The organism is Pigmentiphaga litoralis, from assembly GCF_013408655.1.
Classification (GTDB): Bacteria; Pseudomonadota; Gammaproteobacteria; order Burkholderiales; family Burkholderiaceae_B; genus Pigmentiphaga; species Pigmentiphaga litoralis_A.
Genome location: NZ_JACCBP010000001.1, coordinates 1772432 through 1830102, shown reverse-complemented (window position 1 = coordinate 1830102; position 57671 = coordinate 1772432). Strand labels below are relative to the sequence as shown.

General features: G+C 64.7%; 46 protein-coding genes and 1 tRNA gene (2 of these 47 running past the window's edge). 28 read left to right on the top strand and 19 right to left on the bottom strand.

Annotated features, from left to right (window positions below):
- The 10 genes from HD883_RS08110 to HD883_RS08065 all read left to right on the top strand — a co-directional run.
- Positions 1 to 1097, top strand: partial view of a VTT domain-containing protein gene (locus HD883_RS08110; protein WP_179586597.1) — the 3' portion only. The gene continues 1075 nt to the left of window position 1, outside the view; 1097 of the gene's 2172 nt are visible here — the last part of the coding sequence; the start codon falls outside the window, past its left edge; its stop codon occupies positions 1095 to 1097.
- Positions 1098 to 1577: 480 nt separating this feature from the next.
- On the top strand, positions 1578 to 3140 hold the full coding sequence (glgA, locus tag HD883_RS08105) for a glycogen synthase GlgA (RefSeq protein WP_179586599.1): 1563 nt from the start codon (positions 1578 to 1580) through the stop codon (positions 3138 to 3140).
- Positions 3141 to 3286: 146 nt separating this feature from the next.
- Positions 3287 to 6382 (top strand): maltotransferase domain-containing protein, encoded by a 3096-nt coding sequence (locus HD883_RS08100; protein ID WP_257022063.1) that lies wholly within the window; start codon positions 3287 to 3289, stop codon positions 6380 to 6382.
- 66 nt (positions 6383 to 6448) lie between these two features.
- Complete coding sequence (gene treS / locus HD883_RS08095) at positions 6449 to 9808, top strand: maltose alpha-D-glucosyltransferase (RefSeq protein ID WP_179586604.1); 3360 nt, start codon at positions 6449 to 6451, stop codon at positions 9806 to 9808.
- Complete coding sequence (gene glgB / locus HD883_RS08090) at positions 9795 to 12002, top strand: 1,4-alpha-glucan branching protein GlgB (RefSeq protein WP_179586606.1); 2208 nt, start codon at positions 9795 to 9797, stop codon at positions 12000 to 12002. Before treS ends, glgB begins: the two co-directional genes overlap by 14 nt.
- Positions 12003 to 12006: 4 nt before the next feature.
- Positions 12007 to 14109, top strand: coding sequence for a glycogen debranching protein GlgX (gene glgX / locus HD883_RS08085; protein WP_179586608.1), 2103 nt, complete (start codon positions 12007 to 12009; stop codon positions 14107 to 14109).
- 49 nt (positions 14110 to 14158) lie between these two features.
- Positions 14159 to 15952, top strand: a complete 1794-nt coding sequence (gene treZ / locus HD883_RS08080; RefSeq protein ID WP_306455884.1) for a malto-oligosyltrehalose trehalohydrolase — start codon at positions 14159 to 14161, stop codon at positions 15950 to 15952.
- Positions 15949 to 18084, top strand: a complete 2136-nt coding sequence (malQ, locus tag HD883_RS08075; RefSeq protein WP_179586612.1) for a 4-alpha-glucanotransferase — start codon at positions 15949 to 15951, stop codon at positions 18082 to 18084. The genes treZ and malQ overlap by 4 nt, the downstream gene beginning before the upstream one ends.
- Positions 18081 to 20747: a malto-oligosyltrehalose synthase gene (gene treY / locus HD883_RS08070; protein ID WP_179586614.1), complete on the top strand. Its 2667-nt coding sequence runs from the start codon at positions 18081 to 18083 to the stop codon at positions 20745 to 20747. The genes malQ and treY overlap by 4 nt, the downstream gene beginning before the upstream one ends.
- 88 nt (positions 20748 to 20835) lie before the next feature.
- Positions 20836 to 22122, top strand: coding sequence for a solute carrier family 23 protein (locus HD883_RS08065; RefSeq protein ID WP_179586616.1), 1287 nt, complete (start codon positions 20836 to 20838; stop codon positions 22120 to 22122).
- 90 nt (positions 22123 to 22212) lie between these two features.
- Here the strand turns inward: HD883_RS08065 and HD883_RS08060 are convergent, their stop codons facing one another.
- Positions 22213 to 22581, bottom strand: coding sequence for a hypothetical protein (locus HD883_RS08060; protein WP_179586618.1), 369 nt, complete (start codon positions 22579 to 22581; stop codon positions 22213 to 22215).
- Positions 22582 to 22734: 153 nt separating this feature from the next.
- On the opposite strand from HD883_RS08060, the gene HD883_RS08055 reads away from it, so the two are divergent.
- The 3 genes from HD883_RS08055 to HD883_RS08045 all read left to right on the top strand — a co-directional run bounded on the left by HD883_RS08055 (position 22735) and on the right by HD883_RS08045 (position 28109).
- Positions 22735 to 24534 (top strand): ABC transporter transmembrane domain-containing protein, encoded by a 1800-nt coding sequence (locus tag HD883_RS08055; RefSeq protein WP_179586620.1) that lies wholly within the window; start codon positions 22735 to 22737, stop codon positions 24532 to 24534.
- 154 nt (positions 24535 to 24688) lie between these two features.
- Entirely contained in the window at positions 24689 to 26272 is a 1584-nt protein-coding gene (gene gshA / locus HD883_RS08050) for a glutamate--cysteine ligase (RefSeq protein ID WP_179586622.1), read from the top strand.
- A 172-nt stretch (positions 26273 to 26444) separates the two neighbouring features.
- Complete coding sequence (locus HD883_RS08045) at positions 26445 to 28109, top strand: Na+/H+ antiporter (protein WP_179588674.1); 1665 nt, start codon at positions 26445 to 26447, stop codon at positions 28107 to 28109.
- Positions 28110 to 28166: 57 nt separating this feature from the next.
- Here the strand turns inward: HD883_RS08045 and cls are convergent, their stop codons facing one another.
- From cls to HD883_RS08025, 4 genes are all read right to left on the bottom strand, one after another.
- Positions 28167 to 29645: a cardiolipin synthase gene (gene cls / locus HD883_RS08040; RefSeq protein WP_218863201.1), complete on the bottom strand. Its 1479-nt coding sequence runs from the start codon at positions 29643 to 29645 to the stop codon at positions 28167 to 28169.
- Positions 29642 to 30226, bottom strand: a complete 585-nt coding sequence (locus tag HD883_RS08035) for a GTP cyclohydrolase II (RefSeq protein WP_179586624.1) — start codon at positions 30224 to 30226, stop codon at positions 29642 to 29644. The genes cls and HD883_RS08035 overlap by 4 nt, the downstream gene beginning before the upstream one ends.
- 12 nt (positions 30227 to 30238) lie before the next feature.
- Entirely contained in the window at positions 30239 to 31051 is an 813-nt protein-coding gene (locus HD883_RS08030; protein ID WP_179586626.1) for an undecaprenyl-diphosphate phosphatase, read from the bottom strand.
- A gap of 667 nt (positions 31052 to 31718) precedes the next feature.
- Positions 31719 to 32528: an inositol monophosphatase family protein gene (locus HD883_RS08025; protein WP_179586628.1), complete on the bottom strand. Its 810-nt coding sequence runs from the start codon at positions 32526 to 32528 to the stop codon at positions 31719 to 31721.
- 54 nt (positions 32529 to 32582) lie between these two features.
- Here HD883_RS08025 and HD883_RS08020 point away from each other — a divergent pair, with 54 nt between their 5' ends.
- The 3 genes from HD883_RS08020 to gcvA are packed head-to-tail and all read left to right on the top strand — an operon-like array spanning position 32583 to position 35455.
- A complete protein-coding gene (locus HD883_RS08020) occupies positions 32583 to 33362 on the top strand; it encodes an RNA methyltransferase (protein WP_179586630.1) in 780 nt (259 codons plus the stop codon).
- Entirely contained in the window at positions 33349 to 34479 is a 1131-nt protein-coding gene (locus HD883_RS08015; protein WP_179586632.1) for a PrpF domain-containing protein, read from the top strand. The genes HD883_RS08020 and HD883_RS08015 overlap by 14 nt, the downstream gene beginning before the upstream one ends.
- A gap of 43 nt (positions 34480 to 34522) precedes the next feature.
- Positions 34523 to 35455 (top strand): transcriptional regulator GcvA, encoded by a 933-nt coding sequence (gene gcvA, locus HD883_RS08010; RefSeq protein ID WP_179586634.1) that lies wholly within the window; start codon positions 34523 to 34525, stop codon positions 35453 to 35455.
- Here gcvA and HD883_RS08005 read toward each other — a convergent pair.
- The 11 genes from HD883_RS08005 to HD883_RS07955 all read right to left on the bottom strand — a co-directional run bounded on the left by HD883_RS08005 (position 35452) and on the right by HD883_RS07955 (position 44376).
- Positions 35452 to 35964, bottom strand: a complete 513-nt coding sequence (locus tag HD883_RS08005; RefSeq protein WP_179586636.1) for an aromatic-ring-hydroxylating dioxygenase subunit beta — start codon at positions 35962 to 35964, stop codon at positions 35452 to 35454. The two genes, gcvA and HD883_RS08005, sit on opposite strands and share 4 nt — an antisense overlap.
- A complete protein-coding gene (locus HD883_RS08000) occupies positions 35961 to 37232 on the bottom strand; it encodes an aromatic ring-hydroxylating oxygenase subunit alpha (RefSeq protein WP_179586639.1) in 1272 nt (423 codons plus the stop codon). The genes HD883_RS08005 and HD883_RS08000 overlap by 4 nt, the downstream gene beginning before the upstream one ends.
- 45 nt (positions 37233 to 37277) lie before the next feature.
- A complete protein-coding gene (locus HD883_RS07995; RefSeq protein WP_179586641.1) occupies positions 37278 to 37643 on the bottom strand; it encodes a hypothetical protein in 366 nt (121 codons plus the stop codon).
- Positions 37644 to 37725: 82 nt separating this feature from the next.
- Positions 37726 to 38568, bottom strand: a complete 843-nt coding sequence (locus tag HD883_RS07990) for an ABC transporter permease (protein ID WP_257022057.1) — start codon at positions 38566 to 38568, stop codon at positions 37726 to 37728.
- The gene (locus HD883_RS07985) at positions 38565 to 39374 is read right to left on the bottom strand and encodes an ABC transporter ATP-binding protein (protein WP_373563325.1); all 810 of its coding nucleotides are present in this window, start codon (positions 39372 to 39374) and stop codon (positions 38565 to 38567) included. The genes HD883_RS07990 and HD883_RS07985 overlap by 4 nt, the downstream gene beginning before the upstream one ends.
- Positions 39374 to 40378, bottom strand: a complete 1005-nt coding sequence (locus HD883_RS07980) for an ABC transporter substrate-binding protein (RefSeq protein WP_179586643.1) — start codon at positions 40376 to 40378, stop codon at positions 39374 to 39376. The genes HD883_RS07985 and HD883_RS07980 overlap by 1 nt, the downstream gene beginning before the upstream one ends.
- 182 nt (positions 40379 to 40560) lie before the next feature.
- A complete protein-coding gene (locus tag HD883_RS07975; RefSeq protein ID WP_179586645.1) occupies positions 40561 to 41547 on the bottom strand; it encodes a DUF6454 family protein in 987 nt (328 codons plus the stop codon).
- A 129-nt stretch (positions 41548 to 41676) separates the two neighbouring features.
- On the bottom strand, positions 41677 to 42450 hold the full coding sequence (locus HD883_RS07970; RefSeq protein ID WP_179588678.1) for a UDP-2,3-diacylglucosamine diphosphatase: 774 nt from the start codon (positions 42448 to 42450) through the stop codon (positions 41677 to 41679).
- 110 nt (positions 42451 to 42560) lie between these two features.
- Entirely contained in the window at positions 42561 to 43064 is a 504-nt protein-coding gene (locus HD883_RS07965) for a peptidylprolyl isomerase (RefSeq protein WP_179586647.1), read from the bottom strand.
- On the bottom strand, positions 43064 to 43636 hold the full coding sequence (locus tag HD883_RS07960; protein ID WP_179586649.1) for a peptidylprolyl isomerase: 573 nt from the start codon (positions 43634 to 43636) through the stop codon (positions 43064 to 43066). The genes HD883_RS07965 and HD883_RS07960 overlap by 1 nt, the downstream gene beginning before the upstream one ends.
- The gene (locus HD883_RS07955) at positions 43636 to 44376 is read right to left on the bottom strand and encodes a tetratricopeptide repeat protein (RefSeq protein WP_179586651.1); all 741 of its coding nucleotides are present in this window, start codon (positions 44374 to 44376) and stop codon (positions 43636 to 43638) included. The genes HD883_RS07960 and HD883_RS07955 overlap by 1 nt, the downstream gene beginning before the upstream one ends.
- A gap of 141 nt (positions 44377 to 44517) precedes the next feature.
- On the opposite strand from HD883_RS07955, the gene cysS reads away from it, so the two are divergent.
- The 6 genes from cysS to HD883_RS07925 all read left to right on the top strand — a co-directional run bounded on the left by cysS (position 44518) and on the right by HD883_RS07925 (position 50582).
- Positions 44518 to 45906, top strand: a complete 1389-nt coding sequence (gene cysS, locus HD883_RS07950; RefSeq protein WP_179586653.1) for a cysteine--tRNA ligase — start codon at positions 44518 to 44520, stop codon at positions 45904 to 45906.
- An 86-nt stretch (positions 45907 to 45992) separates the two neighbouring features.
- Positions 45993 to 46655 carry a DNA-3-methyladenine glycosylase family protein gene (locus tag HD883_RS07945; RefSeq protein ID WP_179588679.1) on the top strand — a complete coding sequence of 221 codons (663 nt, stop codon included), beginning with the start codon at positions 45993 to 45995 and terminating at the stop codon, positions 46653 to 46655.
- On the top strand, positions 46655 to 47623 hold the full coding sequence (locus tag HD883_RS07940) for an acetyl-CoA carboxylase carboxyltransferase subunit alpha (RefSeq protein ID WP_179586655.1): 969 nt from the start codon (positions 46655 to 46657) through the stop codon (positions 47621 to 47623). Before HD883_RS07945 ends, HD883_RS07940 begins: the two co-directional genes overlap by 1 nt.
- Positions 47592 to 49073, top strand: coding sequence for a tRNA lysidine(34) synthetase TilS (gene tilS, locus HD883_RS07935; protein WP_179586657.1), 1482 nt, complete (start codon positions 47592 to 47594; stop codon positions 49071 to 49073). Before HD883_RS07940 ends, tilS begins: the two co-directional genes overlap by 32 nt.
- Before the next feature lie 74 nt (positions 49074 to 49147).
- A complete protein-coding gene (locus HD883_RS07930) occupies positions 49148 to 50404 on the top strand; it encodes an aspartate kinase (RefSeq protein WP_179586659.1) in 1257 nt (418 codons plus the stop codon).
- A gap of 86 nt (positions 50405 to 50490) precedes the next feature.
- Positions 50491 to 50582: transfer RNA gene (locus HD883_RS07925), tRNA-Ser, on the top strand.
- 93 nt (positions 50583 to 50675) lie between these two features.
- Here HD883_RS07925 and HD883_RS07920 read toward each other — a convergent pair.
- A complete protein-coding gene (locus HD883_RS07920) occupies positions 50676 to 51587 on the bottom strand; it encodes a LysR family transcriptional regulator (RefSeq protein ID WP_373563324.1) in 912 nt (303 codons plus the stop codon).
- A 19-nt stretch (positions 51588 to 51606) separates the two neighbouring features.
- Between HD883_RS07920 and HD883_RS27640 the strand changes: the two genes are divergently transcribed.
- The 4 genes from HD883_RS27640 (at position 51607) to HD883_RS07905 (ending at position 54497) form a co-directional block, all read left to right on the top strand.
- On the top strand, positions 51607 to 51738 hold the full coding sequence (locus HD883_RS27640; RefSeq protein ID WP_257022054.1) for a hypothetical protein: 132 nt from the start codon (positions 51607 to 51609) through the stop codon (positions 51736 to 51738).
- 19 nt (positions 51739 to 51757) lie between these two features.
- A complete protein-coding gene (locus HD883_RS07915; RefSeq protein ID WP_179586663.1) occupies positions 51758 to 52504 on the top strand; it encodes a class II aldolase/adducin family protein in 747 nt (248 codons plus the stop codon).
- Between the two features lie 2 nt (positions 52505 to 52506).
- Positions 52507 to 53397: an amidohydrolase family protein gene (locus tag HD883_RS07910; protein ID WP_179586665.1), complete on the top strand. Its 891-nt coding sequence runs from the start codon at positions 52507 to 52509 to the stop codon at positions 53395 to 53397.
- A gap of 122 nt (positions 53398 to 53519) precedes the next feature.
- Complete coding sequence (locus tag HD883_RS07905) at positions 53520 to 54497, top strand: Bug family tripartite tricarboxylate transporter substrate binding protein (RefSeq protein WP_373563323.1); 978 nt, start codon at positions 53520 to 53522, stop codon at positions 54495 to 54497.
- Positions 54498 to 54512: 15 nt separating this feature from the next.
- Here HD883_RS07905 and HD883_RS07900 read toward each other — a convergent pair whose 3' ends face one another.
- Positions 54513 to 54920, bottom strand: coding sequence for a DUF2442 domain-containing protein (locus tag HD883_RS07900; RefSeq protein ID WP_179586668.1), 408 nt, complete (start codon positions 54918 to 54920; stop codon positions 54513 to 54515).
- Entirely contained in the window at positions 54904 to 55152 is a 249-nt protein-coding gene (locus tag HD883_RS07895) for a DUF4160 domain-containing protein (RefSeq protein ID WP_179588681.1), read from the bottom strand. The genes HD883_RS07900 and HD883_RS07895 overlap by 17 nt, the downstream gene beginning before the upstream one ends.
- 295 nt (positions 55153 to 55447) lie before the next feature.
- On the opposite strand from HD883_RS07895, the gene HD883_RS07890 reads away from it, so the two are divergent.
- Complete coding sequence (locus HD883_RS07890) at positions 55448 to 56887, top strand: alkaline phosphatase (RefSeq protein WP_179586670.1); 1440 nt, start codon at positions 55448 to 55450, stop codon at positions 56885 to 56887.
- A gap of 26 nt (positions 56888 to 56913) precedes the next feature.
- Positions 56914 to 57671, top strand: partial view of an alkaline phosphatase gene (locus HD883_RS07885; protein ID WP_179586672.1) — the beginning only. The gene runs 760 nt beyond the window's last position; 758 of the gene's 1518 nt are visible here — the first part of the coding sequence; it begins with the start codon at positions 56914 to 56916; its stop codon lies off the right edge, out of view.

The window sequence follows — 57671 nt, the reverse complement described above, 5'->3', positions numbered from 1 at the left end:
TGAACATCCACAGCAAACTGACCATTTTTGACGACGACCTGCTCTGTGTCGGTTCGGCCAACCTGAGCAACCGGTCGATGTCGCTGGACAGCGAGTGCAGCATCATCCTGGAGTCACGTGGCGAGCCCCGTGTGCGCCAGGCGATTGCCCGCATGCGCAATTGCCTGCTGGCCGAACACCTGGGGTGTCCGGAAGCGCGGCTGGCCGAAGCGGCACCCGAACGCCTGCTGGAAACGATCGACAGCTTGCTGGGTGAAGGCCGGACGCTGGCCGTGCTGGATCCCACCGTGGATGCAACCCTGGACGCGAGCATTCCGCCTTCTGCGCAGCTGGAGCCGGAACAGCCGCTGGAGCCGGACGCGCTGGTTCGCCAGTTCGTCCCGGTCGAACCTGCCGCGTCCAAACGCAAACGCTACCTGGCCGTGGGCGGCCTGGCGCTGTTCTTCATCGCCCTGACCGTCATCTGGAAATGGACGCCACTGGCCGACTACCTGGAAGTCAATGCGCTGACCCGGTTGGCGCGCGGTTTCAGCAATCTGCCCAGTGCGCCGCTGGTGGTGATGGGCGGCTATGTGCTGGCGGGGCTGTTTTCGATCCCGATCACGATACTGATCGTGGTGACCGGGGTGGTCTTTGGCGCCACCATGGGCGGGCTGTATGCCCTGGGTGGAACGCTGCTAAGCGCCATCGTGACCTACTGGATCGGCCGCTGGCTAGGCCGGGACACCGTGCGCAAGCTGGCTGGCACGCGCATCAACAATATGAGCAAGCAGATCGCCAAGCGCGGATTGGTGGCGATGATCATCTTGCGCCTCTTGCCGGTGGCGCCTTTCACCCTGGTGAATGTGATTGCCGGGGCGTCACAGATCAAAGTGAAGGACTACATGCTGGGCACGCTGATCGGCATGGGTCCCGGCATCGTCATTACCGTCATCTTTGCCCATAACGTGGCGTCGGCCATGCGTGACCCGAGTCCGGAATCGTTCGCCATGGTGGCTGGTGTTGCCGTTGCCTTGGTGGTGGTGTCGATCGTGCTGCAGCGGGTGTTCATGGCACGGGACAATAAGGGCGCTGGCAAGCTGCGGGCAGCGTCGTAAAAAGCGGCGTCATGGATGAGCAGCAGGCAGCTCATCCGTGAATTTGCTGCGCTGCAACATCGCGTCGCACATTCACGGTCGCGTGCGTTTCTCACGACCAAGGTGCGTGAGATTCGTGACGCATCCGGTTGCATTCGTGGATGAGCGCGAAACCCTTGCAGATCAACAAATGGTGGGGGTCTAAATCCTTTTGCAGCGCAGCAATCCCTGCAAATTCAAGGGTTTATCAAACGGCCTAAACCGGAAGAATGATATCTACGGGAAAACCTGGCACGTATATTGCAATTGAAGTTGGAAAGCCGGACGTTCTCGCATAAAGCCTTCCCGGGCTGTGTAAGTCTTACCTTGCAGGGTAACTTTTGACCGGGGAGTCGACGCAAATGGTGCAGGTGCACCACGACACGCGCAGGAACGCACGGCCTCGAAGACCGAATGCTGTCCCTACGCTGCCATCGTCAGGCGATTTTCCGGAGAAACATCTTGTTGCCTAGAGTCCTGCTAGTAACTTCCGAGGCGCTGCCTCTCGCCAAGACCGGTGGTCTGGGCGATGCCGTGAGTGGCCTGGCCCGTGCGCTGCGCGAAGCGCAGGTTGACGCAACGATCCTGATGCCTGCCTACCAAAGCGCGCTGGATCACGCCACCGATCTCAAGGAAGTGGCTAGCCTGCCCGGACTGATTGGCGGCGATGCAACGGTGATGTCCGGATGGATCACTGAATTTGAAGTGCCCGTGCTGCTGCTGCGCAACGACGCGCTATACGTGCGCGACGGTAGCCCGTATCTGGACGCCGACGGCCGCGAATGGGGCGACAACGCCCTGCGGTTTGCCGCATTGGCCCAGGCTGCCACGCGTATTTCGACCGGCGAGACGCCCATCCGCGTGCCGCACATCGTGCACGCCCATGACTGGCACGCCGGCATGACGCCGCTGTTCCTGCATGCCGCCGGCATCAAGCGTCCAAAAAGCATCATCACCATTCATAACCTGGCATTCCAGGGCGTGTTTCCCATGGAAACCGCCGATGCCCTGGGCGTTCCGCATTCCTATCGTGGCAGCGATGGCGCGGAATTCTGGGGTCAGCTGAGTTTCCTGAAGGCAGGGCTGCGTTACGCCGACCGTATCACCACGGTCAGCGACACCTACGCCAAGGAAATCCTGACGCCGGAATTTGGCAACGGTCTCGATGGCCTCCTGAATCACCGCAAGGACGACCTGTCGGCCATTCCTAACGGGATTGATTCCGATATCTGGGATCCGGCGACCGATCCTTTCCTGACCTCGCATTTCTCGGCAATGGACATGCGCGGCAAGATCCGCAACAAGCTCGAACTGCAGCAGATGTTCGGCCTGACGACCGATCCCGAAGCGCCGCTGATGGTCATGGGCAGCCGCCTGACCTCGCAAAAGATGGCCGATCTGACGATCGACGCCTTCCCGCGCCTGCTGGACGCCCATCCCCGCATGCAGATCGCGGTGCTGGGCTGCGGTGAAAAGCACATTGAAGACGGGTTGCGCGCCCTGCAGGAACGTTATCCGTTCCGCTTTGCGATCAATGTGGGCTACGACGAACGCAGCGCCCACCTGCTGCACGCCGGCGCCGACATCCTGCTGCATGGCAGCCGTTTCGAACCGTTTGGCCTGACGCCGATCTACTCGATCCTGTACGGCACGATCCCGGTTGCCTCGCGCATCGGCGGGCTGGCCGACACGATCAAGGACGCGCCGCTGGCCGAAGGCGCATCGATTGGTGACGCCACCGGCGTGCTGTTCGATGGCGATACCGTGGACGCGATGGTGGCCGCAGTGGAACGCGCCGTGTCGCTGTACCGCAATCCGCAGGCCTGGACCGCCATGCAGAAGAACGGCATGACGACCAACTTCGGTTGGGAATCGTCCGCGGCCAAATACATTGAACTCTACCGCTCGCTGGCCCCGGTCGCTCCGGTGACCGCGCCTATCGTGACGCGACGTACCACCGAAGCCGCGATTGGCGAAGCGCCTGTGATTGCACCCGCCCTGGTCTCTGAAAGGAAACGCGCCTGATGATGGAACAACGGATGGATCCGCCGAGGATTTTTTATGTGCACTCTCGGCGGATTGGTCCGCTGTCCCAATCGGACGGGTCGCTGACAGCGGCCTGGAAGAGCGCACTGGATCGCGCTGCGCGTCTCGGCTTTTCGCAGGTCCTCTTGGGTCTGCCTGAGGACACCCTGTCTCCCCAGGCCGAGCAGCAACAGGCCATCGAACAACTGGTGTCTGCCGCCAAGCGGTTGCGTCTCCAGGTTTGGCTCGATGTGTCCATTGGCGAACTTCCCGCCACATCCCCGTTAGCCGTCGCCCATCCCGAGTGGTATCGCTCGGCGTTGGCCGATCGTCCGCTGGACCCCCGCCTGGCCCCCGCGCTGCGCAATCTGGTCGACGTGCAGATCGTGAACGGCCGTGTGCCGGCGGCGTGCCTTGAGTGCTGGGCCGACATGCTGGGCGCCTGGACCGCAGCGGGTGTGACCGGACTGCGCTTCCACCTTCCGCACCGTCTTCCGGCCGACGACTGGCGCACGCTGTTTGCGCGTCTGTCGCAGGGCGCACCAGGTGTGCGCCTCGCGGCCTGGACGCCGGGCGTGCCGGCCGACCGCGTCGGCAGCCTGCGCGACGCGGGTTTCAATGCCGCCTTTACCTCGCTGGCCTGGTGGGATTTTCGCGCCGGCTGGTTTGCCGCCGAGCGAGACCGCCTGGCCGGCCTGGGTCAGTTGATCGCGTTCCCGCGCAGCCCCTTCGACGAAGCCGTCAGCCCCGGCGCCGATCCGGCGCTGTACCGCCGCGCCCTGTGGGCCGCCGCGATGGCGGGCGAGGGCTGGATGGTCGCGATGGAAGACACCGAACTCGAGACCGCTGGCGACATCGCCGGCGAGATCAAGGCCGCCAATGCCTTCATCGCCAAGCAGGGCGGCGCCCTGGCGTCCGATCTGCGCGTGCTGACCGGCGCCGATGCGGCCGTGACCGTGCTGTGGCGCCCGGGTCCGCCTGAAGATCCCAAACGCAAGGACGCGGGGGGGCTGGCTGTCCTGATCAATGCGGATACCGCCTTCCCGTCGACGTTGTCGTGGTCCACGCTGCGCGCGCGCCTGCCAGGCGGCTACAGCGAACTGGTGGCCGTGGACGGCCTGCCGATTTCCGCGCCGCTGTCGGGCGCCGACATCACGTTGCCACCCGCAGGCGTGGCTGTCTTTCGCGCGCGCCGCACGGCGCCGGTCGTCACCCTGAACCGGCCGACGCGATTTTCACAAAAGAAAGTGTTGGGAGCCGCCATGGAAGCGCCGCGTGTTGCAATCGAAGGCGTCACCCCGGTCATTGATGGGGGCCGTTTTGCGCTGAAGCGCGCGTTGGGCGAACCCATCCATGTCGAAGCCGACATCTTCATGGACGGCCACGACAAGCTGGCCGCCGCATTGCTGTGGCGCGCGGCCGATACCGAAGTGTGGCAGCGGGTGCCCATGACGTTCATCGTCAATGACCGCTGGCAGGCCGACTTCACCCCCGAACGGGTGGGGCGCCATGTGTTCGTGATCGAAGCCTGGTACGACACCTTCGCGACTTATTACAACGAGCTGTCCAAGAAACACGCGGCCGGCATCGACGTGTCGCTGGAACTGCGCGAAGGCCGTCAGCTGCTGGCCGCCATGCTGGCCGAAGCCGAAGCGGAACGCGCGGTGGACGCCGATGTGCTGACGCAGGCGCGCCAGCTGGTCGACACGATCACGCACGACGCCGATACCGAAGCACTGCAGCATCTGCTTGCTGCCAGCACCGGTGAACTGGTCGGCAAGCTGGGCATTCGCCACTTTGCGTCGCGCGGCGAGTTTGAAGTGCCGGTGAACGTGGAACGTCCGGCGGCGGCATTTGCCAGCTGGTACGAACTGTTCCCGCGTTCGCAAAGCGGCGACGTGAACCGCCATGGCACGTTTGACGACGTGATCGAGCGCCTGCCCGCGATCCGCGACATGGGCTTTGACGTGCTGTACTTCCCGCCCATCCATCCGATCGGCAAGAAGAACCGCAAGGGCCGCAACAACAGCCTGGTTGCTACTGACAACGATCCGGGCAGCCCGTATGCCATCGGTGCGGATGCAGGTGGCCACGACGCCATCCATCCGGAACTGGGCACGCTGGAAGACTTCCGCAAGCTGGTGTCGGCCGCCAAGGATCACGGCCTGGAACTGGCGCTGGACTTTGCCATCCAGTGCTCGCCCGACCATCCGTGGCTGCGCGATCATCCGGAATGGTTCGCCTACCGTGCCGACGGGTCGATCCGTTACGCCGAAAATCCCCCCAAGAAATACGAAGACATCGTCAATGTCGACTTCTATGCGCCGGGCCCACGCGGGTCGCGCGAGTCGGCATCGACCGGTCTGTGGATGGCGCTGCGTGATGCGGTGCTGTTCTGGTGCAAGGAGGGCGTTCGCACCTTCCGTGTCGACAACCCGCACACCAAGCCCTTGCCTTTCTGGGAATGGATGATTGCCGAAGTGCAGGGCCGCTATCCCGACGCCCTGTTCCTATCGGAAGCGTTCACGCGTCCGAAGGTCATGTATCGGCTTGCCAAGCTGGGCTTCTCGCAGTCGTACACCTACTTCACGTGGCGCAATGAAAAGCAGGAACTGACCGACTACCTGGTCGAGATTTCGCAACCGCCCGTGTCCGACCTGTTCCGACCGAACTTCTTCGTGAACACGCCAGATATCAACCCGCGCTTCCTGCAGACCGGCGGCCGGCCGGCGCATCTGATCCGCGCCGCACTGGCCACGACCATGTCGGGTCTGTGGGGCATGTATAGCGGGTTCGAATTGTGCGAAGCCACGCCGGTGCCGGGCAAGGAAGACTACCTGGACTCGGAAAAATACGAGATCCGTGCGTGGGACTGGAACCGTCCGGGCAACATCATCGGCGAGATCACCAAGCTGAATCAGATCCGCCGCAGCAACCCGGCCTTGCAGACCCAGAAGGGCATTACCTTTCAGTCCGCCAGCAACGACAGGGTGATCGCCTATACCAAGGCGACACCCGAGCGCGACAACGTCGTGCTGGTGGTGATCAACCTCGATCCGTACGCCAGCCAGGGTGCATGGATCGAACTGCCGCTGTGGGAATTCGGCCAGCCCGATGACGGCGCCCTGCAGGCGGAAGACCTGTTCCATGGGCACCGTTTCACCTGGCATGGCAAGCGGCAATATGTGCAATTGGAACCGGGCCAGCCGTTCGCGATGTGGCGTATCTCGGTCAGGAGCTGACGCAACCGTAAAGCCCCACCGAGCGACACCCCCGCGACGCCCCGGACAACCGACGAGAAAACAACTATGAACAAGCGCTCAAGTTTCATCCACGCGGCCAACCAGGGCGATCCGTCCTGGTACAAGGACGCCGTGATCTATCAGCTCCACATCAAGTCGTTCTTTGACGCGAACAATGACGGGGTGGGGGACTTTGCCGGGGTGATGGCCAAGCTCGACTACATTGTCGAACTCGGTGTCGACACCATCTGGCTGCTGCCGTTCTATCCGTCGCCGCGGCGTGACGACGGCTACGACATCGCCGAATACCGCGATGTGCACGAAGACTACGGTTCCCTGGCCGACGTCCGGCGGTTCATTGCAGCTGCCCACGAGCGCGGGCTGCGCATCATTACCGAACTGGTGGTGAACCATACGTCGGACCAGCATCCCTGGTTCCAGCGCGCCCGTGCCGCCAAGCCCGGATCGGCCGCCCGCAACTTCTACGTGTGGTCGGATACCGACCAGGCCTACTCGGGCACCCGGATCATTTTCCTGGACACCGAAAAGTCCAACTGGACGTGGGACCCGGTGGCCGGCGCCTACTTCTGGCACCGCTTCTATTCGCACCAGCCCGATTTGAACTACGACAACCCGCAAGTGCTCAAGGCCGTGCTGTCGGTCATGCACTTCTGGCTGGACCTGGGGGTGGACGGCCTGCGTCTGGATGCCGTGCCCTACCTGGTGGAACGCGAAGGCACGAACAACGAAAACCTGCCTGAAACGCACGACATTCTGCGCAAGATCCGCGAAGACCTGGACGAGCACTACGAAGGCAAGCTGCTGCTGGCCGAGGCCAATCAGTGGCCGGAAGATGCGCAGGAATACTTCGGCACCGGCGACGAATGCCACATGTCTTTCCACTTCCCGCTGATGCCGCGCATGTACATGGCGATCGCGCGGGAAGACCGCTTCCCGATCACCGACATCATGCGGCAGACCCCGGAAATTCCGGAAGGCTGCCAGTGGGCGATTTTCCTGCGCAACCATGATGAGCTGACGCTCGAAATGGTGACCAGCAGCGAGCGTGACTACCTGTGGAACGTGTATGCGGCCGACCGCCGTGCGCGGATCAACCTGGGTATCCGCCGCCGCCTGGCTCCGTTGCTGGAACGCGACCGCCGCCGTATCGAACTGATGAACAGTCTGCTGCTGACGATGCCGGGCACCCCCGTCATCTACTACGGCGATGAAATCGGCATGGGCGACAACATCCACCTGGGCGACCGGGACGGGGTGCGTACGCCAATGCAATGGTCCCCCGACCGCAACGGCGGCTTTTCACGCGCCGACCCGCAAAGCCTGGTGCTGCCGCCGCTGCGCGACACCTTGTACGGCTACGAAGCCGTCAACGTCGAATCCCAGGCGCGCGATCCGCATTCGCTGTTGAACTGGATGCGCCGCATGCTGGCCAAGCGCCGCGAGTACAACGCGTTTGGCCGCGGCAAGTTGCGCTTCATCTATCCGGGCAACCGCCAGATCCTGGCCTACCTGCGCGAGCACAATGACGACACACTGCTGTGCGTGGCAAACCTGTCGCATGCCCCGCAGGCCGTCGAGCTGGACCTGGCCGAATTCGAAGGCCGCGTGCCGGTCGAACTGACGGGTGGCAACACCTTCCCGGCCATCGGCAAGCTGACCTATCTGCTGACCCTGCCGCCTTACGGCTTCTACTGGTTCTCGCTCAGCGCCACCGCATCGCCGCCGTCGTGGCATGCGGCTGCGGCCGAACAGCAGATGGAATTCCACACGCTGGTGATCCGCGGCAAGACGGGCTACCAGCTGATGGAAAGCTCGCGCCGCACGCTGGACCACGAAGCGCTGCCCACGTATCTGCGCCGCCGCCGCTGGTTCGCCTCGAAAGACGAAAAGGTGCAATCCGCAACTATCGTCTACGGTGCGCGCCTGCCCAACCGCGAGCAGGAACTGTACATGGCCGAGATCGAAGTCGATCTGGGCTCGCGCAAGGAACGCTACGCCTTGCCGCTGGCGCTGCTGTGGGTCGAAAACCTGGAAGGCCTGCCGCTGCAACTGGCCCTGGCCCGCGTCCGCCGCACGTCGCTGGTGGGCATGGTCACCGACGCGTTCAGCCAGCGCGAATTTGCACTCGCCATGGTCGAAGGCATCATGGGCAGCGCCGAGCTGGCCAGCCCGGTAGGCGCCGACAACGGCGGCAAGACCACGATCAAGTTCGTGCGTCAGGCCGGCCTGGAAGACCTGACCGTCAATGCCGACACGCAAGTGCGCTGGCTGTCGGCCGAACAGTCGAACAGCTCGCTGATCATTGATTCGACGGCGGTGTTCAAGCTGGTCCGCCGTGTTACGCCGGGCATCCATCCCGAAGCGGAAATCACGCGCTACCTGACGTCGCTGGGCTTCGAGAACATTGCGTCGCTGATGGGCGAAGTGGTGCGCGTGGACGAAGACGGCACGCCGCATACCCTGGGTCTGCTGCAGAAGTACGTGACCAACCAGGGTGATGCCTGGGCCTGGACCATGGCCTATCTATCGAAGGCGCTGGACAACGCCGTGCTGACCGACGAAAGCCTGGAAGACTACGACCAGGAACTGCTGGGCTATGCGGCCTTTGCCGGCATCATGGGCAAGCGTCTGGCCGAATTGCATGCCGCGTTCTCGCGCCCCACCGACGACGAAGCGTTCTCGCCCGAGCCCGCTTCCGAAGCCGACGTGGCGCAGTGGACCGACGAAGTCACCGCGATGTTGAATCGCGCCTTCGATCAGCTGGCCGCCAACACCCAGTGGACCGACGGCGCCACCGAAGGCACGGCCAAGGCCCTGGTCGCCCGCCGCAAGGAAGTGCTGGCCGGCGTGGCCGGTCTGGCCAAACGTGGCCTGGGCGCGCTGCGCACCCGCACCCATGGTGACTTCCACCTGGGTCAGGTGCTGGTCGCGCAAAGCGATGCCTACCTGATCGACTTTGAAGGCGAACCGGCCCGGTCGCTGGAAGAACGCCGCCGCAAGACCAGCCCGCTGCGTGACGTGGCCGGCCTGCTGCGATCGTTCGACTATGCCGCCGCCGCCATGAGCACCGCGCCCGAAGCGCAGGTGCTGGGGACGGCCCCGTCGGTGCAGGCCACCAGTGGCAAGCAGAAGAAAGACCTGCTGCTGGCCCGCTTCCGCGAGCAGGCGTCCGCCGCTTTCCTGGACGGCTACCGCCAGGTTGCGGTGCTGGCCGAGAACAAGTGGTATGAAGGCAGCGCAGAATCCGCACTGCTCGATCTGTTCCTGATCGAAAAGGCGGCCTACGAGATCTGCTACGAAGCGGCCAACCGTCCGACCTGGATCTGCATCCCGCTGCGAGGCCTTGACCAATTGGCGCAACGCCTCACCCCGACTGCTTCCGAGGATCGCCATGACGCCGTATGAGTTCGCAACCGATACCGACCACCTGGCCGGTGACATCGATGCGCTGAAGGTGGCGCGGCACCGCGACCCCTTCGCCGTGCTGGGTCCCCATCAGGCAGAAGGTGAGCACGTGGTGCGCGCCTTCTATCCGGGCGCCGAAGGCGTCGAGGTCGTCGCCACGCAAAGCGGCGAGGCGATTCCGCTGCTGCACGTGCGTGACGGCCTGTTTGCCGGCCGCGTGTCGGCCGTGTTGCCGCAGGGCGGTCCGGGCTATCACCTGCGCATCCAGTGGCCTCATGGCGTGCAGGTCACTGAAGATCCCTACGCCTTTGGCGTGCTGCTGGGCGACCTGGATCTGCATCTGATCGCCGAAGGCCGCCACAGCGAAATCAGTGATTGCCTGGGCGCGCATGTGGTCACCCATGGCGGCGTCCAGGGCGTGCGCTTTGCCGTCTGGGCGCCGAATGCGCAGCGCGTGTCGGTGATCGGCGATTTCAATTCCTGGGATGGCCGCCGCCACCCGATGCGCCTGCGCTTTTCAGCGGGCGTGTGGGAAATCTTTGTGCCGCGCGTGACCGCGGGCGCCCGCTACAAGTTCGAAATCGTGGGCGTGGATGGCAATCTGGTGCCGCACAAGGCCGACCCCTACGCACGTCAGGCCGAACTGGCGCCGGGCACCGCGTCCATCGTGACCGACCCGACCCCGTTCACCTGGACCGACGAGGCATGGATGGCCGAACGCGGCGCGCGCCAGACTGCGCAGTCGCCCATGTCGGTGTACGAAGTGCACGTGGGATCCTGGCTGCGTGACGAACATGGCGAGTCCTACAGCTGGTCGGGCCTGGCCGACCGGCTGGTGCCCTATGCCAAGGACATGGGCTTCACGCACCTTGAACTGCTGCCCATCATGGAGCACCCGTTTGGCGGATCGTGGGGCTATCAGCCGCTGGGCCTGTTCGCGCCCACGGCACGGTTTGGCGAGCCGCATGAATTTGCCCGCTTCGTGGATCGCTGCCACGAAGCCGGCATCGGCGTGATCCTCGACTGGGTCCCGGCGCACTTTCCGACCGACGCGCATGGCATGCAGCGCTTCGACGGCACGGCGCTGTACGAATACCAGGATCCCCGCGAAGGCTTCCATCAGGACTGGAACACCCTGATCTACAACCTGGGCCGCAACGAAGTGCGCAACTTCGTGATCGCCAGCGGGATCGAGTGGCTGCATCGTTTCCACGTGGACGGGCTGCGGGTGGATGCGGTCGCGTCCATGCTGTATCGCGACTACAGCCGCAAGCACGGTGAGTGGATACCGAATCACCTGGGTGGCCGCGAAAACCTTGAAGCGATCGCCTTCCTGCGTGATCTCAACAAGGAAGTCGCCAACCGGTGCCCGGGCGCCATCACCATTGCCGAAGAATCGACGGCGTGGCCTGGCGTGACCGCGCCGGTGGACCAGGGCGGCCTGGGCTTCGACTTCAAGTGGAACATGGGCTGGATGCATGACACCCTCCACTATGTCGAAACCGATCCGCTCTACCGGCAGTATCACCATCACATGATGACGTTCGGGATGGTCTATGCCTTTTCCGAAAAGTTTGTCTTGCCGCTGTCGCATGACGAAGTGGTGCACGGCAAGGGATCGTTGATCGGCAAGATGCCGGGCGATCGCTGGCAGAAGTTCGCGAACCTGCGGGCCTATTTCGGCTTCATGTGGTCGCATCCCGGCAAGAAGCTGCTGTTCATGGGCGGAGAGCTGGGTCAGCAGAAAGAGTGGAACCACGACGCGCAGCTGGACTGGGATTCCCTGAGCGATCCGCTGCCTGCCGGGCTGCAGAAGCTGGTGCGCGATCTGAACCATGCGCATGCAGAACTGCCCGCGCTGCACGAACGCGATGCCGATCCGGAAGGCTTCCGCTGGCTGATTGGCGATGACAACGGCAATGCGGTGTTCGCGTTCCTGCGCAGCAGCGGCGATCAGCACGTGCTGGCCGTCAGCAACATGACGCCCGTGCCGCGCGGCGGCTATCGGATCGGTGTGCCGCATGGCGGCCGCTGGCTCGAAGTCGTCAACAGCGACGCGGCAGTCTATGGCGGGTCGGGCGTGGGCAACAGCGGGGCGGTCCATGCAGAAGACATTCCGGCGCACGGCATGCCGTGCTCCGTGGTGCTGACGCTGCCGCCGCTATCGACCTTGCTGCTCAAGCCTGAAGGATAAGCGGATGGCCAGTACGCTTTCGGACAAATTGTTGCCGGGGCGTGCTTATCCGCTCGGCGCCACGTGGGACGGACTGGGCATCAACTTTGCCGTCTTTTCCGCCCACGCCACCAAGATCGAACTGTGTGTGTTCGATCCCACCGGCCGCAAGGAGCTGTCCCGCTTCACGCTGCCGGAATGCACCGACGAAGTCTGGCATGGGTATCTGCCCCATGCCGGCGCCGGCCTGGTCTACGGCTATCGGGCCTACGGGCCCTACGAGCCGCAAAACGGCCATCGCTTCAATCCCCACAAGCTTCTGCTCGACCCTTACGCCCGCAAGCTGGTCCGGCCCCTGCACTGGACGGACGCGCTCGCCGGTTACCGGGTCGGTCACGGCAAGGCCGACCTGAGCTTCGACCGCCGTGACAGCGCGGCAGCCATGCCGAAGGCCGTCGTGATCGATGACGCCTTCAACTGGGGCGACGACACGCGTCCGGACCGGCCGTGGTCCGACACCGTCATCTACGAAGCGCATCTGAAGGGCGTGTCTGCCTGCCGGCAAGACCTGCGCCCCAATGAACGCGGCAGCTTCTTTGCGCTGGCCGATCCGGCCTTCATCGAACACCTGTTGCGCCTGGGCGTGACCGCGATCGAACTGTTGCCCGTGCACGCCTTCGCGCAGGATCGTTTCCTGGTTCAGCGGGGTTTGCGCAACTATTGGGGCTACAGCACGATGGCCTTCTTTGCGCCCGAGCCGAGCTATCTGTCCAAGGGCATGCTCAATGAAATGCGGGTGGCGATCCGCCGCCTGCATGCGGCCGGCATCGAAGTCTTTCTGGATGTGGTCTACAACCACACCGCGGAAGGCAACGAGATGGGCCCGACGCTGTCCTGGCGCGGCCTGGATAACAAGAGCTACTACCGCCTGGTGCCGGGCGATGAACGCTACTACGTGAACGACACGGGCACGGGCAACACCTTGAACCTGGCCCATCCGCGCGTGCTGCAGATGGTCATGGACTCACTGCGTTACTGGGCCACGCACTTCCGTATCGATGGTTACCGCTTCGACCTGGGCGTGACCCTGGGACGCGAGGCGCACGGCTTCGATCCGGGCGCGGGCTTTTTCGATGCCGTCAGGCAGGATCCGCTGCTATCCCGCCTCAAGCTGATTTCCGAACCGTGGGACATCGGCCCGGGCGGCTACCAGGTCGGCAACCACCCGCCCGGTTGGGCCGAATGGAACGACAAGTTTCGCGATGGCGCCCGCCGTTTCTGGCGCGGGGATTCCGGCCAGCGGCCCGACCTGGCCACCCGCCTTGCCGGATCGGGCGATCTGTTCAACCGCCGTGCGCGGCGTCCGTGGGCATCCGTCAACTTCGTCACGGCGCATGACGGATTCACGCTGCGTGACGTGGTCAGCTACAACGCCAAGCACAACGACGCCAACAAAGAAGACGGCCGCGACGGCACCAACGATAACCACAGCTGCAATTGGGGCGTCGAAGGACCGAGCGACGATCCCGCCATCGAGGCCATCCGGCAACGCGTGGCACGCGCCTTGCTGGCTACCCTGATGTGTTCACACGGAACGCCCATGCTGTTGGGCGGTGACGAGTTCGGACGCACGCAGAACGGGAACAACAATGCCTACTGCCAGGACAATAAAACGTCCTGGTTCGATTGGGGCCAGGCGCATTCGGAAGAGGGGGAAGCCATGACGGCGTTCCTTGCGCGGCTGACAGCAATCCGGCATGCCCACCCGTCTTTGCGCAGCGACCGCTTCATGGTCAACGACCAGATGATCCTGCCCGATATGGCCGAGATTGCCTGGTTCGACGTCCGGGGTGACTACGTGTGGGACGAAGCCTGGAACGATCCCGAGTGCCGGACGCTCGCGCTGCGACGCGCGACGCGCGGTGCGGAAGGGATCGAGGCGACGCTGGTACTCATCAACGGAAGCGCCGAGAACGTGCGTTTCGTGATGCCGGCGCCGCATTTCAGCTGGCGGGTATTGGTAGACACGGCTGATCCCGCGAAGGACGAGTGGCCCCTCGAGAACAACGAGGTGGACGTGTCGGACCGGAGCGTGGTGGTGCTGGGTTGTCGATTGGTGTCGAATTAACGAGAGCAGCATGACGAAAGGGCTATTACCGACAGGATACGGCGCGACCTTGACGCGCCCCGGTCAAACACGATTTGCCGTCTGGGCGCCGAATGCGGCTGCCGCGGTCAAGGTGCATCTGACGCCGCCGCAAGGCGAGCCGATGACCCTCGACATGCAGGCCGACGGGCAGGGCGGGTACGTCGTGGAAGCGCCGGTCGGCGCGGGCACGCGCTACCGCTATCAGATCGGCGACGACCTGAAGTTTCCCGATCCCCACTCGCGCCTGCAGGCAGGCGACGTGCACGACGACAGTGTCGTCGTGGACCCGGACGCCTACGCCTGGCGCACGACCGACTGGAAGGGCCGCCCCTGGTCCGAAGTCGTGCTGTACGAATTGCACCCCAAGGCCTTCGGCGGCTTCAAGGGCATTCAGGCAGCGCTGCCGAAACTGGCCGAGCTGGGCGTGACCGCGGTGGAACTGATGCCGATCGCGGACTTTCCGGGCGAGCGCAATTGGGGCTATGACGGCGTCTTGCCCTATGCCCCGGATACCGCCTACGGCACGCCCGACGACCTGAAGGCGCTGGTGGATGCGGCCCATGAACAGGGCCTGATGATCTTCCTGGACGTGGTCTACAACCACTTCGGTCCTGATGGCAATTACCTGCATGCCTATGCGTCGGATTTTTTCCGCGAAGACTTGCACACGCCGTGGGGTCCGGCCATCGATTTCCGCCGGCCGCAGGTGCGCGACTTCTTTACGCGCAACGCCATGTATTGGGTCAACGAATACCGCTTTGACGGTCTGCGTTTCGATGCGGTGCATGCGATCTCGGAACCGGACTGGCTTGACGAGATGGCGGCGGCCGTACGCGAGTCGGTAGCTTCCGACCGGCACGTGCATCTGGTGCTCGAGCATGACGGCAACATCGCCAGTCACCTGGCCAAGGACTTCGATGCGCAGTGGAATGACGACGGCCACCACATCCTGCATCGGATCATTGCTGGCGAGACCGATGGCTACTACACGGACTATGCCGACAAGCCCGCCGAACAGCTGGCGCGTTGCCTGTCCGAAGGCTTCATCTATCAAGGCCAGCCGTCGCCCCATCGCGACGGCGAACTGCGCGGCGAACCGTCGGGCGACCTGCCGCCCACGGCGTTCGTGCTGTTCCTGCAGAACCACGATCAGATCGGCAACCGTGCGCTGGGTGATCGACTGATCACCCTGGCCGAGAAGGGCGCCGGCATGGAAGCGCTGCGGGCAGGCGTTGCCCTCTGCATGCTGTCGCCGCAGATCCCCATGATCTTCATGGGCGAAGAGTGGGGCACCCGCACGCCCTTCCTGTACTTCACCAGCCACAACGATGAACTGGCCGAAGCCGTACGCGAAGGACGCCGCAAGGAGTTCGCCAAGTTCCCGGCGTTTGCCGACCCGGCCGTGCGCGACAACATTCCCGATCCCAATGCCGCCGATACATTCGAGGCCTCGGTGCCGCCGCTGACGCAATCGCCTGGCCGCGAAGGCATGCTGTGGTGGGACTATTACCGCGCGCTGCTGCGCTTGCGGCGTGAAGTGCTGGTGCCGCATCTGGAAGGTGCGGTGTCCATCGGGGCCCAGGCCATCGGCGAGGTTGCCGTGGCCGCGCGGTGGCGTCTGGCCAATAGCCAGGTTTACGCCATGTACGTGAACTTCGGCCCCGAGGCCGTTGACATCACGCCGGTGGTGGGAGGCCAGCTGGTGTTCGAAAGCGCGACCGACACTGGTCGCCTGGCCGCGACCGGCAAGCTCAAGGCCGGCGCCACGCTGGTCATGCTCGAGGACGCGTTGGAGGCCATTGCACAGGACAGCGCAGCATGAGTGACGACGACGTAACTTCTCTTCATGCGCTGGCCGACGCGGCGGGCGTGTCGGTCGATTGGCAGGACGCCGCCGGCAAGCCGCAACGCGTGTCGCCCGACGTGCTCAGGAACGTGCTGAACGCGCTCGGCATCGACGCCAGCAGTCCGGATGCGATCGAGGCCAGCCTGGCTACGCTTCGAAATGCGAGCGACGATACCGCCAGCCACTTCGCGATCGGCGTGGTCCGCCAGGCGATTGAAGTCCCGCTGCCGGACACCGTCAGCACACTGCGCTTTCGGCTCGAGTTCGATGACGACGGCGGCGTGGTCGATGGCGAAGCGCGCCGCAAGGACGCGCATACCGTGATCATCCCTGGCATGAACCTGCCGGGGTATCACACGCTGCATATCGGTGACCAGGTCTACACGCTGGCGATCGCGCCCGCGCGATGCTTTGGCGTCAGCGACGCCATCGGCAAGCCGCAGCCGCGCGAATGGGCGCTGGCGGTGCAGCTGTATGGACTGCGCCGGCGGGGCGCGTCGCTCGGGGCGCCCGGCGCCTCGGGCGGTGTCGGCGACTTTTCCGCGCTGGCGACCTTGGCCGGCGTGGCTGCAAAAGCGGGCGCCACCGGCCTGGCGATCAGCCCGGTCCACGCGATGTTCACGGCCGATCCGCATCGCATCAGCCCGTACGCGCCATCGAGCCGCCTGTTCCTGAACGTGCTGTACGTTGACCCGGCAGAAGTGTTCGGTCAGCCCGCGGTTGCGCGTGCGGCATCGGCGCTGGGTCTGAACCTGGACCTGGCGCGTCTGGAACAGCTCGACATGGTCGACTGGCCTGGCGTGGCGCGGACCAAGCTGGCCATCTTGCGCCGGCTGTTCGATGGCTTTCCGGGCAACGTCGGCAGCTCGGTGTCCGAGGCGTTTACGCGCTTTCGGCAAGAGGGCGGCAGCCTGCTCGAAAACCATGCGCGATTCGAAGCGCTGCATGCCTGGCGCCTGGCCGAAGGGTTCCAGACCGGCGGTTGGCGCGACTGGCCCGAGGCCTTTCAGAATCCGGACAGCCCGGAAGTCGCTGCTTTTGCGCAGGAACATGCCACCGAAGTCACCTTCCATGCCTTCCTGCAATGGCTGGCCGACCGGGGACTGGCCCGCGCCCAAGCCGCCGCGCGCGAAGCCGGCATGGGCATCGGCCTGATCGCGGACCTGGCCGTGGGCACCGACCCGGGCGGCAGTCACGCCTGGAGCCGGCAGGGCGAAATCCTGGCCAAGCTATCGCCCGGCGCGCCGCCCGACCTGTATAACGCGCAGGGGCAGGCCTGGGGTCTGACGGCGTTCTCGCCGTCTGCGCTGCGCCGCACGGGCTATCGGGCGTACATCGAAATGCTGCGCGCCTGCCTGCGTCATGCCGGCGGGATCCGCATCGACCACGCCCTTGGCCTGAAACGGATGTGGCTGGTGCCCGAAGGCGCTCCGCCGACCGACGGCGCCTACGTCAACTACCCCTTCGACGACATCATGCGGCTGATCGCGCTGGAGTCCTGGCGGCACCGCGCGATCGTTGTGGGCGAAAACCTGGGTACGGTGCCCGAGGGGTTCAATGACCAGATCGCCCGCGCCGGCATGCTGGGCATGGACGTGCTGTGGTTCGAACGCCAGCACCATGGCGACAACGCGCCGATCAAGTCGCCGCGCGACTGGCCGGCCGAAGCCATGGCCATGACCACCACGCACGACCTGCCGACCATCGCAGGATGGTGGACGGGTACCGACCTGCAGTGGCGCGACCGGCTGGGTCTGTTCGGCGATGGCGATTCGCTCGACGCGCAGATGCAAAATCGCGCGCGCGACCGGGAACAACTGGTCCGTTCGCTGGCCGCGGCCGGAATCGACGTGTCGCAAGACACTGATCCCGATGCTCCGCCACCGATCGCAGAGACCTTCCGTTTCGTCGGGGCCACCCCGTGCCCGCTCGCGGTCGTGCCGCTGGAAGACGTGCTGGGGGACCCCGAAGCGCCGAATCTGCCCGGCACCACCGATACCCATCCCAACTGGCGTCGCCGCATGGCGACGACGATCGATACCTTGCTGGACGATCAGGACGTCAGCCGACGCCTGGACGCCCTTTCACAGAGCAGACAAACATCATGAGTGCACCGCGAGCCACGGTCAGGCTGCAGTTTCACGAAGGCTTTCCGATTACGGACGCCATCGATCTGGTCGAATACTTCCACAAGCTTGGTATCAGTGACATCTATGCTTCGCCGCTGACCCGCGCGCGGGCCGGATCGACCCACGGCTACGACACGATCGACTATCACGTCATCAGCCCGGAACTGGGCGGTGAAGAGGCCCTGCGCAAGCTGGTTGCCCGCCTGCGCGAATTCGGCATGGGCCTGATCCTGGACATCGTGCCCAATCACATGGGCGTCAGCCCCGACAACGCCTGGTGGTGGAGCGTGCTGCGCGAGGGCCCCAACAGCCGCTATGCCGAATACTTCGACATCGACTGGAATTCGCCGGATCCCTCCCTGAAGGGCAAGCTGCTGGCGCCTTACCTGGGCGATCCGTATGGCAAGGTGTTGTCCGAAGGGCAGCTCAAGATCGAGCGTGATCAAAAAACCCACGAACCCATCGTCACCTATTACGATGCGCGCTTTCCGATTGCGCCGGAACACCACGACGAGGTCCTGCGCCTGATGGACGAAACGCCGCAAGCGTTCGATGCGGCTCGTACCGATGGCCGCCAGCGTCTGCACGAATTGCTGGAACGCCAGCACTATCGCCTGGCGTGGTGGCGCACCGCGGCCGAAGAAATCAACTGGCGCCGTTTCTTTGAAATTAGCGACCTGGCCGGCATGCGCGCCGAGCGCGATGCGGTCCGCGACGACATCCATTCGCTATTTTTCCGCCTGTACGAAGAAGGCCTGGTGGATGGCCTGCGTGTCGATCACGTGGATGGCCTGGCCGACCCCAAGGCATATTGCCAGTACCTGCGCGCCGAGCTGGAAAAGCGTGCCGATCGCCGCCCGGCCGATGCGCCCAAGCGCGTGCCGTATGTGGTGGTCGAGAAGATCCTTGCCGCCGGCGAACCGTTGGCGACGTCATGGCAGACCGACGGCACGACGGGCTATGACTTCATGAGCGAAGTCGGGCAGTGGCTGCATGACCCGCAGGGCGAAGCCCCCCTGACCACGATGTGGCAATCCATCTCGGGCAGCGCCAAGACGTTTACCGAACTGTCGCGCACGGCGCGCCGCCAGTTGATCCAGCAGAACTTTGCAGGCGAGTTCGATGCCCTGGTGCGCCTGCTGCACCGCATCGCGCACTTCGATCTGATGACCCGCGACTGGAGCCCGTCCGCGATCCGCCGTGTACTGACGGAATTGCTGGTGTCCTTTCCGGTGTATCGCACCTATGCCGACGTGCAGGGCCGCACCGAGCAGGATGAAGTCCCGTTTTCCAAGGCCCGGGAAGGCGCGCATGCCAGCCTGCGCCCGGCCGACTACGACCTGCTCGACACCATGGCCGGCTGGCTGGGCGGCGAACCCCCGAAGGACTACCCGGAAGATCAGCGCGCGGTGCGCCTGCAGGCCATTCGCCGCTTCCAGCAACTGACCTCGCCACTGGCCGCCAAATCGGTGGAAGACACCGGCTTCTACCGCTACGGCCGCTTGTTGTCGCGTAATGAAGTTGGCGCCGATCCGGCGATCTTTTCGATGGAAAGCGACGAATTCCATCAACGCGTGCAGGGCCGCGCCGAGTCGTTCCCGCTGGCCATGCTTGCGACCGCGACGCACGATCACAAACGCGGTGAAGACGGCCGCGCCCGGTTGGCCGTGCTGAGCGAACGCGCCGCCGAATGGGAAGCGCTGGTGACACGCTGGTCCGAACGCCATGCCGCGTTCAAGCGCGAAGCGGGCGAAGAGCCGGCGCCATCGCCACTGCCGGCCGACGAATACATGCTGTACCAGTCGCTGATCGGGGCCTGGCCGCTGGACCTGTCGATCAACGACGAAGAGGGCATTCGCGAATTGGCGGGCCGCTTGTCCGACTGGCAGACCAAGTCGCTGCGGGAAGCCAAGCAGCAATCGAGCTGGGTCACGCCCGACGACAGCTACGAAAAGGCCTGCAACGGCTTCCTGTTCCAGATCCTGGATCCGCAAGCCAATGCCGATACGCTGCTGGAACTGGTTGAGTTCATCAACCGTATCGGTCCGGCCGGCGCGGTCAACAGCCTGTCGCAGACCCTGCTGCGCATGACGATCCCGGGCGTGCCCGATCTGTACCAGGGCACCGAAATGTGGGACTTCAGCCTGGTGGATCCGGACAACCGCCGCCCGGTCGACTTCGCTCTGCGCAAGCAGGCGCTGGACGAACCGTTCGATGCGGCCGCCCTGGTGGACCACTGGCGTGATGGCCGCATCAAGTTCGAAGTGGTTCGGCGCACGCTCAACTTCCGCAAACAGCACGAAGCGCTGTTCCTGGAAGGCGACTATCTGCCGCTGACCGTGGAAGGGACGGAAAGCCAGCGCGTGTTTGCCTACGCCCGCAAACACGCGGACAGCGTGGCGATCGTGATCGTGCCGCATCGCGTCGCCACGATGGTGCTCGGAACCAACGACGATCCCAAGCCGCGTATCGCTGCCGACAAGTGGGGCGACACGGTGGTCTGCCTGCCAGAGGCCATCACGGCCGCCATCAGCACGCCGCAGTTGCGCAGTGTGCTGACGGACGGCACGTGCGCGGTGGCCGGTGGCCGGATCCGCGTGGCCGATGCCCTGGCCGATCTTCCGGTGGCGTTGCTCACCTGACATTGTCCTGACGCGGCGCTGGTCTTGCCGCGCCGCTCTCCTTACACTTGCGCCTGATTTGTCATAGGCACAAGAACAGGAGAGGGCAATGGCGGGATCGTATTTTCCAAGGTGGCGCGAGCGCACCGACGGGGTGGCGGGGGGCGTCATCGCGCCCGACGAGCGGCTGCCTTGGCCGCAGATGGGCGCGATGGGGCTGCAGCACGTGGTCGCGATGTTCGGGTCCACCGTACTGGCGCCCCTGCTCATGGGCTTCGATCCTAACCTTGCCATCTTCATGTCGGGGATCGGCACGCTGCTGTTCTTCGTGATCGTGGGCGGCCGCGTGCCGAGCTATCTCGGTTCCAGCTTCGCCTTCATTGGCCTCGTCATTGCCGTCAGCGGATATGCCGGGCCGGGCCTGAACGCCAACATCGGCGTGGCGCTTGGCGGCATCATTGCGTGCGGGGTGGTCTACACCCTGATCGGTTTCCTGGTCATGGCCATCGGCACGGGCTGGATCGAACGCTTCATGCCGCCGGTCGTCACCGGCGCGGTGGTGGCCGTGATCGGGCTGAACCTGGCGCCCATCGCGGTCAAGAGCGTTACTGCCAATGCCTTCGATGCGTGGATGGCCCTGGCGACCGTGCTGTGCGTCGGCATCGTGGCGGTGTTCACCCGCGGCATGGTGCAGCGCCTGCTGATCCTGATCGGTTTGTTGCTGGCCTATGTGCTGTACGCGGTGCTGACCAATGGCGCCGGACTGGGCAAGCCGATCGACTTTTCCACCGTGGCCAATGCCGCGTGGCTGGGCGTGCCGGCCTTTACGGCCCCGGTGTTCCGGCTGGACGCCATGGCGCTGATCGCGCCCGTGGCCGTAATCCTGGTGGCAGAAAACCTGGGCCACATCAAGGCCGTCAGCGCCATGACCGGCCAGAACCTGGACCGCTACATGGGCCGCGCGTTCGTGGGTGATGGGATCGCCACCGTGGTGTCGGGCAGCGTGGGCGGCACCGGCCTGACCACCTATGCCGAGAACATCGGTGTCATGGCCGTGACCCGGATCTACTCGACCCTGGTCTTTGCGATCGCCGCATGCTTCGCGATCCTGCTGGGCTTCTCGCCCAAATTCGGCGCCGTCATCCTGACCATCCCCACCGCCGTGCTGGGCGGCGTCTCCATCGTGGTCTTCGGCCTCATCGCCGTATCCGGCGCACGAATCTGGGTAGAAAACCGCGTCGACTTCTCCGACAACCGCAACCTGATCGTCGCAGCCGTCACACTGGTACTAGGCGCCGGCGACTTCACACTAAACATCGGCGGCTTCGCCCTCGGCGGAATCGGCACCGCCACTTTTGGAGCGATCATCCTCAACGCACTGCTGTCCCGCAGATAAAGAACCCCGCCCCTCTGGGGCACAGCGGATCTGGCTCCGCCAGTCCGCCAGTGCCGCCCCTGGGGGAGGCGCGGAGCGCCTAGGGGGGGCTTAACTGCCCGAAGGAAGCCGGGCTTCCCAGCGGCCGCCTTGTTGCCAAAAGTGATAGGTATTGGTCTCTTCGGTCTTTGAGCCTTTCAACTCGGCCGTCGTCCTGACCTGGCACGCTACGCCTTGCCCCGCCGGCGGCGTGCGGCAATTGTCGATGGATTTCACTTCCAGGGTCTTGACCACGCCGGTCGCGGCGTTGGAATCGAAACCGGGACCCTGTTCGGCATTCATGGCCTGGATCTCGCGCTGCATGGCGTTCTGCAACGCCTGGGTCGCCTGATCGATCGTGGGCGCGGCCACAGGGGCGGGTTGGGCGAGGGCGGCGGTGCAGGCACCGGCCAGGCCAAGGGCCAGTAGGAATCGCTTCATGGCGGTTTGCTCCTGAAAAAAAGGGGTGCGGGGGCAAGGTAGGTGCAGGGTATCCCGCAGGCGGGCATGCCGCTGTAACGCTTTACATCGCTGCCATGCGCCAGTCAGCCTGCCAGTGGCACAATCGCAAGCTCAGCGTTCATTGGCAGGCCCATGCCCGACCCCGTCCGATCTTCATCCCTGCCGCCGCTCCCGCATGGCGCGTCGCCCCAGTCCCTGTTCGCCATGCTCCCGTTCCTGCGGCCCTACGCGGGGCGCTGGGCCATCGCTTTCCTGGCGCTGCTGGTCGCCGCCGGTGCGACCCTGGCCTTGCCGGTCGCCTTCCGTTACCTGATCGACCTGGGCTTTTCAGCGGGCAATCGCGCGCACATCGATCGTTACTTTGTCGCCCTGTTCGCCGTGTCGCTGGTGCTGGCCGGAGCCACCGCGCTGCGCTTCTACATGGTGTCGTGGCTGGGCGAACGGGTCACGGCCGACCTGCGCCGCGCCGTCTACGACCGCGTGCTGCGCATGAGTCCCCAGTTCTTCGAAACCACCCAGACCGGCGAAGTGCTGTCGCGCCTGACCACCGACACCACCCTGATCCAGACCGTGGTCGGCACCAGCCTGTCGCAGGGCCTGCGCAATCTGTTCCTGCTGGTGGGCGGCCTGGTCATGCTGGCCGTGACCAGCCCGACCCTGTCGGCCTACATCCTGGTGACCCTGGTCGTGGTGGTGGCCCCCATCATCTTTTTTGGCCGTCGTGTCCGCAAGCTGTCGGGCCTCACGCAAGACCGCGTCGCTGGCGCCAGTGCGTTGGCGGGCGAGGTGCTCAATGCCATGCCCACGGTGCAGTCCTACAACCAGCAGCCCTATGAATCGTCGCGCTTCGGCGCGGCGGTGGAACACGCGTTCGACGCGGCCCTGTCACGCATTCGCGCCCGCGCCGCGCTGACGGCCATGGTGATCGTGCTCATATTCGGCGCGATCGTGTTCGTGCTCTGGCTGGGCGCCCGCGCGGTGCTGGCCGGCGACATGACGGCGGGCCTGCTGTCCCAGTTCATTCTGTATGCCGTCGTGACGGCAGGGGCGGTCGGTGCCGTGTCCGAAGTGTGGGGGGACCTGCAGCGTGCCGCAGGCGCCACCGACCGCCTGCTGCAATTGCGTGGGGCGCAATCGCCCGTGGTCGAAGCGGCCACCACCGTGCCGCTGCCCGGCCACGGCGAAGGCTTGCGGTTCGACCACATTGCGTTCAACTACCCCTCGCGGCCGGGCGTCCCGGCACTTGATGACCTGACCCTGCATGTGCGCCCGGGCGAGCATGTCGCCCTGGTCGGCCCGTCGGGCGCTGGCAAGACCACGCTCTTCCAGGTGCTGCTGCGCTTTTACGATCCGCAGTCCGGCACGGTGTCGATCAATGGTGTCGATACCCGCCGCCTGGCGCTGGACGACCTGCGCGCGCACATCGGCGTCGTGCTGCAGGAAACCGTGATCTTTTCGGGCTCGGTGCTGGACAACATCCGGTACGGGCGGGCCAACGCCAGCATCGATGAGGTCAAGGCCGCCGCCCGCATGGCCGCGGCCGACGGCTTCATTGCGGCCTTGCCCGACGGATACGACACCTTTCTGGGCGAACGGGGCGTGCGCCTGTCGGGCGGTCAACGCCAGCGCATCGCGATTGCCCGCGCCATCCTGAAGAACCCGCCGGTGCTGCTGCTGGACGAAGCCACCAGCGCGCTGGACGCCGAAAGCGAGCGGCTGGTGCAGCAAGCCCTGGACAACGCCACCCAGTCGCGGACCACGCTGGTGATCGCTCACCGCCTGGCCACCGTCAAGCAGGCGGACCGGATCCTGGTGCTGGACGCCGGCCGCATTGTGGCCGAAGGCACCCACGCCGATCTGATGGCGACGTCGCCGCTGTACGCCCGCCTGGCCGCGCTGCAGTTCGGGGAAGCCTCGGGTACGATGCCGTAATTGTCTGCAACGGCCTAGGGCTTTGCCCCGGCCCGCCCAGGCGCGCACCTATAATGAGCCGCCACCGCGCACGGCCCCGCCCACGCCGCACGATTCCGTGCGTGCCGCCGTGGCCTTGCCCCGCCGCTGCGCCATTGCACCTTCAAGGATTTACGTGAGCGATCTGCTAGAAAGCCGCCTTGCTCTGCTCGACCAGCCCGCGCATCGCGCCCTGCTGGCGCAGAGCCTGCATGGCATCGAACGGGAGAGCCTGCGGGTCGATCCCCATGGCGACCTCGCCCTGACTCCCCACCCGCGTGCGCTGGGCGCCACCCTGACGCACCCGACGATCACCACGGATTATTCCGAGTCGCTGATCGAGCTCATTACCGGCACCCATACCGACCATGGCGCCTTGCTGGGCGAGCTGACCGACATCCACCGCTTCGTGTATTCCGAACTGGGTGACGAGATCCTGTGGAACCAGTCGATGCCGGCCCATCTGCCGGCCGAAGCCGACATTCCGATCGCCTGGTTCGGCTCGTCCAACACCGGCATGCTCAAGTACGTGTACCGCCGCGGCCTGGCCTATCGCTACGGCAAGGCCATGCAGTGCATTGCCGGGATCCACTACAACTTTTCGTTTTCGGAAGCGCTGTGGCCGGTGCTGGCCACGCCCGACGAAGCCGCGACGTTGTCGGCGCAAGACCTGCAGTCGGCCAAGTACGTTGCGCTGATCCGCAACTTCAACCGGGTCAGCTGGCTGCTGATGTACCTGTTCGGCGCATCGCCCGCGCTGTCGGCCAACTTTCTGCAGGGCAAGCCGCACCAGTTGCGGCAGCTGGACGATGACACCCTGTACCTGCCGTACGCCACCAGCCTGCGCATGAGCGACCTGGGCTACCAGAACAAGGCGCAAGCCGGCCTGAAGCCCTGCTACAACGACCTGGCCACCTATGTGGCCAAGCTGTACGACGCCGTCAGCCAGCCCTGGCCGGAGTATGAAAAGTACGGCACGATCCGCGACGGCGAGTGGATCCAGCTGAACACCAACATCCTGCAGATCGAAAACGAGTACTACTCGAGCATTCGCCCGAAGCGGGTCGCGCGGCGCGGCGAACGGCCCCTGCGCGCCCTGGCGACGCGGGGCGTGCAGTACATCGAAGTGCGCTGCATGGACATCGATCCGTTCTCGCCGGTGGGCGTGTCCGAATCGACCGCGCGTTTCCTTGACGCCTTCCTGCTCTTCTGCGCCCTGGAAGACAGCCCGCCGTTCGGCGAATCCGGCCACTGCCAGGCCAGCACCAACAACTTCCTGACCGTGGTCAAGGAAGGCCGCAAGCCGGGTCTGATGCTCAACCAGGAAGGCACGCCCATTCCGCTGGCGACCTGGGGGCGCGATCTGCTGGAGCGCATCGGCGCCTGTGCCGCGCTGCTCGACCGCGTGCATGGCGGCACGGCGCACCAGGACATCGTGGCCGCGCAGGCCATCAAGCTGGACGACCCCGCGCACACGCCGTCGGCCAAGGTGCTGGCCACCCTGCAAGACGAAGGCCTGTCCTTCCATGCCTTTACCCTGAAGATGAGCCAGCAGCACGCGCAGACCCTGCGCAACCAGCCGCCGTCGGCCGAGCAGGAAGCGCAGTTCCGCGAACAGGCCGCCCAGTCCCTGGCGGAACAGTACGCGCTGGAACAGAAGGAAATGGGCAACTTCGACGACTTCGTCGCAGCCTATCAGGCGGGTCTGCTGGGGAACTGATCGGGGCGCGTGGCGCCGGCCCGATGCGCCCGCACAGGCGCACAACTTGCTCCGCGCCTTCCCATTCCTTCCAGGTCACCGGGCAGCTGCCCCGGTGACCCAGCCCGGCGACGATGGCGCCGCCGGGCAACTCGATCCCGCCGCGGGGCGGGGTCAGCCCACACTGATCGCCATGCAAATCGTCTTTACCGTTCTTGTCCTGATTCTTGCCGTGGCGCTGTCCGGTGTGGTCACGCGCGTGTCCCCCGTCAAGCTGCCGTTGCCGATCTTCCAGATCGCGCTGGGCGCCGTCCTGGCCTTGCCCCTGTTCGGGCTGCACGTGCGCTTCGATCCCGATGTGTTCCTGCTGCTGTTCATCCCGCCGCTGCTGTTTGCCGATGGCTGGCGGATCCCCAAGCGTGAATTCTTCCGCCTGGGCCGGCCCATCCTGGCGCTGGCGCTCGGGCTCGTGCTGTTCACCGTGGTGGGGGTGGGCTATTTCATCCATTGGCTAATTCCCCCCATCTCGCTGCCGCTGGCCTTCGCACTGGGCGCCGTGCTGTCGCCGACCGATGCGCTGGCGGTGTCGGCGATTGCCGGCAAAGGCAAGCTGCCGCCCAAGCTGCAGCACTTGCTGGAGGGCGAAGCGCTGATGAATGACGCGTCTGGCCTGGTCGCCTTCAAGTTTGCGATCGCGGCGGCACTGACCGGAGTCTTCTCGATCTGGGACGCCAGCTTCAGCTTTTTCGTGATCGCCATTGGCGGGTTGATGGTCGGCGCGGCCACCGCCTGGGGGTTCAGCTATGCGCGCCGCCAGGTGTTGCGATGGAGCGGCGATGAACCTGCCATCCAGGTCGCCTTGCTGCTGCTGACCCCGTTCGCGGCCTACCTGTTTGCCGAGCATTTCGAGCTGTCGGGCATCCTGTCGGCGGTGGCGGCCGGCATCACCATGACCTATACGGATTCGGCAGACAACAGCAGTTCAGCCACGCGCCTGCAGACCAATAGCGTCTGGGCCATGCTGGAATTCATCTTCAACGGGATGACCTTCATCCTGTTGGGACTGCAACTGCCCAGTGTGATCGACCTGGCGCATGCGGATGCGGTCGCTGCGGGCAACGTCCCGGTCGGCTATCTGTTCGGCTACGTGGTCGCCATTACGCTCACGCTGATCGTGCTGCGCTTCTTCTGGGTATGGGTCACGCAGCATCTGCGATTTTTCCGCCGCATCGTGCTCGGCAGCGCGTATCGGCCAATCAACCTGTGGCTGGTGCTGGCCACCGCATTGGCAGGGGTGCGCGGGTCGATCACCATGGCCGGTGTCATGGCGGTGCCGCTGGTCATGAACGACGGCACGCCGTTCCCGGCCCGCGACCTCATGATCTTTCTGGCGACCGGGGTCATCCTGACGTCCCTGGTCATTGCCAGCATTTTCCTGCCCATGGTGCTGCCCAAGCTACCGCAACCGGCCGAAAACCTGCAGGAAAAGGAAGAACGCCGGGCCCGCCTGCTGCTGGCCAAGTCCGCCGTGGCGGCCGTGGAACAGGCGCACGACCAGATGCTGCACGGCCTGAGCGAGGCCGACGCCCAACTGCTGGAAGAGGTATCCGGCAGCCTGCTGTCGGTGTACCGGGCGCGGGTGGATGCCGAAAGCGAACTGGCCGACACCAACCTGCGCGCCAACCGCCACCGCCAGTTCGAACGCGAATTGCGGCTGGCCGCGGTCACCGCCGAACGCAACGAAATCTACCGGCTGCGCGAAACCTTCCAGATCAATGACGAGACCTTTCGCGCACTGCTGCGTGACCTGGACCTGGCGGAAAACTGGGTGATGAGCCCGCTGGTCAGCAAGCACTGAGGGGGAGGGTGGCGGCCGGCGCTTCGCCATGGGCCGTGGCTCGCCAGCCTGCCGCCCTTACAGCACGGGCGAAAACAACCGTGCCGTCGCATCCCCCAGGCGGCGCAGCGGCGACACCTTGCGGCGTGCCTGCACCCGCATCGACTTGCGCAGGTCGGCCTCGAACTGACGGTTTAGGTTCGACGCCATGACCGGCCCGTAGATCAACGCCGTCACCTCGAAATTCAGCACGAAGCTGCGCTGGTCGAAGTTGGCGGTGCCGATGAAGGAATACGTGTCGTCCACGACCAGCGTCTTGGAATGCAGCATGCGGTCCTGGTATTCCCAGACCTTCACGCCCGCATCGATCAGCTCGTCAAAGTAGGACCGGGCCGCCGCCGTCACCACGCGGGAATCGCTCACGCAGGGCACCAGCACCCGCACATCCACCCCGCGCAGCGCGGCCAGCGTCAGGCTCATCAACGCGGCGCCGGTGGGCACGAAGTAGGCCGTTGTCAGCCACACCCGTTCGGTCGCGGCGTTGATGGCCGCCACTTGCATGCGGTGGATCGATTCGCGTGGATCATCCGGGCCGGAACACAGGATCTGCAGGTAATGCTCGCCTGCCGGCGTGTCCGGCAGCAAAGAAGGGACGTCGGCCGGGTCCATCCGTTCACTGGTGGAATACGCCCAATCTTCCAGAAAGACCATCTGCAACCACCGCACCGCGCCGCCTTCGATCCGCAGGTGGATGTCGTGATAGGCGTCGTCCCGCACGCGTTCATCTTCCTCGTCGGTCACGTTGATGCCGCCCGTGAAGCCGATCACGCCGTCCACCACCAGGATCTTGCGGTGGTTGCGGAAGTTGGTGACCGGGCGCAGGCGGCGGCCGATCTTCACGTCATGGAAAAAGGCCACGTGGACGCCGGCGTCGCGCAGCGGACGCAGAAAACGCCGGCCCAGCGACGACGACCCCAGCGCATCGACCAGGAACCGCACCGTCACGCCTTCACGCGCCTTGGCGATCAGCCGGTCCCGGATCAAGGTGCCGATACGGTCCGGGTTGTAGATGTAGAACTCGATGTGGATGTGGTTCTTCGCGCCGTCGATCGCTTCAATAAAGGCGTCGTAGGTCTGCCCGCCGCCCACCAGCATGCGCATGTCGGTCGCGGTGGACACGGGCACATCGCTGGTGCTGGTGCCCAGCCGGATCATCTGTCCGACCGGCAGCGGCACGTCGTGGGGGGATTCCTTCAGCCGTGCGACTTCGGTCTGGCCCGCGATGGCAATGCGGCTGCGCAGCCGCTTGAGCCGGCGGCGCCGCAACCGCTGGGGGCCAAAGAAGTAATAGACGCCAAAGCCGGCGTAGGGCAGCAGGGCCAGCGTCAGGATCCACAGCAAGGTGGACACCGGCGAGCGCTTCTGCAGAATGATCCAGATGGCCACCGCGCCCAGATAAATGGCCCACAGCAGCGACAGCGTGGTCACCACCTGGTGCTGCGTGATCGTCACACCCCAGACGGTCACGTCGGGGAGGACGAGCGGCTCTGGGATCAAAATGGAATCGTGTGGTGTTTGTGGCGAACCTTGGCTTCGAGATAGCGGCGGTTGTTGGGGTTCAGATAGACCCCGGTGGGGATCGTGCTTTCGATCTCGATCCCGTGATCGCCCAGCTGCGACGCCTTGTCGGGATTATTGGTCAGGAGCCGGATGCGGCTGATGTCCATCGCCTTGAGCATCTGCGCCGCGGGCTCGAAGCTGCGCGCGTCTTCGGGCAGGTTCAGGTGGCGGTTGGCTTCGAACGTGTCCAGGCCTTCCTTTTGCAGCGCATACGCCGACAGCTTGGCGTACAGGCCGATGCCGCGGCCTTCCTGGCGCAGGTACAGCAGCACGCCGCCTTCCTGCGAAAACACGTCGATGGCTTCCTGCAGCTGCGGCCCGCAGTCGCACAGTTGCGAGCCGAACACATCGCCCGTCAGGCATTCGGAATGCACCCGGACCAGCGGCGTCACCCCGGGCGTGACGCTCGGGAACACGATGGCAATGTGCTCTTTGGTGAAACCGCTGAACGACAGGAATTCCGGCGCCGCCTGTGATCCCTCAAGAGGAATGACAACGCGGCTTTTGATCGTGACCATGTATTGCTCGAGTTAAACCAGCATCCACACCACGATGGCCAGTCCAAGCGCGATCCGGTACCAGGCAAACACCCGGTAGGTGTGGGTCGCGACGAACCGCATCAGCGCGCGGACCACCAGCAACGCGGCAAAGAAGGCAGCCATGAAGCCGACGGCAATCGCGGCCAGGTCGCTGTCAGTAAGCAACGCGTGGTTCTTGTATGCGTCGTAGACCGAAGCGCCCAGCATCGTGGGCATCGCAAGGAAAAAGGAAAATTCGGTGGCGGTGGTCCGTTTCAGGCCCACAGCCATACCACCAATAATCGTGGAACCGGAGCGCGAGGTTCCCGGAATCATCGCCAGACACTGCGCACATCCCACCAGCAACGCCTGTTTCCAGGTGATTTCGGAGATGTTTTGCGTCTTGATGGACGTCTGGGGCCGGCGCTCCACCCATAGGATGATAAACCCGCCGATGACCAACGCCACCGCAACCACCGCCGGCTGGAACAGCACCTGCTTGATCAGCTTCAGGAAAAGCACCCCGATGATGGCCGACGGCAGGAAGGCAATGATGATGTTCCGGGCAAATCTCAACGAAAATTTGTCACCCGTCACGATCCCTACCAGGATATGTGCGACCTTTTCCCGAAAAATCCAGATCACCGCAAGAATTGCGCCAAATTGGATGACCACTTCGAAGACTTTGCCTTCGCCCGAATTGAAATTGAGCCAGTTGCCGATCAGGATCAGGTGACCCGTGCTCGATACCGGCAAAAATTCCGTCAGGCCCTCGATACAGCCGAGAAAGAAGGCCTTTAGCATGTACAGCGTATTTTCAGTCATCTGTTCTGGCCCCCCCTAGGCGCTTTGCGCCTCCCCCAGGGGCGGCACTGGCGGACTGGCAAAGCCAGATCCGCGGTGCCCTGGAGCGAGGCGGCTCGGCGCTGCGCGCTTTGCCTCTTGGTGGGACATGTTCCTTTGTCGGTGGTTGGTGGTATATGACCCCTTAGGCGCTTCGCGCCACCCCCAGGGGCGGCACTGGCAGACTGGCAAAGCCAGATCCGCCGTGCCCTGGAGCGAGACGGTTCGGCGCTGCGCGCCTTGCCTCTTGGTGGGACATGTTCCTTTGTCGGTGGTTGGCGCGAGGGTTTACGCGCGGCGTCATCATAAGGCGATTGATGCACTGCGCAAAACCATACAAATGGACCGAGCTATATGGCCCCCCCAGGCGCTTCGCGCCTCCCCCAGGGGCAGCACTGGCGGACCGGCAAAGCCGGATCCGCTGTGCTCTGGAGGTCCGGCTTGGCGCTTTGCGCCTTGCCGGATCCTGGGCGACACCGTCGCCCAGGAGGTCGCTTGGGCACGCGCATGATAACGGAACTGCCTGTCATCCTGCTGAGCGAAACTCAAGCGAGTCACGGTGCCCCATCAGGGGCACGGCGGATCTGGCTTTGCCAGTCCGCTCGTGCCGCCCCCTGGGGGGAGGCGCGCAGCGCCTAGGGGGGGGCTTTTACTCTTGTTTTAGCGGGTCGAGCAAAGTCAGCAGCTGGGGGAAGATCTTTGGCGTGGCGGCGACGACATTGCCGGTCGTCATCCAGTTCTGCTCGCCTTCAAAATCGCTGACCAGGCCACCGGCTTCCAGCACCAGCAGGCTGGCGGCGGCCAGGTCCCACTGTTTCAGGCCGATGCCGTAGTAGGCATCCAGCCGGCCGGCGGCGACGTTGGCCAGGTCCAGCACCGACGAACCCAGACGGCGAACGCCCGACGTGCTGGCAGACACCAGACCAAAGGTCTTGATGGCCTGGGCCAGCTGCTTGCCGCTGGACGACGGCGCGAAGCTCGTGCCCATCAGGGCTTCGTGCATGCGCAGGCGGCGCGAGACCCGCAGGCGGCGGTCGTTCAGGAACGCGCCGGCGCCGCGCGTGGCGGTAAAGAGTTCATTGCGCGACGGATCGAACACCACGGCCTGGGTGACCTGGCCGCGCTGCATCAGCGCGATCGACACGGCGTAGATGGGCAGGCCGTGGATGAAATTCGTGGTGCCGTCGATGGGATCGATGATCCACAGGTTTTCCTGCTGGCCTTTCGCATCCGTCGGGCCAAGGGATTCGCCGGACTCTTCGGCTAGAATTCCGTGGTCAGGATATGCCGTCTTCAGAATATCGACGATGGCAGCTTCCGCGGCCTTGTCGACTTCGGTGACGAAATCGCCGGGTCCCTTCTGGGACACCTTGACCAGATCGATGTCGAGGCTGGCGCGGTTGATGATGGCGCCTGCGCGGCGAGCCGCCTTGACGGCGGTGTTGAGCATGGGGTGCATAAGAGGCCGATTGGCTAGAAACGCGAAATAAAACCCCTCTAGTGTAAAGGACGCATGCTTTCCCGAGTCATTTTCATCATGGTCGAGCCCAGTCACCCCGGAAATGTGGGCTCTGCGGCACGCGCCCTGAAAACCATGGGGTTCGCCGAACTGGTCCTGGTCAACCCCAAGATCCCCGACGTGATCACCCATCCCGACGCCGTCTCGCTTGCCAGCGGCGCCGGCGACGTGCTGGCGTCGGCCCGCATCTGCGACACGCTCCAGGACGCCCTGGCGCCCGTCACGCTGGCGTTCGCCCTGACGGCGCGGCATCGCGACCTGGGGCCGCCCGTGTGCGACATGCGCCAGGCCGCCGAGCAGACGCAGGCCCACGTGGGCGCTTTTGCGGGTGACCCCGCCGCGGCCGACGGTCCGCGCGTCGCCATCGTGGTCGGCACCGAACGCTCGGGCCTGACCAACGAACACGTCGCGCTGTGCCATCGCATCTGCCACATTCCCGCCAATCCGGAATACACGTCGCTGAACGTCTCGCAGGCCATGCAGCTAGCCGCGTACGAACTGCGTTACGCGCTGCTGGGCCCGGAAAAGCTGGCCGGCCCAGTCGAAAAGGCCGAAAAGGCCTCGGGCGAAGCCGTGGCGGCGCTGCTCACGCACTGGGAAGAGGCGCTGATCGCGGTTCGCTACCTGGATCCCAAGCATCCCAAGAAACTGATGCCCCGCATGCGCCACCTGTTCGCGCGTGCCGGTTTGAGCAAAGAAGAAACCGACCTGTTCCGTGGCGTGTGCACCGCCATGATCGCGCAGTCCAAAAAAATTCCTGATGGCCAGCGTTAAGATTCCCGCCGTCGTCATGCGCGGCGGCACGAACAACGGGGTGTTCTTCAATCAGCGCGATCTGCCTGCGGATCCCGCCGCACGCGACCGCCTGCTGGTGCGCCTGGCGGGGCACCCCGACGCCTGTCCCATGATGGGCGCCGGCACCGACGGAGCCGAACCGCTCAAGGTCGTGGTCGTAGGCAAATCGATGCGGCTCGATGCCGATGTCGACGTCCTGTTCGGCGACATCGACGCCACGGCCGAACGCATCGTGTGGTCCTCGCGCTGCGGCACCCTGGCCGGCGGTGTCGGCCCGTTTGCCGTCCAGCAAGGCCTGGTGCCGGTCCACGAGGGCAGCAATGTCATCCAGGTCTGGCAACAGGACCCCGGCCGCCACCTGCGGTCGCACGTGGTCGTGCGGGATGGCGACGTGATCGAAGAAGGCATGTTCCTGGAAGACGGGTCGACCTTCCCGGCCGCGGACGTGCGCCTGGACTACCTGGACGAAGGCCTGGGCGGCATCCTGCCGACCGGCCAGCCGCAAGACACGCTGGACGTGCCCGACCTCGGTTGCGTCCCGGCCACTTTGCTCAATGCCGGGGTGCCCACCGCCTTCGTGCGCGCCACCGACCTGGGCCTGACCGGCCGCGAACTGCCCGACAGCCTGCGCCGCCAGGCCAAGGCGCTGGCCGTGCTCGACGCCGTCCGCATCGAAGCGGCCGCGCGCATGGGCGCTTCGGCCGGTGTCCGCGCCGCCGCGCGCCTGCTGGCCGACCTGCGCATCGTCTGGATCGCCGCCCCGTCCGCCTACCGCACCGGACAGGGCCTGGAAGTGCCCCGCGCCAACGTGGACGTCCTGGCCCGGGTCTTTGCGGGCGGCCAGGCGCAGCGTTCGCTGGATGGCCCCGCTGCCATCGCCACCGCCGCCGCCGCGGCCTTGCCTGGCTCGCTGGTGTCGCAAGTGGCGCGCACGCTACCAGGCGTGGCCACCCGCATCGGCCATGCGTCGGGCGTGCTCACGGTGGACGCCAGCGTCGTCCGGCGCTCGTCGGGCTGGATCATGGAACGCGCGTCCATGTCCCGCAGCGCGCGGTGCCTGATGAGCGGCTGGCTGCACGTGCCCATGTCCGTCTGAACGGATTGTGCGGGCCGGCGCGGCAAAATACACTAGGCAGATGGTGAACGCGCTCCCCCCACTGACGGCATTGAAAGTATTCGAGGCGGCGGCTCGCCATCTCAGCCTCAAGAAAGCGGCGGAAGAACTCAACGTCACGCCCGCTGCCGTCAGTCATCAGATCCAGCAGCTGGAAGATTATCTGGGCATACGGCTCTTCCATCGCGGCCACCGCAGCATTGCCCTGACCGCCAGCGCCCACCTGTGCCTGCCCAAATTGCAGGAAGGGTTCGACTGTCTGCGTCAGGCCATGGACAAGGTGACGAGCCGCCCGGGCTCGGGCGCGCTTGCCGTCGGCGTCTCGTCGGCGTTCATGTCGAAGTGGCTGATGCCTCGCCTGCACCGCTTCGTGGCGGCGCATCCCGACATCGACCTGCATATTCCCGGCTCGATGCGGCAATCGTCGGCGTTTTCCCCTCGCTGCACCGACGACTGCGTGGCGCAGTGGGCTGACGAAGTCGATGTGGTCATTGCCTTCGGCTACGGCGACTATCCCGGCCTGCGGACCCGGCAGCTCCTGCCGGCCTCGGTCACGGTCCTGTGCAGTCCGGCGCTGCTAGCTGGCAAGGCGCCGCTCGCCGCGCCGACCGATGTGCTGCGCCACACCCTGATCCACGATCACAGCGATGGCCCGCCGGGGCAGGGCGCGTTCTGGGACCTGTGGTGCACCGCGATGGGCCTGTCCTGCCCGGACCCGCAAAGCGGTCCACGATTTACCGACTCCGCGCTCGCGCTGGAGGCTGCCGTGGCCGGCGTTGGAATCGTTGCGGGCCTGTCGCCCCTGGCGGCGGGCGACATCGCTGCCGGCCGGCTGATTGCGCCCTTTGACCGCTCAGTTCCGCTGGCCGCCGGGTATCACGTCGTGAGCAACGCGCTGGCCTCCAAACGGGACGCGGTCGACACCTTCCAGCAGTGGCTGATGCAAGAGGCCTGCTAGACCGGATAGACCACGCAGTTCGGGACCATCAGCGTGTCGTAGATGCAGTCGCGCGCCTGGAGCAGCAGGGCGCCATCCCGGATCACCAGCCGGTCGCGATACTTCCCTATCTGCAGCAATCGGGTTGCCTCGTCGATCAGCGTTTCGAACACCACATAGTTGCCTTCCGCAACGATATGGTCATCGGTCACGCCGACCACCCGGATATTGTTGACCTGGTGCTGCACGTAGCGGGGGGCGTACATCTCGGTGTGGGCGATGGCGAATGCGCGGTCCTTCAGCATGCCCATGCCCTCGCACAGCATCAGGCACAGCGGCAGGCCCGACTCGGCGTTGTCGCGGGCAATCACCCGGTACACAGCGTCCTCGGTAAAGAACGCAGGCCACGCTTCCACGTCGCCGCGATCCAGCACGTCGCAGTACGCGTAATGGAACTCTTCAACGGCAAAGCGCAAGTCCCGCAGGCGGCGCAGGTCGGACGACATCAGCGCCTGGACGTCGACGGTCATAGGCCCATGACCTCGCGGTAGTGGCGGTACATCAGACGGATCGCACGATCGGTGATCACGGTGTCCGGCGTATCGTCGTCGCCGCCCAGGGCCGCGATCCCCGAACGCGGCACCGATCGGCTCAGGCCGTCCTGCACAAACTTCAGGGCTTCGTGATCGTCGATGCCCAGAAAGCCGCCCGGCCCGAAAATATTGTTCTGACGGAGCCGATGGCGCGTCATGTCCTCTGAATCGTCTTCGTAGCCAAAAGCCGTCCAGATCAGCATGAAGGCATCGGGCCCGGTCGGAACAATCTGCCGCGCACTCAGGATGTTCATCTGGCGCAGCAGGATCAGGTTCGGCCAGATCGTAATGGCGCTGCTCGACCATTCCGACTCGAACTCCTGAAAGAACTCCAGCACGCGCGGATCGGCCAGCGTCATCCCGGCCCGGAATGATTTGATCTCGGCCTTGTGCGCGTCCAGGGTGTTCGTGACCTTGGGCCGCGCATTGAGCAGGGCGGAATGCCGGCCGCTCGGGTCCACGGCAATGTTCGTGCGGTTGCCGGCAACAAACAGCCCAAACGTCGTCAGGTAGGTGTGGAGCAGGGTCGCATGATAGGGATCCTTCAGGTTTTCCTGATACAGCTTCCAGTTGCCCGTAATGACGTTCCGATGGGTTCCAAGATGCTTGAGCTTGCGGCCATTGAAGATCGTGTCGAACTCCGTCAGCAGGTCGGCGCCCAGGTAGTCCGCCAGCGGCGGCGTGTCGTCCTTGAAGGAACCGAAGATGACGCCATTGCGGCACGTGACGTTCACGCGCCGCAGGTTGTGCTGGTCCTGCTCGAAGCTGGCAGGCATGCCGCCTTTGCCGTCAACGCCCCGCTTGAAGGGGACGCCGGCCAGCGCGCCGCTCAGGTCGTAGCTCCACTGGTGATACGGACAGACAAAACGGCGGGTGTTGCCGCGGTGCGTCTTGCAGAACTCGGCGCCGCGATGCGCGCAGCGATTCTCGAATACGTTGACCTGTCCGTCATCGTCGCGCGCGACCACCACCGGAATGGATCCCAGGTAAGAGCGGATATAGTCGCCCGGCTTGGGCAGTTCCGCGTCCAGCCCCAGGTAATTCCAGGTCTGGCCGCCAAAAATGCGTTCCTGTTCCCGGTCATAGACCCGGCGGTCCGTGTAGATCCAGTCCGGTATCTCGGCCGCGTCGTCCGGCCAGTGCAGGTCGCCAAGGTCCGGCGCATGCGTGGCGGCAGGGGTGTCGAACATCAGGTCATTGGGCATGAAGCTTCCGGCAACAAGGAGGGCAGAGGACGGCGCGGCATGGACTCAGGACGCCTTGTCCAGAATGTCCTGCGGCGTGCTCGACACCACCTCGGCATAGATCGGCATGAAGCGGCCGCCTTCCACCAGACGCAGGAATTCGGGTTTCATGTCCATGGCAATCTGCTTGCCGATCGCCGCATGCACCACGATGTCGTTCCATTCGCCGATCAGGTAGAAATGGTCGGGATCATTGGTGTCCCGGCACAGGACCCCGTCCTTGATCTGCGCCGATGACTTGTGCATCGGGTTGTCATCGGAATAATCGAACGCTTCGAACAAGGTGATGAATGCGTCCCCCTCGCCGGGCAATACCCGGAAGTCGAACACGTGCATGAAGTGGCCTTTGCTGGCCAATGGGACAAGTGCCATGCGGAAAGCTCCAGTAGCAACGCAAATCCATACCGCCCTCGGACAAGGACCGGGCGGCAACGCCCTCGATGCAGCGGCCGCTTCAGCGCCTGCCGCGCTTGCCGCGATTCGAGACATGCCACGGCAAGGCCAGATGCTCTGCCGCATCGATCAGGTTGAACAACACCACCCCAAGAATCGACAGCACCGCGATGGCGGCAAACACAAGCGGCGTCTGGTAGGTGCCCTGGGCCTGAAGGATCACGAAGCCGAGTCCCTGGTTGGCGCCGACAAATTCGCCAACGATCGCGCCGATCAGCGCCAGCGTGACGCTGACCTTCATGCCCGCAAAAATGCTGGGCAGGGCATTGGGAAAGCGGATCTTCCAGAAGATCTGCAGGCGCGATGACCGGTAGATGCTGATCAGGTCGAGTTGGGCCGGGTCGACCGACCGCAGCCCGGCAACGGTGTCCACGATGATCGGAAAGATGGCGATCAGGAAGGCCATCAGCACCTTCGATTCGATGCCGGTGCCGATCCACAAGATGAATAGCGGGGCGATGGCGACCTTGGGGATCGCGTTGAACGCAACCAGCGACGTGAACAGGGTTTTTTCCAGGAAGGGCGAATAGACGATGACGACGGCCAGCACGACGCCGGCCACGACCGCCAGCGCAAATCCCGCGACCGTGGCCCAGGCCGTGGCGGCCGTATGCCGCAGCAGGAACACCGGATCGTCCGCCATCTGCGCCAGCACGTCGCTGGGCTTGGGCAGCAGATAGGCGCCAATGCCAAACACATGGCATGCGGCTTCCCATACCAGCAGGAACACGGCCAGCGTGCCCAGCGTATACGCCATGCGCAAGGACGATGTGCGCACCCAGCCCAGGGGCGTGTGCGGACGGTGGGGCGTCAGACCCATTGCGGCAGGGGGCTTGGTCGTCATCGGGCACCTGTGCCAAGGCGCTCGAACACCGACCGGATGTGCGCGCTGTAGGACGCAAATTCGGGGGTGTCCCGCATGGCCAGCGTGCGTGGGCGGGGCAGGTCGATCTCGACAATTTCGGCGATCCGGCCCGGGTTGGGCGCCATCACGGCCACGCGCGTCGACAGCAGAATGGCCTCGGCAATGCTGTGGGTGATGAACAGCACCGTCTTCCGGGTTTCCGCCCAGATGCGCAGCAGGTCAAGATTGAGCTGGTCGCGCGTGAATTCGTCCAGTGCTCCGAACGGCTCGTCCATCAGCAGCAGCTGCGGGTCGGTCAGCAAGGCGCGGCAGATCGAGGCACGTTGCCGCATCCCGCCGGACAGCTCCCACGGATAGCGGTCGCAATAGGCGCCCAGGCCCACCATCTGCAGCAGGTAGAGCGCCTTGGATCGCAATGCCACCTGGCGTTCGGCAGGCTCGAACTCGGCCGGGAGCATGACGTTCTGCAAGACGGTGCGCCAATCGAGCAGCACGTCGCGCTGGAAGACCACGCCCAGCCCCGACGGCGGGCCATCGACCGGCTGGCCGCCCACACTGACGTCGCCCGTCGTCGTGGATTCCAGACCGGCCACACAGCGCAGCACCGTGCTTTTCCCGCAGCCGCTGGGGCCCAGCAGGCTCAGGAACTCGCCGTCTTGCACATCCAGCTGGATATTGGTCAGTGCAACCAGATCGGTGGTGCCGGTCTGGTAGACCTTTCCCACCCCACGCATGCGAACGTGCGGCAGGCCGGCGGACGCCGGGGCAGCTTGAACCGCGTGCATCACTTTGCCGCAATGAATTGATTGGTATAGATGGCCTCGGGTTTGGTACCCGCTTTGATGAGCTTGGCCGATTCCATGACCTTGACCGTGGCGGCCCAGTCCGACGGCGCCATCCACAGCATGGGTTTGTCGGCAGTCGCCGCCGTCTTCAGGAACGGGTAGACCGCTTCGATCTGCGCCTTCATCACGGCCGGGTCCAGCTTGGCCTGCGGCCGGTTCTTGATCAGTGCGGCCACCCCTTCGTCGATTGCGCCGCCTTCCTTGATGGCGACCCAGGCGCGCTGGAATACGCCCACGAAGCTTCCCAACACCTTGGGCCGCTTGGCAATCGTGGACTCGTTGGCCACCAGCCCGAAGCTGGGGACCTCGATGCCGTACTCCGTGAACAGCATGCCCCGCGACGCACGCGGCGTCACCCCGCGGATGGTGTAGAGCGACACCGGGGCGAACATGGCGTCGCCCTGGCCCGACATGTAGCCGGAAATCTTCGCGCCGATGTCGATGTTGACGAGGTTCACCTTGCTCTTGTCGACACCCGCGCGCTGCAGGTAGGTGTCGATGAACGGTGTCTCGACCGACCCGGCCGAGTAGTACACCGTCTTGCCTTCCAGGTCCTTGGGCGATTTGATATTGGCCGACTCGGCAACGACCGCGCCAAAATCCCCCTTGCCGAGCACGGCAGCGATCGCCTTGACCGGCATGCCCTTGTCACGGGCAATCGGAAGCGCACCCAGGCTGATCTGGGCAATGTCGTAGTTTCCGCCAGCCACCAGCGCCAGCGCCGGACCTGTGCCGTTGCCGTCTTCGATCGTGACGTCAAGGCCCTGCTCGGTAAACCAGCCGCGCTCTTTGGCCAGGTAGAAGGGGGCGTGCAAGCCGTAGGGCAGGAAGTCCAGGCGGACTTTGACGGGCTCCGCGGCGTACGCGCCGTTGACCGCGGCGATCGTACAGACAGACGACACGGTCAGAACAGCAGCGCGGTGCAGGAAAGACGAGAAGGGCATGGGTCGACATCCGAAAGGCACAGCTTTGGTATCAATCGCGCTAATGCGAAACCGGCTGGCGCCCAGGCGTTTGAACCTGGTCCGACACCACAGCTCACGAGTCGATGGTAGGAATCGTGAGCCCCCTCTGTCAAATGACTAAATGGCACTCCTGAGGTGAGAAAAACTAACTCGAGTCCGCCTTACACCACCACGTCGTACACGAACATCGACGCCGTGTCGTCATCCGGCACGAAGTACGCGCGGATGCCCGTCGCCGTCGCTTCGAACCACGTGGCGTTGGTCGTCATGGGCCGGCGGCTGGGGGCGTACAGCTTGATCGGCACCTGATGGGTCGGCAGGCCGGTTTCCAGGTTCACGATCTCGAAGCCGCCCAGCGCGAACGCGTTGCTGTTCGGCGTGGCGGCAAAGCTCGTCAGGCCCGTGTACAGCATCTCGTCGTCGCCCAGGTACTGGTTGTCCTGGTAGTCGATGTAGAAGGCGTGGTTCAGCTTGCGCAGGTCGGCGGGTGCGACAGCGGCGTCGGGGCTGGCGGCTTGCGCGGTGTCCAGCGCGAAGCGGTAGAAGCGGCGCGAGCCCCAGCTCACGGCGTGCAGGGTGTTGCGGTCGGGGTTGCGCGACAGGCCACCCAGGTGGTCGCGATAGGTGAACAGCTTGGTGGCTTTCAGTTGCGCCGGGTCGACCTTGTACAGGATGGCCTGGCTGTTGGGACGGTATTCGGCGGTCGGCACCCACAGGTTGGTGCCGTCGAAGTCCATGCCGCCCGGGTGGTAGACGGTGCCTTCGCCCACGATCAGGTCGCCCGTCTGATTGCCGTTCATGTCGAACTTCAGGATATGGCCGCGGCCGGCGCCGGTGGTGCGGTCGTATTCGGTGGGGGGATCCAGCCGGGTGGGCAGGGTGGTGATTTCCACGGTGGACAGATAGAACGCATCGCCCACGCGGCACAGGCCCTGGGGGTGATAGGCCATGAAGTTCAGCTTGGTCTCGCGCGACAGGGTCCACACGCTGTCGCTGGTCAGGCGCTTGAGCTTGGCGGTCAGGGGATTGGGCGCGGTGGCTGCGTTGGCTTCCGACATGCCGTCGCCGCAGGCGGACAGCACGTGCGACAGGCCGACGGCGGCAGTGGTCGCGAGGGAAACGCGAAAGAAATCTCTACGGTGTGCCATGAGCGGGATTCCAGGTGCATGAGGCGTCCCGCGGCGCGGGTTGGCCAAGTGCAGCGATCATAGGAATCCCGCATGACAGTCCGGTTGCAGCGTCCGATAATGTTGATGCAGCAACGGAAACAGTTTGTCTCAGTCCTCCAGCCCGATGTCGTTGAACGCGAAGCCGTCGCGGTCCGCGACCAGCCAGCCGCCGCGCGGGGCGTCGGCATCATCCAGGTCCCAGTCGGGCAGCACCCAGCGCTCGGCGCGCGCATCGTCCAGCAGGAACACGTGCCGGTCGGGCCGATGGGTATGCCCATGCACCAGTCGTGTCACGCCGGCATCCCGCAAGGCCTGCGCGACCGCGTCGGCGTTCACATCCATGATGTCCGCCGCCTTGCGGCTTTTTTCGGCCACGCTTTTGGCGCGCAGGTCGCGGGCGATCGCCTGCCGCTCGGGCAGGGAGCGTGACAGGAACTGCGCCTGCCAGGCCGGGTTGCGCACCATGGCGCGAAACTGCTGGTAGGCCACATCGTCCGTGCACAGGCCGTCGCCGTGGCACAGCAGGAAGCGCCCGGCGGCGCTGTGCACCACCGACGGTTCCATCAGCCGGTGCGTGCCCGTGGCCTCGGCCAGGTGGTCGCCCATCAGGAAATCGCGATTGCCGGGGCCCAGGTAGACCGGGATGCGGGCGGCGGCGCTGCGCAGTCCGGAAACGATCTCGGCCAGCCAGGCGGGCGGCGCGTCGATCACGTCGTCGCCGACCCAGGCATCGAACACGTCGCCTGCCAGCAGCAGGCTGTCGGCGTCGGTGGCAGCCACGTCAAGGAAGGCCAGGAAGGCTTCGCGCGTGGCGGGCATCTCTTCGCACAGGTGCAGGTCGGACGCGATCCAGACGGTGCCTGGAAGCTCCAGGACGGGCAGGGAAGAAGAGGGGGTGAGGGTGTCGGAAGGTGTGCCGGGCACTGAATCTCCTTGCGTTAAAACGCATCGAGGCGCCAGTGCGCCTCGATGGTACGACTCAGCCGTGCGAATTACGCAGCGACTTCGGCCTTCGTGATGATCACGTCTTCGGCAGGCACGTCCTGGTGGCCGCCCTTGCTGCCGGTCTTGACGCCCTTGATCTTGTCGACGACTTCCTTGCCTTCGACCACTTCACCGAACACCGCGTAGCCCCAGCCCTGCGGCGTGGGAGCGCTGAAGTTCAGGAAGTCGTTGTTGGCGACGTTGATGAAGAACTGCGAACTGGCCGAGTGCGGGGCGTTGGTGCGCGCCATGGCCACGGTGTAGGCGTTGTTCTTCAGGCCGTTGTTGGCCTCGTTGTCGATCGTTGCCTTGGTCGGCTTTTGCGACATGCCGGGTTCGAAGCCGCCGCCCTGGATCATGAAACCCGGGATCACGCGGTGGAACACCGTGTTGTCGTAGTGGCCATCCTTGACGTACGACAGGAAGTTTTCAACCGTCTTGGGCGCCTTGTCGGCGTTCAGTTCAATGACGATGACGCCGTGGTTCGTAGTGAGATTGACGCGTGTGCTCATTATTTCAGGACCTCTGCTTTTTGGATCGTGATGGGTTGAACCGGGTTGTCCGCGAACGGACCCCGGGTGGTGGTCGGGGTCGCGCCGATCTTGTCGACCACTTCCTTACCCTGGACCACCTTGCCGAATACCGCATACCCGTAGCCACTGGCTGTCGCGGCGCGGTAGTTCAGAAACGCATTGTCGGCAGTGTTGATGAAAAACTGCGCGGTCGCGGACTGCGGATCGGATGTCCGGGCCATGCTCACCGTGTACTTATCGTTTTTCAAGCCATTTGAGGCTTCGTTACGTATCGGTTCGCGCGTCTTCTTTTCGCCCATGTCGGCCGTGAAACCGCCGCCCTGGACCATGAAATTCGGGATGACGCGATGGAAGATCGTGCCGTTGTAGTGCCCGGCATTCACGTATTGCAGGAAGTTCGCGGTGGTCGCGGGGGCCTTCTGGTCATCGAGTTCGATGACCACGACGCCGGCGCTGGTGGTCAGCGCGACTTGCGGACCGGCCAGGGCGGCGCCGGTCGGGGCGGCCAGCGCGGCCAGGGCAACAGCTGCAGCAGTAAGGAAGGTCTTCATTAACGGTTCCGGGGTTGCGGCGCCGGCGTCCTTGCCTCGAGCAACGACTTGATGCCGGCTTCCTTGTTGCGCGCCCCGGCGTTCTGGGGCGCGAGGCGCAGCGCGTCGTTGTACGACCGCGCGGCCATCATCATAAACAAGTCGCCCATGTTCTCGTGCGCGACGGGGTAGTTCGGATCGTTGCGCAGGGCGGCGTCCAGCGCCATCTTGGCCTGTTCCAGCCGGCCATCGGCCACTTCCAGCGCCGCCAGATTGTTCCAGGGCTCGGGCAGTTCCGGAAAGCGCTGCGTCATGTCGGTGTAGACCGCCTTGGCTTCCTGCGGCCGGCCCAGGATGTTCAGGGCGCGTCCCTTCAGGAACAGCATCTGGACGTCTTCGCCCTGGCTGTCGCCGCCCTTGCTCTTGGCCAGGCGGGCGTCGATCTCGGGCAGCGCCTCGGCGGCCTTGCCGGACGCCAGCAGGCCTTCGAGCCGGACCGTGGCCGCGCGCGACGACTCGGGCAGGCGGGTGTCCACCCGCGGCTTGAGCGATTCGAGCAGATTGGTCAGCCAGGGTGAGACGTCGGCATCGGACGGCACGGTCGGGGGCGGCGTGGCGGCCCGGGTCTGCGCCAGGGCGGACGAGCTGCCCAGGCACGACAGCGCCAGGACGGCGGCGGCCAGAATGCCGGAAAGCGGAGTGCCGACACCCTGCAAAGGACGGGTCGGCGCGGCGGGACTAACGAGGTCTGTCGGTGCCAAAAGTGGTTCTGCCCAAGAGTGAACGCGCGGCCGGAATGGGACAGGCGCGCTCGATTGATATAATTTGCTGCAATTCTAGCCCCGGCCGAGGTTTCAATGCGCCGGGGCTTCCCGTTTTTCAGCCTAGCGCACCGCCCAGACATGCTCCAAATCTACAATACGCTTGCTCGTGCCAAACAACCGTTCCAGCCTCGCCAGGCCGGGTGCGTGAGCATGTACGTGTGCGGCATGACGGTCTACGACTACTGCCACCTGGGCCATGCACGCATGCTGGTCAGCTTCGACATCGTGCAGCGCTGGCTGCGCGCCAGCGGCTACCAGGTCAACTATGTCCGCAACATTACCGACATCGATGACAAGATCATCCGCCGCGCGGTCGAGTCGGGCAAAACGATAACCCAGGTCACCGAGTTCTTCATCGACGCAATGCATGAAGACGAAGCGGCGCTGGGCGTCCAGCCCCCCGACCACGAACCGCGCGCGACCCAGCACGTGGGCAAGATGCTCGACATCGTGCGCCTGCTCGAAGACAAGGGTCTGGCCTACCGGTCCAGCGACGGCGACGTGAACTACGCGGTCCGCCAGTTCCCGGGCTACGGCAAGCTGTCGGGCAAGTCGCTGGACGACCTGCGCGCCGGTGAACGCGTCAAGGTGGACACCGCCAAGCGCGATCCGCTGGACTTCGTGCTCTGGAAGGCCGCCAAGCCGACCGAGCCGCCCGAATCCAAGTGGGAATCGCCGTATGGCGTGGGCCGGCCGGGCTGGCACATCGAATGCTCGGCCATGAGCATGGAACTGCTGGGCATGCCGCTCGACATCCACGGCGGCGGTCCGGACCTGAAATTTCCGCACCACGAAAACGAAATCGCCCAGAGCGAAGGCGCCTATGGCGGCACCTTTGCCAACACCTGGATGCACTGTGGCCCGCTGATGGTGGACGCCGAAAAGATGTCCAAGTCGCTGGGCAACTTCTTCACCATCCGCGACACGCTGGAACACTACGACGCCGAAGTCATCCGCTACTTCATCGTGCGCAGCCATTACCGCAGCCCGCAAAACTACGCCGGCGACAACCTGGCCGACGCCCGATCGGCCCTGACGCGGCTGTACACTACGCTCGCCAACGTCGCCCCCGACGAGGCGGGCGTCGATTGGGATCATCCGACCGGGCTGGCCTTCAAGGCCGCCATGGACGATGACTTCAATACGCCCGAAGCCGTGGCTGCCCTGTTCGAACTGGCTGCCGAGGCCAACAAGTCCGGATCGGCCCGTGCCGCCGGACAGCTGAAGGCGCTGGGCGGCATGCTGGGCCTGCTTGGCCAGCCGCCACGCGAATTCCTGCAGGGCAAGGCAGGGGGCGACGACGCCGATACCGGCGCGGCGGCCATCGAGGCGCGCATCGAAGCGCGCGCCCAGGCGAAAAAAGACAAGAATTTTGCCGAAGCCGACCGCCTGCGCGCCGAGCTGCTGGCCGAGGGCATCGTCCTGGAAGACAAGCCGGGTGGTGTCACCGTGTGGCGCCGCGCCTGATGTCCATCGGTCGAGAACAGAGAACCGAATTCCCTATGAAGTCGCACGTTGCAGACGAGTCCGGCCCGGTGCTGGACGCTGGATTGATGGACGGCCGGCCGGCGAACGACGGGCCGGCCGACGACCCCGGCAAGCCCGACTACTGGGACGCGGCTGTCGCGCACCTGATGAAACGCGACCGTATCCTGCGCAAGGTCATTCCGCAGCATCCCGAAGTCCACCTGCTGACCCGCGACGAACCGTTCGTCACGCTGGCGCGCGCCATCGTCGCCCAGCAGATCTCCGCCAAGTCCGCCGAGGTCGCCTGGGAAAAATGCGTGACGGCCTGCCATCGGCGCGTCACGCCGTCGGCCGTGGTGCGCGCCGGGTTGGAAGGGCTGCGCGAGGCCGGCCTGTCGCAGCGCAAGTCCGAATACGTGCTCGACCTGGCGACCCATTTCCATGAAGGTCGCGTCCATCCCCAGCAGTGGGCCGAGATGGACGACGAAGCCGTCATCACCGAGTTGACCGCGATCCGGGGTATCGGACGCTGGACAGCCGAGATGTTCCTGATTTTTAATCTGCGGCGGCCGGATGTCCTGCCTTTGGACGACCCCGGCCTGCTGAGAGCTATTTCGCTGCATTATTTCAGCGGCGAACCGGTGTCACGCTTCGAGGCGCGGGAAGTTGCGCAAGCCTGGAAGCCGTGGTGCACCGTAGCAACCTGGTATCTCTGGCGTAGCCTGGATCCCGTACCCGTGGAGTACTGATGCGCAACGCATTTCTAGAATTCGAGCAACCGCTCGCCGAACTCGAAGGCAAGATCGAGGAACTGCGCTTTGTGCAGGCCGATTCCGCCGTCGACATTTCCGAAGAGATCAGCCGGCTCCAGACCAAGAGCCAGACGCTGGCCAAGGAAATCTATTCCAAGCTGACGCCCTGGCAGACGGCGCTTGTCGCGCGTCATCCGCAGCGTCCGTACACGCTGGATTATGTCCGCGAGCTGTTCACCGACTTCCACGAACTGCACGGTGACCGTCAGTTCGGCGACGACAAGTCCATCGTGGGCGGCATGGCCCGCTTCAACGGCGCGCCGTGCATGATCATCGGCCACCAGAAAGGCCGTGACACCAAAGAACGCGCGATGCGCAACTTCGGCATGCCCAAGCCCGAAGGCTATCGCAAGGCCCTGCGCCTGATGCGCCTGGCCGAAAAATTCAACATGCCGGTGTTCACCTTTGTCGACACGCCTGGCGCCTATCCCGGCATCGACGCCGAAGCGCGCGGCCAGTCCGAAGCCATCGGCCACAACATCTACGCGATGTCGGAACTGAAAGTGCCGATCATCAGCACCATCATCGGCGAAGGCGGCTCCGGCGGTGCGCTGGCGATCGCGGTGGCCGACGTCGTGCTGATGCTGCAGTACTCGACCTACTCGGTCATTTCTCCCGAAGGTTGCGCGTCGATTCTGTGGCGCAGCCAGGAAAAGGCGCCCGACGCCGCCGAAGTGCTCGGCATTACCGCGCACCGGATCAAGGCCCTGGGCCTGATCGACAAGATCATCAGCGAGCCCGTTGGCGGCGCGCATCGCGATCCCAAGCAGATGGCGCAGCTGCTGCGCCGCGGCCTGGTCGACAGCCTGCGCCAGTGCCAGGGGGTCAAGCCGGCCGACCTGGTCCGCACCCGGTTCGAACGTGTGATGTCCTATGGCCGATTCAAGGAGACCGTCCAGCCCTGAACCGGGGCAGGGCGGTAGTGCATCCCCCCTCCTGGTTGCGCTGGTCTCGGCGCTGAACGGGGCGTTCGACGCCCTGCCGCCGGGGCTGGCTCGCCTGGCGGTCGCCGTCAGCGGCGGGCCCGATTCGTCGGCCCTGGCCATGCTGGCCGCGCCCGTGGCCCGGGAACGCGGGTTGGCGCTCCACGTCTTCCATGTCCATCACGGCCTGCACGCGCAAGCCGATGATTGGGCCCGCATCGCGTCCTGTCTGGCCGACCGCCTGGGCCTGCCGTTCGCGCAGACCCGTGTCAGCGTCGACACGTCCGACGGGCGCGGCATCGAAGCCGCCGCGCGCGTGGCGCGTTATGCCGCGCTGGCCGATATGGCCCGTGCGGCGGACGTGCGCCACATCCTGCTTGGCCACCACCAGGACGACCAGGTCGAAACCGTCCTGCTGCGGCTGCTGCGCGGCGCCGGCCTGGACGGGGTCGGCGGCATGGCGGCCGTCAGCCAGCTCGACGGCATCGACTACCTTCGGCCCTGGTTGACCGTGCCTCGCAGCCGCATCCAGGAAACCCTGCGCGACTACGGTCCGGCCCTGGCGCCCGACTACGTGGCCGTCAGCGATCCGTCCAACCTCGATATCCGCTATGCCCGGGGCGCGCTGCGCAGCGACGTGCTGCCCGCCATCGAACGCACCTGGCCCGGCTACCGCAGCACCCTGGAACGTTTTGCGCGGCTGGCGACCGAGTCCGCCGACGTGCTGCGCGAAGTCGCGGCGGCCGACCTGGAAGCCGTGCAGGAGCACGTGCCGCCTTACGACCACTGCGTGCGTGTCTCGGCATTGCTGGGCCTGAGCGAAGCCCGCCAGACCCTGGTGCTGCGGCTCTGGCTGGCCGAACACGGGCTGACCATGCCGTCCGAAGCCCGACTGCTGGAACTGCAGCGGCAACTGCAACGCGCGGCGCGCGACCGCCAGATCGTGCTCCAGCACGAAACGGTGCATGTCCGGCGGTTTCGCGACTGGCTTGTGATCGACCGGGTGGGGGAGCGTTCTGGTGACCGGACAGGCGACCATTCTGGCGACGACGGCGCGGCCGACGCCGCCGGCATCGTCTGGACAGGCGAAGCCGACATTCGCGTGGACAGCCATGGCGGCATCTTGCAATTTTCGTCTGCCGCGCAGGGCATCGACCCACAGTGGCTGCGCGGCGGCCCGCTCAGCATCGCATGGCGGCGCGGGCGCGAACGCCTCAAGGTCGGCCCCGCCACGCCCAGCCGCAGCCTCAAGAACCTGTACCAGGAACGCGGCATTCCAAGCTGGGAGCGCGAGCGCCTGCCGCTGGTCTACCGGGGCGACATCCTGGTCTATGCGGCGGGCCTGGGCATCGACGCCCGCGTGCCGCAAGCCGAACCCGGCATCCGTTTGAACTGGGTCGCCGATCGTCCGGGCGCAACGGTCGTTTCCTAAGGCTTTTGCGAAGTGGCGCTGGCTGGGCTACCATTTATGGTTAGCCTGCCCTTTAATGATCCGAACACGAGAAAATGGCACTGATCGTTCATAAATATGGCGGCACGTCGATGGGCTCAGTCGAGCGCATCAAGAATGTTGCACGCCGCGTCGCCAAATGGCACGCCGCCGGCCACCAGATCGTGGTCGTTCCTTCGGCCATGTCCGGGGAAACCAATCGCCTCATCGGCCTGGCCAAGGAAATCCAGGAACAGCCCGATCCGCGCGAACTCGACATGATCGCCTCGACCGGCGAGCAGGTCAGCGTGGGCCTGCTGGCCATGGCGCTGAAATCGCTCGGCCTGGACGCCCGCAGCTACACCGGCTGGCAGGTTCCCGTGCGCACCGACGCCTCGTACACCAAAGCCCGCATCGCGTCGATCGACGACGCGCGCATCCGCGGCGACCTGGACCAGGGCCGTGTCGTGATCGTGGCAGGCTTCCAGGGCATCGACGATGACAACAACATCACGACGCTCGGCCGTGGCGGCTCGGACACCTCGGCCGTCGCCGTGGCGGCCGCGCTCAAAGCCAGCGAATGCCTGATCTACACCGATGTCGATGGTGTCTACACCACCGACCCCCGCGTCGTGCCCGAAGCGCGTCGCCTGCGCGTCGTGTCGTTCGAGGAAATGCTGGAAATGGCATCCCTCGGCTCCAAGATTCTGCAGATCCGGTCGGTCGAATTCGCCGGCAAGTACCGCGTGCCTACCCGCGTGCTGTCGTCCCTGACCGATCCTTTGATGCCGCTCGACGAAGAAATGCAGTCGGGCACCCTGATTACCTTTGAGGAAGACGAAAAGATGGAATCCGCTGTTGTTTCGGGCATCGCGTTCAGCCGCGACGAAGCCAAGGTCACGGTCCTGGCCGTGCCCGACAAGCCAGGGATCGCGTACTCCATCCTTGGCCCCATCGCCGCCGCGAACATCGATGTCGACGTGATCGTGCAGAACCAGTCGGTCGCCGGCACCACCGACTTCTCGTTCACCGTGCATCGCAACGAGTTCCAGAAGACCATCGACGTGCTGAACCGCGACGTGGTCACGCAAGTCGGCGCCCGCGAAGTCGTCGCCGACCCCAAGGTCGCCAAGGTCTCGATCGTCGGCATCGGCATGCGCTCGCACGTCGGCGTCGCCAGCCTGATGTTCAAGACGCTGTCGGAAGAGGGCATCAACATCCAGATGATCAGCACGAGCGAAATCAAGACCTCGGTGATCATGGACGACAAGTACATGGAACTGGCCGTACGCGCGCTGCACAAGGCGTTCGGGCTGGACCAGACGCAGGCCTGATCTTCAGGTGTGTGTGACAGGGGAATTTGCAGGCTTTTTCGCTGCGTAGACCCTGGATGACGTGATATACTCTGCGTCGTTGTTTCGGAGGCGTGCCCGAGTGGCCGAAGGGGCTCCCCTGCTAAGGGAGTATGCGGCTAAAACTGCATCGTGGGTTCGAATCCCACCGCCTCCGCCAAGATGTTGAAAACCCGCTGGTTCGTAAAGAGCCAGCGGGTTTTTTCATTTGGGGCGCGATCTACATCCCAGGCTGACGTCATCCGCGGCGCGATCAGATGCGCGCCACCGCCGGATCGAACATCTGGTGAACCGTCTTCCTGAACCACTGGTGGCCCGCATCATCATTGTTGCGGGGATGCCAGACCGCATCGATCGCCAGCGTCATATCGCCCAGCGGCATCGGCCGGATCACGCACTTGCCCGACGCCAGCACGGCAGGCATCCAGTGCGCCGGAATGGCGCCGACCAGATCCGTCTGCTCGATCACTTCCACCATGCCTTGCCAGCTTGGCACCCGCACCATGACCCGACGCATGCGGCCGTCCGTCGCCAGCGTGTCGTCCACGATATTGCTGCCGACGCCAGTCACCTTCACCTGGGGCTGCGCCAGGTAGGCGTCCAGGGTGAAGGGTCGCGAGGCGGCCGGGTGATCCCGGCGCATCAGGACCACGAAACGGTCGTCCAGCAAGCGCAGGGATGCGGAGGGAATGGGCGATCCCTTGCCGACCGACAGCCGCACCTCCAGGCCTTCATACGCAACAAGGTCAGACGTCCTCACACCATCCAGCGGTTCCACCGCCAAGCCGATATCGGGCGCATGGTGCCGAAGATGCGTGCACAGGCGCGGCAACAACTGGCCCCCCACGTAGTCCGACACACTCAAATGAAAGGTGCGGCGCGCAGTGGCAGGATTGAAGTCCCGCTGAACCGTCAGCACGTCTTCGATCTGGGTCAGGGCACCCTTGAATGCGGCTGCCAGCTTGACGGCTTGGGGTGTCGGCTCCATGGCCCCCGCCACCCGCACCAGCAGGTCGTCATTCAGCGCGATACGCAGGCGTTTCAGGGCATGGCTCACCGCCGACTGGGTGATGCCCAGCCGGGCTGCCGCACGGGTCACCCCGCGTTCTTCGATCAACGCTTCGAAGACCACGAGCAGGTTCAAATCAATGCTGCGCAGATTCACGTAGGGCTCCGGCCTGTGTATGAACATCATTCATGTCGATGATGATAAACATGAACTGGATGCCGCGCAGCAAGGGCTTCACACTCCTTTCATTCCGCCAAAGGCAACCCCGAAAGGAGACGACGATGAACGCTTTGCCCACTGCGGTTGAACGAGGTCAGACGAGCGATATGAGGCCAGCCGCCTTCAGCGCCGAAGAGTGGCAGACACGCGTCGATCTGGCAGCCTGCTATCGGCTGGTGGCGCATTTCGGCATGAGCGACCTGATCTACAACCACATCACCGCACGCATACCTGGCACGGACTTGCTGTTGATCAATCCCTACGGCCTCATGTACGAAGAGATCACCGCATCCAGCCTGCTGACGATCGATCTTGACGGCCAGATCGTGCGCAATGCCGATCCACAGTACGGCATCAACGCGGCAGGCTACGTGATCCATAGCGCCGTGCATGCGCACCGGCCCGACGTGCACTGTGTGATCCACACGCACACCCGCGCGGGCATGGCGGTATCGGCCATGAAGTGCGGGCTGTTGCCGCTGTCGCAGACGTCCATGCGCTTCTATCGTATTGCCTATCACGACTATGAAAGCGTCGCGCTTGAACTGGACGAGCGCGAGCGGCTGGTGCGCGATCTGGGGTCGCATGACGCGATGATCCTGCGCAATCACGGCTTGCTGACTGCCGGACCCAGCATCGCGCAGGCATTCAACACCTTGTACTGGCTGGAGATGGCTTGCAAGGTCCAGGTCGATGTCCTGAACAGCGGACAAGACATCCAATTGCCCCCGGAACATATCCTGGAAAAGACCTGGCACTTGTATCAACCGCATGTGCGCAGGCCGTTCGGCGAGATGGAGTGGCCCGCCATGTTGCGTCTGCTGGATCGGCGCGACCCGTCGTACCGGAACTGATCATGCTGCCTGAATTTGTCAGCAGTCTGGAAGCCGGTGCCGTCACGTCCTACCTGCCGCATCTGCCGCGTCCATCGCCACCCCGGCAGCGCCTGCCGGTGGGCGCATGCGATTGCCACTTTCATGTCTTCGAGGATGCCTACCCCTACGCCGACCCGCGCAGCTACACCCCGACGCCCGCACCGATGGCGTCGTATGTCTACCTGAAGTCAACTTTGGGTATCGATCGCGCAGTGTTGATCCAGCCCAGCGTGTACGGCCGCGATCATGCCTTGTTTGAAGCTGCGCTGGCAGCGCACGGCGCCTGGATGCGCGGGGTGGCCGTGGTCTATGGCGATACGCCCGACAGCGATATCGCACGATGGGATCGGCTTGGCGCACGGGGCACCCGGTGCAATGCGTTGTACGAGGGCGGCGCCACCCTTGAAGAGATGACGCGCGTCGTCGATCGTGTGCGGCCCCTGGGCTGGCACGTGCAGTTGCTGGTCGATGTGGCAAGGTCGCCGCGCATCGCCATCGACATTGCGGAGCGGGACGTGCCCATTGTCGTGGACCACTTCGGACACTTTCCTGTCGATCGCGGCGTGCGGGATCCCGGCTTTGCCAACCTGGTGAGCCTCGTGAGGGAAGGGCGGGCCTGGGTCAAATTGTCGGCCGCCTACCGGCTGACCCCTGAGCGGCGCGACTTTTCCCATCTGCAGCCGCTGGTGGACGCACTGCTGCGCGCCGGGCCCGACCGCCTGGTGTGGGGCACGGACTGGCCACACCCCGCCATGCATGCGCCCATGATCGACGATGGCGTGCTTGCCGACGCGGTCCTTGATTGGCTGAGTCCGGCGGATCGTCAGCGCGTGCTGGTCGATAACCCGACGGCGCTGTACTGGCATCGATGATGTCCAGATCGATGACGATCACAACAACAGCGATGACAACGACAGCGATGACGGTCGCAACGATGACCGCTCGTTGACGACGACAACCATAACGACAACGACACACCGCACGGAGACACTGCATGAACACCCCACGTCGTACCTTCCTCAAGCTCAGCCTTGCCGCGATGCCTGCCCTGCAATCGATGCCTGCATGGGCGCGCAGTTTTCCCAGCAAACCGATTACCCTTGTCGTGCCCTTTGCTCCAGGCGGCAACATCGACGTGGTGGGTCGCAGCCTGTCCGTTCCTTTGTCCAAGCTGCTAGGGCAGATCGTGGTGGTGGAGAACCGCGCCGGGGCGGGCGGTGGCATCGGGACCGCATCCGTGGCCCGTGCCGAGCCTGACGGGCACACGCTGCTGGTGGCGACCCCCGCCCAAGTCGCGACCTTGCCGCAGATGTTCAAGACGGCCTACGACGTCGCCAGCTTCCAGCCCGTCGGCGTCGCTACCCGAACGTCAATGATTGTCGTGGCGCGCCGCGACGACGCGCGCTTCAAGACTTTCGACGACTTCCTTGCACTGGCCCGAGGCAAGCCCGGCGCCATCAATGCCGGGCACGCCGGCAACGGCACACCGAATCATCTGGCGCTGCTGCAGTTGGAAAATGCCGCACGCTGCCAGTTTGGCGCGGTCGCGTACAAGGGATCGGGTCCAGCACTCGTGAACCTTTTGGGTGCGCAGATCGATGTCGTGTTCGATCAGGTGACGAGCTCCATGCCCCATATCAAGTCAGGTGCCTTGCGGCCCCTGGGCATCCTCGGGCCGGTTGCCGATCCGACCTTGCCCGGTGTGCCTACCCTGGCGGAATCGAATGTCGGACGCTTTGACGCGACCACCTACGCCGGTCTGCTGGCACCCGCCGGGACGCCCGGCGCGGTCATCGACATTCTGTCGCAGGCACTCAAGAAAGCCCTGGCGGACCCGCAGTTGAACGCGTCCCTGAACGCGCTCGGCAGCTTCACGGAATCGGGTGACGCAGCCGCGCTGAAGACCTTGCTGGACACAGAGCGCGCGCTGGCCATGAAGCTGGTGGCTGAAGGACGATTGACGGCGAACTAGGCCGCCGACGCACCTTCACACGACCGCCGACTTGCGCGGACGTCCCCCCAACGCGCCGTTGTGGCGGGCGGCCGCTGCCTTTGCTGGCGATGTCGTCTGACCCGCGCGACGGGCCATCCACGCCTGGGTTCCGAACAGCCCTGCCATCAGGCTAGGGATCGCAACGTCGGCATCGAGTGCTTCCCAGTACAGACCGAAGCCATTGCCGATGACCTGAACCTGGCCGAGCTGATCAAGCGTCGCCGTGGCCAGTTCTTGCACCAGACCTGGGGGAAATGCGAATACGCAGCCGTTTTCCAGTTCAACGGTGACCCGGCCCGCATCAGTGTCGAAGCGCGCTGACGCCGCGCGGGGCTCGCTTGCCCGCGCGATTTTGCCGCGCTCGATGGCGGCATCGATCTCAGCGTTATTGAGCTTGTCCATGTAGTTCTCTCCATCGTGTCAGAAATTCAAGGCGGCGCGCGTTGACTATCTTCATCGCGCGCCTGACTTCGCCATGTTTCATACCTTCCGCCCAGACCAATACGGGCTCACCCTCCAGACCTGACAGATCAATCTTGGCATGGCCGGAGCCGTAAACATGCACGTGCGCAGGTTCGTGGTCCATGCTGTAGATCACGACGCGAAGTCCATCCGCGCGATAAACGGTCACCATATTCAAGTTAACCTATCGGGTTGGGTTATTCAAGGGCGCGTCGCTTGGCTTGCTTCTTTTGACGCTCACATCTCTGGCTGACAACAGGATGCTGTGGCGCCGACCAAACCACTAGATCGGTGATCTGCCCATGGATCAGGTTGCGCATTGCCACTTGCCCGAATCTGATAACCCGCTTCCCCCCCACCGTCACAACACTGTCACGCGCCCGCCGTACTCTTCACGGATATCTGCTTCCCACACCGCTCGACAGGCCGGCGTTCTGCCGGCCTGGCCAAGATCCCGAGGATATCCAATGAAACGCATCGCACTGCCTCTCGCCGTCGCGGGGGCTTCCCTGCTGATGGCCGCCTGCAACGGCGACAACGACAATGACACGCCGACGACACCGGTCGCGACGGGCCCGACCAAGAACGTCGTGTTCTTCCTGGGCGACGGCATGGGCATCACGACCATGACCGCGGCGCGCATCTACAGCGTGGGCGAAGACGGCGAGCTGACCATGGACAAGCTGCCCGAGACGGCGTTTGTGCACACGTACTCGGCCGACGGCCAGGTCACTGACAGCGCGCCGTCGATGGCTGCCTACATGACGGGCGTCAAGATGAACAACGAGGTCATCTCGATGTCGCCGGAAACCAAGGCGACCAATGCCGCTGGCGCGCCGTACCACACGCTGTTCGACAGCACGTGCCCGGCCACGGGCAATGGCACGCCAGTCGACACGCTGCTTGAAATCATGAAGACGGCCGGGTACGGCACGGGCGTGGTCAGCACTGCGCGCATCACGCATGCAACGCCGGCAGCCACCTATTCACACGTGTGCCATCGCGATGCCGAGAACACCATCGCGGCCGCCCTGGTTCCGGGCGGTGCGGGCTACAACGCCAAGCTGGGTGACGGCATCGACGTGATCCTGGGCGGCGGCGGCAGCTACTTCATTCCCAAGACCACCACGGGTGGCTTGCGTAACGACGGCCGCAATCTGGTCAACGAATTGAAGACGGCCAAGTACGGCTACGCGGCCAACAAGACGGAACTGGCGGCGTTGCCGGCCGATGGCACGACCAAGATTGCAGGCCTGTTCAACAACAGCCACATGGCCTATGACCTGGACCGCACGGCCACGCAGGAACCCAGCCTGGCCGAGATGACCAGCAAGGCGATCGACGTGCTGGCCGCCAAGAAGAAGGGCTTTTTCCTGATGGTGGAAGGCGGCCGTATCGACCATGCGCTGCACGCCACCAACGCACGCCGCGCGCTGCAGGACACCGTGGCCTTCGACGACGCGATCAAGCTGACGCTGACCAAGATGGCGGCGCTGGATCCGGGCCTGAAGAACACGCTGATCGTCGTCACCGCCGACCACGACCACACCCTGCAGATGAACGGCTACGCGCAGCGCACGGGCAAGACCGAAGCGGGCAAGCCGGGCGTGCTGGGCCTGGTGAAGAACTATGTCGATGGCGCGGTCTCGACCGACGTCGACAAGAACCCGTACACGATCCTGGGCTTTGGCAACGGCCCGAAGCGGCTCGCTACGCGCGGCCCGATCGACGCCACCGCGCTGGAAAGCGCCGACTTCCTGCAGGAAGCCGTGGTGCCGCTCGCGACCGAAACCCATGGCGGCGGCGACGTCTTCCTGGGTGCGCAAGGACTGGGCGCCGACAACTTTGCCGGCTCGCTCACCAACAACGAAGTATTCGGCCTGATCAAGAAGTCCATCGGCCTTTGATGCCGCGAGAAACCAAGGAAACCGACATGACATCCATGATCCGCAAACAGGCCCTGGTGCTCGCGCTGGCCGGCCTTTCCGGCACGGCCTACGCAGCCGGCGAAGCCAAGAACGTCATCTTCTTTCTGGGAGATGGCATGGGTCCGGTCACCGTGACCGCCGCCCGCATCTACAAGGGCGAAAAGCAGTTGGCCGCGGCACCGGGCTCGCTGGCTTCCAGCGAGCGCGCCAAGCTGACGATGCAATCGCTGGGCAACGCCGCCCGCGTCAAGACCTTTTCGCGCGATGGCCAGACCACCGACAGCGCCCCGTCGATGGCCGCCTATATGACCGGGGTCAAGATGAACAACGAAGTCATCTCGATGTCGGCCGACACCCTGGCCTACAAGGCGGATGGCACGCAGTTCATCAACGGTGAAGACACCACGTGCGCTGCCACCGGCAACGGCACGGCCGCCACGACGCTGCTCGAACTGGCCAAGGCCAAGGGCCGCGCGGTGGGCGCCGTGTCCACAACGCGCGTCGGCCATGCCACGCCTGCCGCCACCTACGCGCACATCTGCAACCGCAACGCCTACAACACCATCGCCGAACAATCGGTGCCCGGCCATCCGCGCTACAACGCGGCCCTGGGTGACGGTATCGACGTGCTGATGGGCGGCGGACAGCGCAACTACCTGCCGCTGTCGACCTACCCGGCCAGCAAGCGCACCGACAACGTCGACCTGGTTGCCGCCATGAAGGCCAAGGGCTATGCCTACGCTGACACGGCAACAAACTTGAG

Coding starts and splice junctions, on each gene's coding strand:
- treS (WP_179586604.1), top strand. CDS start 6,449: ATGAACAAGCGCTCAAGTTTCATCCACGCGGCCAACCAGGGCGATCCG.
- glgB (WP_179586606.1), top strand. CDS start 9,795: ATGACGCCGTATGAGTTCGCAACCGATACCGACCACCTGGCCGGTGAC.
- glgX (WP_179586608.1), top strand. CDS start 12,007: ATGGCCAGTACGCTTTCGGACAAATTGTTGCCGGGGCGTGCTTATCCG.
- malQ (WP_179586612.1), top strand. CDS start 15,949: ATGAGTGACGACGACGTAACTTCTCTTCATGCGCTGGCCGACGCGGCG.
- treY (WP_179586614.1), top strand. CDS start 18,081: ATGAGTGCACCGCGAGCCACGGTCAGGCTGCAGTTTCACGAAGGCTTT.
- HD883_RS08065 (WP_179586616.1), top strand. CDS start 20,836: ATGGCGGGATCGTATTTTCCAAGGTGGCGCGAGCGCACCGACGGGGTG.
- HD883_RS08060 (WP_179586618.1), bottom strand. CDS start 22,581: ATGAAGCGATTCCTACTGGCCCTTGGCCTGGCCGGTGCCTGCACCGCC.
- HD883_RS08055 (WP_179586620.1), top strand. CDS start 22,735: ATGCCCGACCCCGTCCGATCTTCATCCCTGCCGCCGCTCCCGCATGGC.
- HD883_RS08045 (WP_179588674.1), top strand. CDS start 26,445: ATGCAAATCGTCTTTACCGTTCTTGTCCTGATTCTTGCCGTGGCGCTG.
- HD883_RS08035 (WP_179586624.1), bottom strand. CDS start 30,226: ATGGTCACGATCAAAAGCCGCGTTGTCATTCCTCTTGAGGGATCACAG.
- HD883_RS08030 (WP_179586626.1), bottom strand. CDS start 31,051: ATGACTGAAAATACGCTGTACATGCTAAAGGCCTTCTTTCTCGGCTGT.
- HD883_RS08025 (WP_179586628.1), bottom strand. CDS start 32,528: ATGCACCCCATGCTCAACACCGCCGTCAAGGCGGCTCGCCGCGCAGGC.
- HD883_RS08020 (WP_179586630.1), top strand. CDS start 32,583: ATGCTTTCCCGAGTCATTTTCATCATGGTCGAGCCCAGTCACCCCGGA.
- HD883_RS08015 (WP_179586632.1), top strand. CDS start 33,349: ATGGCCAGCGTTAAGATTCCCGCCGTCGTCATGCGCGGCGGCACGAAC.
- HD883_RS08005 (WP_179586636.1), bottom strand. CDS start 35,964: ATGACCGTCGACGTCCAGGCGCTGATGTCGTCCGACCTGCGCCGCCTG.
- HD883_RS08000 (WP_179586639.1), bottom strand. CDS start 37,232: ATGCCCAATGACCTGATGTTCGACACCCCTGCCGCCACGCATGCGCCG.
- HD883_RS07995 (WP_179586641.1), bottom strand. CDS start 37,643: ATGGCACTTGTCCCATTGGCCAGCAAAGGCCACTTCATGCACGTGTTC.
- HD883_RS07990 (WP_257022057.1), bottom strand. CDS start 38,568: ATGACGACCAAGCCCCCTGCCGCAATGGGTCTGACGCCCCACCGTCCG.
- HD883_RS07985 (WP_373563325.1), bottom strand. CDS start 39,374: ATGCACGCGGTTCAAGCTGCCCCGGCGTCCGCCGGCCTGCCGCACGTT.
- HD883_RS07980 (WP_179586643.1), bottom strand. CDS start 40,378: ATGCCCTTCTCGTCTTTCCTGCACCGCGCTGCTGTTCTGACCGTGTCG.
- HD883_RS07975 (WP_179586645.1), bottom strand. CDS start 41,547: ATGGCACACCGTAGAGATTTCTTTCGCGTTTCCCTCGCGACCACTGCC.
- HD883_RS07965 (WP_179586647.1), bottom strand. CDS start 43,064: ATGAGCACACGCGTCAATCTCACTACGAACCACGGCGTCATCGTCATT.
- HD883_RS07960 (WP_179586649.1), bottom strand. CDS start 43,636: ATGAAGACCTTCCTTACTGCTGCAGCTGTTGCCCTGGCCGCGCTGGCC.
- cysS (WP_179586653.1), top strand. CDS start 44,518: ATGCTCCAAATCTACAATACGCTTGCTCGTGCCAAACAACCGTTCCAG.
- HD883_RS07945 (WP_179588679.1), top strand. CDS start 45,993: ATGGACGGCCGGCCGGCGAACGACGGGCCGGCCGACGACCCCGGCAAG.
- HD883_RS07940 (WP_179586655.1), top strand. CDS start 46,655: ATGCGCAACGCATTTCTAGAATTCGAGCAACCGCTCGCCGAACTCGAA.
- tilS (WP_179586657.1), top strand. CDS start 47,592: ATGGCCGATTCAAGGAGACCGTCCAGCCCTGAACCGGGGCAGGGCGGT.
- HD883_RS07930 (WP_179586659.1), top strand. CDS start 49,148: ATGGCACTGATCGTTCATAAATATGGCGGCACGTCGATGGGCTCAGTC.
- HD883_RS27640 (WP_257022054.1), top strand. CDS start 51,607: ATGAACATCATTCATGTCGATGATGATAAACATGAACTGGATGCCGCG.
- HD883_RS07915 (WP_179586663.1), top strand. CDS start 51,758: ATGAGGCCAGCCGCCTTCAGCGCCGAAGAGTGGCAGACACGCGTCGAT.
- HD883_RS07910 (WP_179586665.1), top strand. CDS start 52,507: ATGCTGCCTGAATTTGTCAGCAGTCTGGAAGCCGGTGCCGTCACGTCC.
- HD883_RS07905 (WP_373563323.1), top strand. CDS start 53,520: ATGAACACCCCACGTCGTACCTTCCTCAAGCTCAGCCTTGCCGCGATG.
- HD883_RS07900 (WP_179586668.1), bottom strand. CDS start 54,920: ATGGACAAGCTCAATAACGCTGAGATCGATGCCGCCATCGAGCGCGGC.
- HD883_RS07895 (WP_179588681.1), bottom strand. CDS start 55,152: ATGGTGACCGTTTATCGCGCGGATGGACTTCGCGTCGTGATCTACAGC.
- HD883_RS07890 (WP_179586670.1), top strand. CDS start 55,448: ATGAAACGCATCGCACTGCCTCTCGCCGTCGCGGGGGCTTCCCTGCTG.